Origin of the sequence: Streptomyces sp. NPDC002870, from assembly GCF_042888505.1 — a bacterium.
Lineage (GTDB): Bacteria > Actinomycetota > Actinomycetes > Streptomycetales > Streptomycetaceae > Streptomyces.
In genome coordinates, this window is sequence record NZ_JBIAPW010000001.1 from 282,295 (window position 1) to 339,837 (window position 57,543).

The following is a 57,543-nucleotide window of genomic DNA, read 5'->3' on the forward strand; positions in this document are numbered from 1 at the left end:
GATGTGCTTGGCGGCCTCCGCCATCGCCTGCGCGGCGATGCGACCCGCGATGCGCATCCGCTCCACGGTGTCGGAGTCCTGAACCTCAGGCCCGGTGTACGGGGTGGGCGCGGGCTTCCCGACGTACTCGGGGCGCGGGATGTTTCCGGGGACGGGGCGGATGGGAGAGAGCTCCCCTGGGACGAGCAGCGACTGGCCAGACATGCCAGCGAGTCTAACCAGGGGCCATGGGGCAGCATGGCTCCAGAGGAAGGAGCCGACGATGGCCCTGTTCAAGAAGCGCACGGTCGGAAAGCCGGGCGAGTGGTACTACTGCCTCGAGCACAAGAAGGTCGAAGAGGGCCCGGAGTGCCCTGCGAAGAACCGCTTCGGTCCGTACGCGTCGCGCGGGGAGGCGGATCGCGCGATGGAGACGGCGCGGGAGCGGAATCTGGAGTGGGAGAACGATCCCCGCTGGCACGATGCCGCCCGCCCGTCCGACGACGACCCCGTGTAACGGGTACCGGGTCCGTGCTGCTGGGGCTCCGCCCCAGACCCCGCGCCTCAATCTCCGGCGGGGCTTAATTTGCCCCGCCGGATATCCAGCCGTGGGGCCGGGAAGCGGAGTCCCGGGTCAGACCGCGGCCGCCTCTCGCTGCGCGCGCCTTCGCACCGCGTCCTCGTCCGTCTCCGCGTCGTACGTCAGCAGCTTCGGCAGCGCCGCCGCCAGCAGCCCCACCGCCGCCACGCACGCCACGCCCCCGCTCCAGATCGCCGGTCGCGTGCCCGTCCAGCCCGCCATCGCGCCCGCGCGGACCTGGCCCAGCTGCGGGCCGACGCTGTACGAGAGCACTTCGATGCCCGCCAGACGGCCGCGTAGTTCCTCCGGGATCGTCTGGTTCCAGATCGTCGAGCGGCCCAGGCCGCTCAGCATGTCGCCCGCGCCCGCGAACGCCAGGCACAGCAGCACCAGCCAGACGTTCGAGAACCAGCCCGCCGCCGCGATCGCCAGGCCCCAGCCTGCCGCGCCGAAGACCACGAACAGGCCGTGCCGCCGCACCCGGGACGTCCAGCCGCTGGTCAGGCTCAGCAGCACCGAGCCGACCGAGCCCGCCGCGTACATCAGGCCCAGCGCCCACTCCGCGTCCAGGTCGTCCGCGAGGAACGGGAAGATCGTGTTCGGGAAGGCGAAGAACATCGCCGCCAGGTCGATCGCGTACGTCCCCAGGAGCACCGGACGGGACCAGGCGTAACGCGCCCCCTCCGCGATGCCCCGCAGCGACGGCTTCTCCGCGTCGTGCGCCGGCGGGGCCGAGGCCAGCCGCAGGCACAGCAGCACGGATGCGACGAAGCCGACGACCGTGATCGCGTACGCCGGCGCATGACCCGCGTACGCCACCACCAGACCCGCCAGGGCCGGGCCCACGATCGCGCCCAGCTGCCAGCGCAGCGCGTTGAGCGCGGCCGCGGCCGTGAGCTGGTCGTGCGGGACGATGCGGGCCATCAGCGAGTCCAGCGCCGGGCGTTGCAGACCGGCCAGCGCGGAGACTCCGGCCGCGACCAAGTACAGCGGCCACAGCATCGGATCCGGGAGCAGCGCGTTCACCAGCAGGATCACGGCCAGCAGGCCGAGACCCGCCTCGGTGCCGAGGATCAGCTTGCGGCGGTCGACCGCGTCGGCCAGCGCCCCGCCGTAGAGCCCGAAGACCACCAGCGGCACCAGCTCCACCGCACCCATCACGCCGACCGCGAGCGGGGACCCGGTGAGGTCCTTGATCTGGAGCGGCAGCGCGACCATCGCCATGAAACTGCCGAAATAGGTGACGATGCCCTGGATCCACAGCAGCCGGAAGTCGCGGGACGAACGCCAGGGCGACAGGTCGGGCAGGATCGCGGAGAGCCTGGAGGTCTTGGTCACAAGGTGCCATGGTCCGTGCCTGTGGTGGCCCCGAGCAACTTGATTTACCGGCGTGGCGGGGTCTACCAGCGCGTCGGCGGCGGCGACGTCAGCTGGTCCGCGAGGCGCGACAGCCGGTCCCTGAATCTCCGCCGTCCCCGCGCCACCGGCAGGCTGTTCTCCCCGGCCGCCGCGCTGACCAGATGCTGCACCGTGTCGATGTCCACCTCGTCCGCCCGCTCCGCCACCGTCAGCGCCTCGTGCGCCAGACCGTGCACTTCGGGGTCCCCGCCGTCCAGCGCCAGCACCGTCGCCCCGGCCCGCCGCGCGTCGTGCACCCGCTCCAGCAGACCCGCGTCCGGCCGCGCAGGCGCCACCACCAGCAGGGTCTCGCCCCGCCGCGCCCCCTCCAGCCTGCCGAGGCCGACCGCCAGCTGCGCAGGGTCGCCGGGCCGCACCCGGTGCCGTACGAGCGTCGGCGTCAGCTCCGGCTGCCCGGACCAGGCCGCCTCGTCCACGAGATGCGCGGCCAGATGCCACGGCTCGTACTCCTCGGTCCCCACCAGCAGCAGCCCGCCGCCCTGCGGCACGACGGAGGACCGCAGCACCCCCGCGAACCTCCGGGTCGCCGCGGGCCACCCCGTGCCGGCCAGGACCTCGCGCAGCAGCGCGACGCGTACCGCATCCATGGCCCGCATCCTGCACCCCAGCCGCGCCGGACGGGGCTGTGGTGCGAGCGGCTCACCCGTTCGGGTGCCCATACCAGGAAGTAGGGTCGGGCCCATGACTTCTACTGACAGTGCAGGCACCGCGCCGAAGGCCCCGGCCAAGGATCCCTGGGACCTCCCCGACGTGTCCGGCCTGGTTGTCGGCGTCCTCGGCGGCACCGGCGACCAGGGCCGCGGGCTCGCGTACCGGCTGGCCAGGGCCGGGCAGAAGGTGATCATCGGATCCCGCGCCGTGGAGCGCGCCGAGACCGCTGCCGCCGAGCTGGGCCTCGGCATCGAGGGCGCCGACAACGCGGAGTGCGCGCGGCGCAGCGACGTGGTGATCGTGGCCGTGCCCTGGGAAGGGCACGCCAAGACCCTCGAGACGTTGCAGAAGGAGCTCGCGGGCAAGCTCGTCGTCGACTGCGTCAACCCGCTCGGCTTCGACAAGAAGGGCGCGTACGCACTCAAGCCTGAGGAGGGCAGCGCCGCCGAGCAGGCCGCGGTCCTGCTGCCCGACTCGCGGGTGACCGCCGCCTTCCACCATCTCTCCGCCGTGCTGCTGCAGGACGCATCGGTCGAGGAGATCGACACCGATGTGATGGTGCTGGGCGAGTCGCGCGCGGACACCGACATCGTGCAGGCGCTGGCGGGCCGCATCCCCGGCATGCGCGGAGTCTTCGCGGGCCGGCTGCGAGGCGCCCACCAGGTCGAGGCGCTGGTCGCCAACCTGATCTCGGTGAACCGCCGCTACAAGGCGCACGCGGGTCTGCGCGTCACCGACGTGTAGACGGTGCGCTCGCCGGCGTGTGGGCGGTGCCGTCGCCGACGGGGCATGGGGGACACTGGGCGGGACGTACAACACCCGACAGGAGCCGTACCCCCATGCCCCGCCTCGCTCTCTACTCCCTGATCGTCTGCACCCTCGCCGTCGTCGCGGCCGTGGTCTCCTTCGCGCAGGGCAGCTGGCTCGGCATCGTCTGGGTGCTGCTCGCGGGGCTTGCCTCCAACATGACCTGGTACTACCTGCGCCGGGCGAAGACCACTACCGGCTGACGACCACTACCGGCTGACGACCGCCTCACAGCCGGGGTTCCGGTCGCTCCAGAACTGGTAGAAGTCCTGGCCGCAGTAGCTGTAGTCCTCATGCACGCCGAGCCCGCTCAACACCGCGTCTATCACGCCGAAGAACGCGAGGTTCACTTCGGGGATGAACAGGATGCCGAAGACGGCGAGCAGCCCGAACGGTGCGTACGGCTCGACCTGGCGGCGGATCTTGTACGAGAGCCAGGGCTCGATCACGCCGTAGCCGTCAAGGCCCGGCACCGGCAGGGAGTTCAGAATCGCGGCCGTGATCTGGAGCAGCGCGAGGAACGCCAGCGCGAACCGGAACACCATCGGCACCCCGTCCAGCGCGCCCAGCCAGAACGGTGCGGTGCACACGACCGCGAACAGCAGATTCGTCAGCGGCCCCGCCGCCGAGATCAGGCTGTGCTTCCAGCGCCCGGTGATGCGGCCGCGCTCGATGAAGACCGCGCCGCCCGGCAGACCGATGCCACCCAGGATCACGAACAGCACGGGCAGCACGATGCTGAGCATCGCATGGGTGTAAACGAGGGGATTGAGCGTCAAGTACCCCTTCGTCCCAATTGAGATGTCGCCGCTGTGCAGCGCGGTGCGGGCGTGCGCGTACTCGTGCAGACAGAGCGAGACGATCCATGCCGCGGTGACGAACAGGAACACGGCGATCCCCGGGCTTGCCGCGAAGTCCGTCCACACCGCCCAGCCGGTCACCGCCATCACGGCGGCGATTCCGAGGAAGACCGGGCTGATCCTCCGGTCGCTGTGGCGGCTTGTGGCGGTGGTCATGGGCGCGGCTCCTGAAGACTGGGGGTCCCCCCACGCCCGCCAGGGCGTAGGGGGAGGGACGTGCGGATCGACCGTACCGGTGGCGTGGGGTGAACGTCCCGTGGATGCGGCCTGGTTCCTGCTGCCCTGGTTCCCGCCGGTTATTGCTGCGCGGGTCCGGTTGCCCACCAGTGACAATGGGCGGGTGCACTATCGGGTACTCGGCACCACTCAGGCTCTCCACGACGACGGCACGTCCGTCGCGCTCGGCGGTGCGCGGCTGCGCGCGCTGCTGGCGGTACTGGCGCTGCGGCCGGGGCGTACGGTCCCGGTCGGCGTCCTCGTCGACGAGGTGTGGGCCGGCGATCCGCCGGCCGACGCGGGGGGCGCGGTGCAGGCGCTCGTCGGGCGGCTGCGGCGGGCGCTGGGGCATGCGGCGGTGGCGTCGGCCGCCGGCGGAGGTTACCGGCTGTGTGCCGACAGTGACGATGTGGACCTGCACCGTTTCGACCGGCGTGCGGGGGAGGGGGCGCGGGCGCTGGAAGAGGGCGACGCGGTGAAGGCGGCGGCGCTGTTGGACGACGCGCTCGCGCTGTGGCAGGGGCCGGTGCTGGCCGATCTGCCCGACCGTACGGCCGAGGCCGCGCGCTGGGAGGCCCGTCGGCTGGACGCCCGCCGCGCACGCCTCGCGGCGGCGCTGGCGCTCGGCCGGGCGGAGGAGGCGCTGCCGGAGCTCGCCGCGCTGTGCGAGGAGCACCCGATGGACGAGCGGCTGCAGGTGCTGCGGCTGCGGGCGTTGCGGGACGCGGGGCGTGCGGCGGAGGCGCTGACCGCGTACGAGGGCGTGCGCCGCGAACTCGCGGATCGCTTGGGGGCGGACCCTGGCCGCGAATTGCGCGCGCTGCACGCGGAGTTGCTTTCCCCCACCCCGCCCCATCCCGTAACTGGGGGCAAGCCCCCAGACCCGCCCCCTACGCCCTGCGGGCGTGGGGGGACCCCCAGTACGCCCTCCGGGCGTGTCCTCAATCGCCGGACGGGCTCCATTGGAGCCTCTGGGGGTCCCCCCGGACGAAGTCTGGGGGAGATTGAGGCGCGGGGTCCGGGGCGGAGCCCCGGGCGGGGTAGACGCGGGAACCTTCGGGCCCGGCTTACCTCCTTCGTCGGGCGTGACGCCGACATCCACGCCATCCACGACGACCTCCGCCACGCCCGGCTCGTCACGCTGCTCGGGCCCGGCGGGGCCGGGAAGACCCGGCTGTCGCAAGAGGCCGCAGAGCGGGCCGTCGACGGGGCGGGGGAGCGGGAGAACCCCTGGCCCGACGGCGTCTGGCTGGCCGAACTCGCGCCCGTGGACGACCCCGAGACCGTGCCAGAGGCCGTCCTCACCGCGCTCGGCGCCCGCGAGACCGTGCTGCGCGGCGCCGGTGCCGAGGAGCTGCGGGCCGCCGAGCGGCACAGCGACGACCCCCTGGTGCGGCTGGCCGAGCACTGCTCACGCCGGCGCATGCTGCTGCTCCTCGACAACTGCGAGCATGTCGTCGGCGCCGCCGCCACGCTCGCCGAGCGGCTGCTGGAGAGCTGCCCGGGCGTCACGGTGCTGGCGACCAGCCGTGAACCGCTGGGCGTACCCGGCGAGTTGGTGCGCCCGGTCGACCCGCTGCCCGACCCGATGGCGCTGAAGCTGCTCGCCGACCGCGGCGCCGCCGCCCGGCCCGGCTTCCGTATCGACGCCGATGAGGCCACCGCCGCCGCGGCCGCCGAGATCTGCCACCGCCTCGACGGACTGCCGCTCGCCATCGAACTCGCCGCCGCTCGGCTCCGGATGCTCACCCCGCGTCAGATCGCCGACCGTCTCGACGACCGCTTCCGCCTGCTGACCAGCGGAAGCCGTACCGTACTGCCGCGCCAGCAGACGCTCCGTGCCGTCGTCGACTGGTCCTGGGACCTGCTCGACGACGCCGAACGCGCTGTCCTGCGGCGGCTGTCCGTCTTCGCGGGCGGCTGCGACCTCTCCGCCGCGGAGGCGGTCTGCGCGGACGCCGGCGAGGACCGCGGCAGCCTGGACGTCGCCGACGCGCTCGGCTCGCTCATCGACAAGTCCCTCGTCGTGGCCGCCCCGACGCCCGACGGGCAGATGCGCTACCGCCTCCTCGAAACCGTCGGCGAGTACGCGGCCGAGCGGCTCGACGAGGCCGCAGAGCGCACCGCGGTCGAGCGGCAGCACCTGCTCTACTACCGGGAGTTGGCCCGCACCACCGACCCCCTCCTGCACGGCCACGGCCAGCGCGCCGCCGTCGACCTGCTGCAGCTGGAGTACGAGAATCTGCGCACCGCGCTGCGCCGCGCCGTCGCCGCCCGCGACGAGCAGGAGACACTCCACCTCGTCCTCTCGCTGGCCTGGTACTGGCAGATGAAGGATCTGCGCACCGAGGCCAGGCACTGGACCACCGCCGCGGGCGAACTCGGTCCCGACCCGTTCGCGCCGCCGACCGCACCCGCGCCGCCGGTCTTCGAGCGCTTCACGGACGCGCCGCCGCCCATGTCGCCCGAGCTGCTGCAGGAGGCCAGGCGTTGCTCGGCGCTGATCGGGATGGTCTTCATGGACTACGACATCGACGAGTGGACCTCGCCTCAGAGGCTGGAGCGGCTGCGCAGGGTCACCGAGGTCTACCGGCCCGGGCTGCCGCAGACCTGCCGGCCCCCGGGATCGCTCTGGTTCTACGCCGTCGTGATCACCGGGGACACCGAGCAGCTCAAGGAGTTGCTGAACGAGACCGTCGAGGCCTGCCGCGCAAACGGATACGAATGGGAGCTCGCCGCATCCCTCCAGACGCGGGCCAATGTCCTCGCCAACCGCAGTGAGTGGGCCGGCGACGCGGCCACCGACGCCAACGAGTCGCTGGAGATCTTCACCCGGCTCGGCGACGCCTGGGGCGCGGCCGAGGCCCTGTCCGCACGCGGCGAGGCGCACGAGCGGCGCGGTGAATACCTGCTCGCCGCCGAGGACTTCAGGGCCGCCATCGCGTACGCGGAGCAGATCGGCGCCCAGGCCCAGACAGCCGTGCTGAGCACCCGCCTCGGCGGCAACCTGATGGAGACGGGCGAGGGCGAGCGCGGCGAGGCGCTCATCCGCGAGGTGCTGGCCACGGGCACGAGCGTGGGGAACGAGTCGACGGCCATGGCCCGGCTGCTGCTCGCGCTGTGGCTGGGCCGCACCGGCCGCGGCCAGGAGGCGCGCGCCGAGATCGAGGTGCTGCTCGCGCAGTTCAGGCCCAACACCTTCGCGATCTTCGAGGCCATGGTGATCGGCTTCCTCGGCTGGCTGGACTTCCTCGACGGCCACTACGAGCTGTCGCTGGACCGGGTGCGTACCGCACTGGTCAAGGCGCAGGATCCGCTGACCCGGATGGTCGCCCCACAGATGCCGTCGGTGTACCTGGTGACTGCCGCCGGGGCGCTGGCCCTGGGCCGCACGGAGCGCGCGCCGGACGCGGCCCGGCTGCTCGGCGCGTCCGACGCCCTGCTGCCGCCCGGCCACTTCGCGCCCCGGTACGAGCGGGACAACAGAGCCGCTTGCGAGTCCGCGGTGCGCGCCGTGCTCGGCGAGGCCGCCTACGAGGCGGCGTACGCCGAGGGCGGCGGCCTCACGCTCGATGAGGCCGCCGCCCTGGTGTAAGCGTGTGACCCTGCGTCAGGATCAGGTCTTCCTGCGGAACTTGGCGACCGCGAGCGGCGCCGTGACCGCCGTGATGACCGCAGCCCAGCCGAGCGTCATCCACACGGATTCGGCGACCGGGCCGCCGTTGACCAGATTCCGTGCGGCGTCCGCGAGGTTGGAGAGCGGGTTGTAGTCGGTGAAGGTCTGCAGCCAGCCGGGCATCGTGGTCGGCGGGGCGAAGATCGACGACCCGAACTGCAACGGCATCAGAACGAGCATGGCCACTCCCTGGACGGCCTGGGCCGTCTTCATGGTGAGACCGAGCAGAATGAAGATCCACATCAGCGAGGCGCCGAAGACCGTGGACAGGCCGACCGCCGCGGCCAGTCCGAGGACCGAGGTGTGGATCTGCAGGCCGAGCAGGAAGCCCATGGCGAGCAGGATGGCGGTGGCGACCAGCATCCGGCCGATCTCGACCACGATCTTCGCGACGAGGACGGAGGAGCGGGCGATCGGCATGGACCGGAAGCGGTCCATCACGCCCTTCTTGAAGTCGTCGTTGACGCCGGTTCCGACGGCCATGGCGATGTTCATGCCCATCATCGCCATCAGGCCGGGGATCACATAGTTCACGTACTCCTGCTGGTTGCCCTTGCCGGAGATCGCCCCGCCGAAGACGTACACGAACAGCAGCGTGAAGATGACCGGCATCAGCAGGACGTCGAACATCGACTCCGGGTCCTGCTTGATCTGCATGACGTTGCGGCGCACCAGCGCGCCGATGTGCCGCGCATTGGCCCGCAGGCCTATCCGGCCCTCGCCGGGAAGCGCCTTGGCCGGCGCAGCACTGATCGTCGCCGCGCTCATGCCGCGACCTCCTCGGGAATCGTGTCGGAGATCTCCGACGCCAGGGTCTTCTCGCCGGTGATCGCCAGGAACACCTCGTCCAGGCTGGGCAGATGGGTGCCGATGTGCGCGATGCCGAAGCCGCGGGCGCCCAGCAGGCCGACCACCGCGGTCAGTTGCTCGTCGCTGAGGATCGGCACGTACAGCAGCCCCTCGTCCGGGACGGCACGCGCCCCCGCGAGCCCGTCGAGGCCGGCGGCGGCGATCGCCTCCGCCATCGCGGACAGCTGCGCCGGATCGCTGGGCCGTATCTGCAGGGTGCGGCCGCCGACCTTCGCCTTGAGCTCGTCCACCCGGCCGTTGGCGATGACCCGGCCGCGATCGATGACGGTGAGCTCGCTCGCCAGCTGCTCGGCCTCCTCCATGTACTGGGTGGTGAGCAGTACGGTCGCCCCGTCCGCGACCATCCGCCGCACCTCGTCCCAGACCTCGTTACGGGTCCGCGGGTCCAGGCCCGTCGTCGGCTCGTCCAGGCACAGCACCGCCGGGCTGCCGATCATCGAGGCGGCCAGGTCGAGCCGCCGCCGCATGCCGCCGGAGTACTGCATCGCGGGCCGCTTGGCGGACTCGGTGAGCGAGAAGCGCTCCAGCATCTCGTCGGCGCGGCGGCGGGCGTCCTTGCGGGACAGGTCGAGCAGCCGCCCGATCATGTAGAGGTTCTCCCAGCCGGACAGCTTCTCGTCGACCGAGGCGTACTGCCCGGTGAGGCCGATGGTGCGGCGCAGCTGCCGCGGCTGCCTCACCACGTCGTATCCGGCGACGACGGCATGGCCGGCGTCCGGGACGACGAGGGTGGAGAGGCAGCGTACGAGTGTGGTCTTGCCGGCGCCGTTGGGGCCGAGGACGCCGAGGACCGTGCCCTCGCGCACGTCCAGGTCCACCCCGTCCAGCGCCTTCGTCTCGCCGTAATGCTTTACGAGGCCTCGTACCTCGACGGCGTTCTTGTCGATTCGCGTCATGCCCTACACGGTTCCAGCCGCCACCGACAGACTGCCGACAGATCACCGACAAGCCGGTGACAGCCGCACCGACAATGGGGGAGTAGCTGGTCAGGCCCCGTGAAACTGCACGAGGAGCAGAGCTACGCGGGCTTGGCGTAGTCCCCGAAACCGGCCCAGTCGAGGAAGACGCACGGCTCGTCCCCCACCACCCACGCGTCATGGCCGGGTGCGATGGAGAGGAAGTCGCCGGGTCCGGTGTCCACGGACTCGCCGTCGTCCATGACGATCGTCATCTTCCCGCTGATGACGTACCCGACGTGAGCGGCCTGACAACTCTCGGTGCCCGCAATGGGCTTGACGTGCTTGGACCACTGCCAGCCCGGCTCGAACACGGCCCTGCCCACCGGGCCCTGGTCGGTGGTGAGAAGGGCCACCTTCCCCTTGCCCTCTTCGAAGGGCCGGGTTTCGTCGGCCGAGTCGAAGTTCCTGGAAACGATTCCGGTCATGGTCATCCGCCTCCCGGCGGAGAGTGAGCGGCCCCGAGTGTCAATTCCAGGCTACGCCGGGGCCCCTCGGGGGTCTTCCGCACGCCGACAGCCCGCCGATGGGGGATGTCGGCGGGCTGTCGTCTGTGCCGGGGGTGGCCGGTGGGTGGTGCTCAGTGGAAGGTGTGCTCCTCCTGCGGGAACGCACCGCCGACGACGTCGTCGGCGAAGGCCTTCGCGGCGTCGCCGAGCGTCTGGCGCAGGTTGGCGTACTGCTTGGTGAAGCGCGGCACCTTGCCGCCCGTCAGACCGGCCATGTCGGTCCAGACGAGGACCTGGGCGTCCGTGTCGGGGCCCGCGCCGATACCGATGGTCGGGATCTGCAGGCTGCGGGTGATCTCGGCGGCGACCTCGGCCGGGACGAGCTCCAGGACGACAGCGAACGCGCCCGCGTCCTGCGCCGCCTTGGCGTCGCGGACCAGCCGATGGGCGGCCTCGTCGCTGCGGCCCTGGACGCGGTAGCCCATGGTGTTGACGGACTGCGGGGTCAGGCCGAGGTGCGACATGACCGGGATGCCTGCCTGGACGAGCAGTTCGGTCTGCCCGAGCGAGCGCTCGCCGCCCTCCAGCTTGACCGCGCCGACGCCCGCGTCCTTGACCAGCCGGGTGGCGCTGCGCAGGGCCTGGACGGGGCCTTCCTGGTACGAGCCGAAGGGGAGGTCGCCGACGACGAGAGCCCGCCTGGTGCCCCGTACGACGGCGGCGGACAGCAGCGTCATCTCGTCCATCGTGACCGGGACGGTGGTCTCGTAGCCGAGATGGACGTTGCCCATGGAGTCGCCGACGAGCATGACCGGGATGCCGGCCTCGTCGAAGACGGACGCGGTCATCGCGTCGTATGCGGTGAGCATCGGCCACTTCTCACCGCGCTCCTTGGCGGCGGCGAGGTCGTGGACGGTGATACGGCGAGTGCCCTTACCGCCGTACAGCGCCTTGCTGCTGTCGGTGGGCTTCTGGGCAGCCTGAAGCGTCATGGCTAACGGCTCCTTCGTCATCTCGAGGCGCCCTCACGGCGTCCCCGGATCACCCCCATGGTGGCACCTCGTGCCGCTCCGGCGGAAGGGGACCCGTACGTTGGGTAGAGTGACCTATACGAGACGGTCTCGTATCGAAATTAGGCTAGGCAGGGGATCATGTCGACTCCGTCCGGCCCACCTGCCCCACCCCGCATACCCGAGGCCGTCCACCGGCGGCGCTGGGCGATCCTCACCGTCCTGATGTTCAGCCTGCTCATCGTCGTGCTGGACAACTCGATCCTGAATGTGGCGGTCAGAACGCTCGCCAGCCCCGAGCCCGCCGGCATCGGCGCGACCCAGAGCGAGCTGGAGTGGGCGATCAACTCCTACACGCTCGTCTTCGCGGCGCTGCTGTTCACCGCGGGCCTGTTCGGCGACCGCATCGGCCGCAAGAAGGTGCTGTTCTTCGGCGTCGCGGTCTTCGGCGCGGGCTCGGCCCTCGCGGCGTTCGCCGGCTCGCCCGGCGAGCTCATCGCGTACCGCGCGGTGATGGGCCTCGGCGGGGCCTGCGTGATGCCGGCGACCCTCGCCGTGCTGATGGACGTGTTCGAGCCCCAGGAGCAGCCCAGGGCCATCGGCATCTGGGCGGGCAGCGTCGGCGTCGGCATGGCCATCGGCCCGATCACCGGCGGGCTGCTCATCGAGCACTTCTGGTGGGGCTCGATCTTCCTGGTCAACGTGCCGGTCGTGGTCGTCGCGCTGATCGCGACGGCGCTGCTCCTGCCGGACTCCAGGGACCCGAACCCCGGGCGTATGGACCCGATCGGCGTAATGCTGTCGGTCATCGGCCTGATCCTGCTGGTGTACGGCATCATCCGCGGCGGCGAGCTGGCGGACTTCTCGACGCCGTCCGTGCTGCTGCCGATGCTGGGCGGTCTGGTGGTACTCGTCTGGTTCGTACTCCACGAGAGGCGCAGCGACCATCCGGCCATCGACCTCACGTACTTCAAGCGGCCCGCCTTCGCGGCGGCGGTCACGGCGATCGCGCTGGTCTTCTTCGCGCTGACGGGCGTGACCTTCTTCTCCGCGTTCTATCTGCAGAGCGTGCGCGGCTACGGCGCGCTGGAAGCGGGCCTGCTCATTCTGCCGCTGGCCGTGGCGCAGATGGTTGTCTCGCTGCGCGCGCGGCTGATCGTCGACCGGTTCGGGGCGCGGACGGTGTGCACGGTCGGCATGCTGCTGGTCGCCATGGTGCTGGGGGCTTTCGTGATGTTCGACGCCTCGACCCCGCTGTGGGTGATCGAAGCGGTCCTCTTCGTGCAGGGCTCTGCGATGGCGCTCATCACGCCCCCGGTGACGGTCTCGGTGATGCAGTCGCTGCCCCGCGAGAAGGCGGGGTCCGGCTCTGCGGTCAGCAACACCTTCCGCCAGGTCGGCGGGGCACTGGGTGTCGCGGTGCTCGGTTCGCTGCTGTCCACGCAGTACCGGGGTGCGATCGAGGGGCACCTCTCAGCTGTCCCGATCGGCGCCCGGCAGGCCGCGGGTGAATCGATCGAGGCGACGCTCGCGGCCGCGGAGAGACTCGGCCCGGCGGGCAAGGCGCTGATCGTGCCGGCGAACGAGGCGTTCCTGCACGCGATGCATCTGACGGCGATGGCCTCGGCGGGGGTGGCGCTGATCGGCGCGCTGGTGGTGGCGTTCTTCATGCCGGACGGCCGGATGAAGGAGCCGGCGCCGGACGCCGGGCCGACGCCGGACCGCGGGCCGGAGCTGGAGAGCGCCGAACACGGGCCGGGGCGGACGCTGCCCGACGGCCCGCGGCCCGTCAGCGAGAATTGCCGGCGATGACGAGGGCGAGAGGCGGACCGGACGTGCCGGTGAGGGACCAGCAGGACAACGGCGGCCAGGGCGGCGAGCCCCCGGCTGTCGGGCCCGAGCCGCCCCGCGGCGCCCCAGTCGCCGGGCGGCGTGGGCGGCCCCGCAGTGAGGCCGTCGAGCAGGCCATAGTCGGGACCGTTGTGCGGCTTCTCGAAGACGGCGTGCCCTTCTCCGAGCTCTCCATCGAGCGCATCGCCCGCACCGCCGGTGTCGGCAAAGCCACCATCTACCGCCGCTGGGACGGGAAAGAGGCCCTCTTCGTCGACGTCGTCCGCTCCATGGAGCCCGTGGACCCGCCGCTGCCCGGCACCTCCATACGTGACGACCTCGTCGCGATGATCGAGATGCTGCGCCGACGCGGCCTCGCCAAACGTTCCTCCGCCCTCCTGCACAACGTCTTCGCGCAGATGCAGAGCTATCCCCAGTTGTGGGACATGTACCACCGCACCTCCATCGCCCCCCGCCGCGAGCGGATGGACGAAGTGCTGCGCCGTGGTGTCGCGAACGGGGAGATCCGCGCGGACATCGACTTCGATCTGCTCGGCGATCTCTTCGTCGGCCCGATGCTCGTACGGACCGTGCTGCGCCCCGGGGGCACGCCGGAGGAGGGCAGCGCGGAACGGATCGTCGACGCCGTGCTGGAGGGCCTGCGCCCCGCGGAAGGCCCGCGCCACTGACGCCCCTGCTGACGCCCCTGCTGACGCCCTTCTGACCTCCCTCTGTATGCCCGGCGAGGGGCAAGTCCGAAGTATGCGCGTTCTGTCACAGCGTCCCCACCTGGCCCGTTACGAGGAACCCCGTGCGCCGCCCTGTCGTCATCGGGGCAGAACGGCCGTCCGGCGACGGTGAGGAAAACACCTCCCATCGCCTAGTGTCGACGGCGAGGCGTGACAGCAAGGCAGTGAGGACAGCTCCATGGCGCAGGCGTACAAGACGGAGACCGCCAACGGCACCAACGGCAGCCCCCAGGCCGGGCGCGCCGGAACACGGGTCCGGAGCCTGCTCCAGCGCTGGCGCGGCGACCGCGGCATCTGGCGGCGCGGCGTCGTCCTCGCCTGCTTCGCCGTCCTCATCGCCCTGTTGATGATCCTGCACGCGCAGATCCCCAACCGGATCGGCAACTTGGGCAGCCTCACAGAGACGTTCCTTCCGTGGTTCGGCGCGTTCATCCCGGTGATCCTCGTCGTCGCCGTGCTGCGGCGCTCGGCCATCGCGCTGATCGCCCTGCTCCTCCCGGCCGTTGTCTGGCTCAACCTCTTCGGCGGGCTGATGTTCAGCGACAAGTCGGGCGCAGGCGGCGATCTGACCGTCGCCACGCACAACGTCAACGCCGGCAACCCAGACCCGGAAGGCACCGCAAAGCAGGTCGCCGCCTCGGGCGCGGACGTGGTCGCGCTGCAGGAACTGCCGGTCGGTCAGGTCTCCACCTACGAAAAGGCGCTGGCAGGGACGTACAAGTACCACTCGGTGGAAGGCACGGTCGGGCTCTGGAGCAAGTACCCGATGACCGACACCGCGGACGTGGACATCCAGATGGGCTGGACGCGCGCGATGCGCTCCACCGTGCAGACGCCGAAGGGCGCGGTCGCGTTCTACGTCGCGCACATGCCGTCCGTACGCGTCAAGCTCAACGCAGGCTTCACCGCCAACCAGCGCGACAACAGCGCCGACGCGCTTGGCGAGGCCATCGCCCACGAACGGGTCGGCAAGGTCGTGCTGCTCGGCGACCTCAACGGCACTATGAACGACCGCTCCCTGAACGCCGTCACCTCCCAGATGCGCTCCACGCAGGGCGCGGCGGGCGACGGCTTCGGCTTCAGCTGGCCCGCGTCGTTCCCGATGGCCCGCATCGACCAGATCATGGTGAGGGGCGTCGAGCCGGTCTCCTCCTGGACGCTGCCGCAGACGGACAGCGACCACTTGCCGATCGCGGCGCGCATCAAGATGTGACCTTTCCCCTACCCGCCCCCTTCCCGTAACTGGGGCTTCGCCCCAGACCCCCGTACGCCCTTCGGGCGTTGTCCTCAATCTCCCCCAGACTTCGTCCGGGGGGACCCCCAACGGGCTTACGAGTTCCGCCCGTCCGGCGGAAACTCAAGGTTCGGCCGGGCTTTCAAGCCCCTCCGGCGATTGAGGAGCGGGGTGCGGGGCGGAGCCCCGAAAAAAGCCCCGCCGGCGATTGAGGCGCGGGGGGGGGGCTGGGGGCGGAGACCCCAGTTATGTGACGGCAACCACGTGTTCATCCGTGGGAACAATCGGCGTGCGAGCATTTGTTTCGAAGGAGAACTAACTTCGGAAAGGCACTCCATGCCCCTCGCGCTGCTCGCGCTCGCCGTCTCCGCCTTCGGCATCGGCACCACCGAGTTCGTGATGATGGGCCTGCTGCCCAATGTCGCCGACGACCTGAACACCTCCGTCCCCACGGCCGGCCACCTCGTATCGGCGTACGCGATCGGCGTCGTCATCGGCGCCCCGCTGCTGACCGCCCTCGGCTCCCGCATCCCGCGCAAGCGGATGCTCCTGCTGCTGATGGCGCTGTTCACGGTCGGCAACCTGGCATCCGCCCTCGCTCCCGGCTTCGGCTGGCTGATCGCGGGCCGCGTACTCGCCGGGCTGCCGCACGGCGCCTTCTTCGGCGTCGGCGCGGTCGTCGCGGCGCGGCTGGTCGCGGACGGGCGGCAGGCGCGCGCGGTGGCCACGATGTTCCTCGGCCTCACGGTCGCCAACATCGTCGGCGTACCGGCCGCGACGCTCCTCGGCCAGCACCTCGGCTGGCGCGCCACCTTCCTCGTCGTCACGGTGATCGGCCTGGTCGCGATGGCCGCGCTCGCCCGGCTCATTCCGTACGTGCCCGTGGACGCGCACCAGAGCGTGGGCCGCGAGCTGCGGGCGCTCGGCAACCGTCAGGTGCTCCTCGGCCTGCTCACCGCGGTCTTCGGCTTCGCCGGCGTCTTCGCGGTCTACTCCTACCTCGCCTCCATGACGACCGAGGTGATGGGCTTCGGCGAATCCTCCGTGACCCTGGTCCTCGCCCTCTTCGGCATCGGCATGACGCTCGGCGCACTCGCGGCCGGCCCGCTCACCGACCGGGCGCTGCGCCCCACGCTGTACGGGTCGCTGGCCGCGCTCGCGCTGGTGCTGGTGGCCTTCCGTTTCACCGTGCACATCCAGTGGGCGGCCCTGGTGACGGTCGTGGTGCTCGGCGCGGTCGGCTTCATGACCACCACACCGCTCCAGATGCTGGTCATGAAGAAGGCGCAGGACGCCCCGACGCTGGCCTCCGCCTCCAACCACTCGGCCTTCAACCTCGCCAACGCGGGCGGCGCCTGGCTCGGCGGCGCGGCCATCGCGGCGGGCTGGGGCTGGAGCTCGCCGGCCACGGTCGGCGCCGTCCTCGCGGCGGCGGGCCTGGCGATCGCGGTGACGGCAGGCCTGCTCGACCGTACGCGAACGGGGGCCTCCCGCGTCGTCGCCGCAGGCAGCCCCCGTCCGGAGCGTCAGGTCAGCTCGTCGTCTCCCGCCAGCGGTTCGTGATCGGCAGCCGCCGGTCCTTGCCGAAGCCCTTCGCCGAGATCTTGGTGCCCGGCGGGTACTGGCGCCGCTTGTACTCCGCCGTGTCCACCATCCGCAGCGTCTTCGCCACCAGTTCCTCGTCGAAACCGGCCGCGACGATCGCGTCCTTGCCCTGGTCCCGGTCGACGTACAGCTCCAGGATCCGGTCCAGTACGTCGTAGTCCGGCAGCGAGTCGGTGTCGACCTGGCCGGGACGAAGCTCCGCGCTCGGCGGCTTGGTGATGGACGCCTCAGGGATCGGCGGGGTGTGGCCTCGCTCCTCGGCGGCGCGGTTGCGCCACTTCGCGAGCCGGAAGACCGTCGTCTTGTAGACGTCCTTGATCGGCCCGTACGCGCCGACGGAGTCGCCGTACAGCGTCGAATAGCCCACCGCCAGCTCGGACTTGTTGCCCGGCGCGAGCACGATGTGGCCCTCCTGGTTGGAGAGCGCCATCAGCGTGGTGCCGCGCAGCCGCGACTGGAGGTTCTCCTCGGCGAGACCGGTCAGGCCGAGCGAGCTCATGTACGCGTCGAACATCGGCTCGATCGGCACGGTACGGAAGTTGAGCCCGGTACGGCGGGCCAGCTCGGCCGCGTCGCCCTTGGAGTGGTCGGACGAGTACTTCGACGGCATGGAGATGCCGTACACGTTCTGCGCGCCCAGCGCGTCGCAGGCGATCGCGGCGACGAGCGCCGAGTCGATGCCACCCGACAGCCCGATCAGCACCGACCGGAAGCCGTTCTTGGCGGCGTACGCGCGCAGGCCCACGACCAGCGCGGAGTAGATCTCCTCGTCGTCGTCGAGCCGCTCGGCGTAGCCGCCGGACAGCTCGGCCTCGTACGCGGGCAGCGGCTCCTCGGAGATGACGACATGCTCGATCCGCAGCCCGTCGTCGACCACACCGGACGGGATGCCACCGGCCGCCGGGAGCTCCAGGTCCAGGACGACGCTGCCCTCCGCGAACTGCGGGGCGCGCGCGATGACTTCGCCGTCGGCGCCGACGACGATCGAGTCGCCGTCGAAGACCAGCTCGTCCTGTCCGCCGATCATCGCGAGGTACGCGGTGGTGCAGCCGGCCTCCTGGGCGCGCTTGCGCACCAGCTCCAGGCGGGTGTCGTCCTTCTCGCGCTCGTACGGCGAGGCGTTGATGGAGAGGAGCAGCCCGGCCCCGGCGGACCGGGTGGCCGGGACGCGGCCGCCGTCCTGCCAGAGGTCCTCGCAGATCGCCAGCGCCACGTCGACGCCGTGCACACGCATCACCGGCATGGTGTCGCCGGGCACGAAGTAGCGGAACTCGTCGAAGACGCCGTAGTTGGGCAGGTGGTGCTTGGCGAAGCTCAGCACCACCTCGCCGCGGTGCAGCACGGCGGCGGCGTTCTGCGGCGCGCCGGCGGGCTGCCCGTAGCGGGGCTGGGCCCGCTCGGAGCGGTCGAGGTAGCCGACGACGACCGGCAGCTCGCCGAACCCTTCGTCGTCCAGCCGCACGGCGAGCGCGCGCAGGGCGGCCCGGGACGCGTCCACGAAGGACGACCGCAGGGCCAGGTCCTCCACGGGGTAGCCGGTCAGCACCATCTCGGGGAAGGCGACGAGATGCGCCCCCTGCTCGGCGGAGTGCCGGGTCCAGTGCACGATCGCCTCGGCGTTGCCGGCGAGATCGCCGACGGTCGAGTCGATCTGATTCAGAGCGAGGCGTAGTTGAGGCACGCGCCCAGTGTAATCGTCTGTCTGACGCGATGTCCTGGCGGGGAGGTGTGGGACGCCCCACGCCCCGGAGCGGGAGTGCCGGGGGACCGGGCCCCGGTGAGCCCGGTCCCCCCAGGGACTATTCGCGGTAGGCGACGGTCGTCATCATCCCGGACTCCGAGTGGTAGATGTTGTGGCAGTGCAGCATCCACAGGCCCGGATTGTCCGCGTCGAAATCGATGGTCACCTTGCGGTGCGGCAGGACCGCCGCCGTGTCCTTGCGGGCGCCGGACCCGTTGATGCCCGCGAGGGCGAAGGTGTGGCCGTGCAGATGGATGGGATGCCACATATCCGTGGCGTTGATGAACACCATGCGGACCCGCTCGCCCTCGCGGACGTCATAGAGCCCGTTCGGGGAGTAGGGCTTGTCGTCGAAGGCCCAGTCGTACCGCTCCATGCCACCGGTCAGCTTGATCCTCATCATGCGGTCGGGCCTGCGCCGGGAGAAGGCCACGGACTCGTCGGGCTCGAGGAAGGCGGCCGACTTCAGCACTTTCCGGTCCAGCTCCGCCGGACGCACGTCAGGCTCGGGGAGTGACCCGCCGCCGGTGCGCAGGACGGCCATCGTCGAGGCCTTCTTGCCCTCGGCGAGAGCGGTGAGCGGAAAGACCCCGTCCTCCGCCGTGACCATCACGTCATACCGCTCGCCCATGGCCACGAGCACGGCATCGGTCTCGACGGGGCGGACGGGGAAGCCGTCGGTGTGGGTGACCGTCAGCTTGTGGCCGCCGAGCGCCACCCGGAAGGCCGTCTCGCCGCCGGCGTTGATGATGCGCAGCCGGATGCGGTCGCCGGGCTTGGCGACGAACTGCGAAGGGTCGTCCGGCGTACGCCCGTTGATCAGGTAGTACGGGTAGTCGACATCGCCCGCCTCACCGCCCAGCAGGTTGCTCTTGGTGCCCCTCAGCAACCGGGGCGGGCCGGACGGGCGGGACTCCGGCGACGGCGATGCTGTTGCCGTCGCTGTCGCCTTGGCCTGTGTCACACTCCCGTGGCCGCTGTGCCCGGGGGGCATGCCTTTGCGGAGCTCGGCGAGCACCGCGTCCGGTGTGGAGCCGTCGACCCCGTCCACCCAGTCGTCCAGGAGGAGCACCCACTCCTTGTCGTACGACAGCGGCTCCCTCGGGTCCTCCACGATCAGCGGGGCGTACAGACCGCGGTCCAGCTGCACACCCGTGTGCGGATGGAACCAGTACGTGCCGGGGTCGGCGACCACGAAGCGGTACGTGAACTCCGCGCCCGGGCGGATCGGCGCCTGCGTCACACCCGGCACGCCGTCCATGTCGTTGCGCATCGAGATGCCGTGACAGTGCAGCGAGGTCTCCTGCGGCAGGTTGTTGGCGAGGGTGAGCGCGAGGGTGTCACCCGCCGTGAGCCGTACCTCCTGGCCGGGCAGCCGGTCCCCGTACGCCCACGACTTGACCGTCAGGCCGCCGCCGAGCTCGAGTGGGGTCGCGGTGGCGGTGACCCGTACCTTCCGTTCGGGGCCGGAGCCACGCCCGGCCTCGACCGTCGCGACCTCCTTGCCGTAGGGGGAGACATAGCCTTCCGGGGCGGCGGGCCCGGTGTCGCCGTGATCGGCGCCGTGGCCGCCGCCGCGGCCGCCGTCGTCGGCTCCGGGGGACGTACAGGCGGCCAGAACTCCCATGCCGGCCGCGGCGATCGATGCTCCGAGCACGGAGCGGCGCGTGGTGTGTGTGCGCATGACTGTGTGCACCTCGTGGGGGTGTCGAAGAGTGAACGGAGAAGCGCGTGAACCGCTTGCGACAGGACGCAGGCGATTGACGCGCTCCTATATCCGCAGCACCGACACCCTCGCGAGAACGCCTTTCTGCGGTGGTCCGTTCGCCCACAGCGCGTGCGGTACGCGGGCGAGGGCGGGCACGAGCACCGGGCCCGCCGGGCGGCGCGACGCCAGCCGGGTCACGAGGAGGGCGACGCCGCATGCGGCGAGGACGGCGAGACAGACGGACGCGGGGTCCATGCCGTGATGGCCGGGGGCTTGCGATTCGACGGACTCGTGCGCGTCGGGCACGTGGCCGGAATCGTGCCCGGCGCCGGACTCGCGTCCGGAATCGTGCCCCGGGCCGGATTCCTGCCCGGTGCCGGTGCCGGTGCCGGTGCCGGTGCCGGTGTCGTGTCCAGTTGCGATGCCGCTGCCCGTGCCGTGGCCGTCGGCAGCCGTCGACGCCAGGCCAGGGCCGTGCCCGGGCCCGACCGCCGGCGTCCGGCTCGCACCGTGACCGCTCGCGACCGTCGATGCCCGGTCGAGGCCCTGCCCCGAACCGTGGCCCGAAGGGTGCCCCACCGTATGCATCGTGGCGATGCCGAACAGCAGCGCGACGAACAGCAGCAGCTGTCCGTACCGCGCGCCCCGGGTGATCACCATGAGACGCAGCTTACCCCCGCCCGGTATACGCGGACGTGTGGCCACCACGTGCCCGTTCACCGGGGGCCGGGCAGCGGCCCCGGAACCTGTTCGTGACAGGCTGACCGACGGTGCCCGCGCCGTCCCAGGCGCGGGAAGGAAGGGGCGGCAGACAGTGACGTTCGTACGGGTGGGCGGCGTACCGCACCATGTGGTCGTCGAAGGCAGCGGGCCGGTCTGCGTACTGAGCGCCGGGCTCGCGATGAGCTGGTTCGACTGGGACCCCGTGGTGCCGCTGCTCGCACCGCACCGCACCGTCGTCCGCTTCGACCGCCCGGGCCACGGGCTGAGCGGCCCGGCCGCCGTGGCGCCGTCCGCAGCCGGGGAGGGCCACCGCATCGCGGGCGTGCTCGAGGCGCTCGGCCTGGACGGGCCCGCCACCGTCGTGGGGCACTCGATCGCCGGGTTCCACGCGGAGGCCTTCGCCCGCCTGCACCCCGCCCGTACCGCGGCTGTCGTGCTCGTCGACTCCAGCATCGAGGAGCACGCGCGGATGCCCGCCGCGCCCGCGGTCCGTACGGCGGTGGCACGCGGTGTCGGCGCCGCCCTTTCCGCCGTGGGCGCGCCCGCCGCCCTCGGGCCGCTCACCCGCCGCGCGGTGGTCCGCCTCTCCCGCGCCGCAGGCGGCGACCCGGCCCCCGCCGCCCTCGTACGCCGCTGCTACGCCACGTCCAGGGTGCTGCAGGGCGCGCTCCTGGAGAACACCCACTACCTCGCGGTCGCCGCCGAACTCCTCGCCCTGCGCGAGCGCCACGCCCTGCCGGACGCCCCGGTCACGGTGCTCGCCGCGGCAGCCGGCGGGGAACGCTGGACCGAGCGGCAGCGCGCACTGGCCCGGCAGCTCGGCGCCCGCTTCGAGGCGGTCGAACCGGCGGGCCATCTGATGATGCTGGACCGCCCGGACGTGGTGGCCCGGGCGATTCTCGACCGGCCCGGGACCGGCGGTGACTGGCAGGTCCTACGCGAGGCCCGGCCAGGCTCCGGTACTCCTCAGGCGTGGGCGTAAACGCGCTCGACCCACTCGGCGATCTGCTCTTCGTTCAGATGCTGGGCCAGATCGGCCTCGCTGATCATGCCCACCAGCCGCTTGTTCTCGATCACCGGCAGCCGCCGGATCTGGTGGTCCTCCATCTCGTGCAGCACCGAGTCCACGTCCGCGCCGGCCTCGACCCAGCGCGGCGTGCCCTTGGCCATGTCGCCCGCAGTGATCTGCGCGGGGTCGTGTCCCAGGGCCACACAGCCGACCACGATGTCGCGGTCGGTGAGTATGCCGCAGAGTCGTTCGTCGGCGTCGGCTATGGGCAGCGCACCCACATTCAGCTCGCGCATCAGCTGCGCCGCACGGTCAAGGGTCTCGTGTGAGGGGATCCACTGAGCCCCGGCGTGCATGATGTCTTTGGCGGTGGTCATGGGCCCTACCTCCTGCGTCCGATGTGTTCTGTATGCCCCCCAGCGCACCCATTGTCGTTGGGCCGTTCGGAGTACGCGACCGCTGCGACGCGAAGACGACACGATGCCCGTACGGAAGACGACACGGGGCCGTACGAAGACGGCCCGAAGACGTGGAAGGAGCCCGGGACATGGCACTGCTGACCCTGAGGATCACCGGCCGCGAGCTGCCCGGCAGCGCGTGCGGCGAGTACCGCCACATCCACGTAGGTACGCAGCGCGGCAAGGAGCCCGACCAGCTGGTGCCGGCCGACGCGGCAGAGGCGGTCTTCGAGATCCCCGTCGAGACGGTCACCGCGTCCGACGGCACGGCCGACTTCCGCGGCCCCTATGTCCAGGGGCGGCGGGGTGCGCGCTTCGTCTATCTGACCTGGGGCGAACTTCCGCCCGGCGGCGAGTTCGCGATGTTCCGCCGGGCCAAGCTCTTCCTCGCCGACCTGCCCGACGATGCCCTGTCCGGCGGCGCGGTCGAGACCGGGCTCGGGCTGACGGACGGGCAGGGCATGCCGCTCTGCGCGTCGGTCCGTCCGCCCCGGATCAGCTGGCGGCCGTCCGGGGCGGACGCCTGACACGAGATCAGGCGAGGACCTCGGGCGAGGGTGAGGCCTCAGGTTGTACTTCAGGTGCGGGCGGCGGCGCCCCGCTTGCGCAGCAGGTCGACCATCAGGCCGACCTCCGAGCGCTGGGCGTCCACCATCCCCTGGGCGAGACTCCGCTCCGTATCGACGGTGCAGCGCTTCACACACCCCTCGGCCATGGTGATCCCGCCGTTGTGGTGGCTGATCATCAGCTGGAGGTACTCGATCTCGGCCTGCTTGCCGCCGGCCTTGCCGAGCCGCTCCAGGTCCACTCTGCTCGCCATGCCCGGCATCAGTGAGCCGTCCTCGGCCTGCTGCCCGGCGCTGTGCCCGGCGTGCGCGCCGTGCTCGTCCTTCTGCATCCAGGCCATCGGCTCGCTGTCCGCGGAGACCTTGGGCAGACCCCACAGGTCCAGCCAGCCCAGCATCATGCCGCGCTGGTTGGCCTGGGTGTTGGCGATGTCGTACGCGAGCCGTCGAACCTCGTCGTCCTGCGTACGGTCCCGCACGATGAAGGACATCTCCACGGCCTGCTGATGATGGACCGCCATGTCGCGCGCGAAGCCCGCGTCCGCCGAAGTCGCCGTCGGCGCAAGGGACTTGGCGTCCTCGCCGCCGCCCGCGGAGGCCACCGTGGCGGCCCCCGCGAAGAGCAGAGCGAGCACGACCGCCGTGATCGCCGCCCAGTGCGTACGGGTCAGACCGGTCGGACCGGTCACTGAGCGCCCATCCCGCCCGTGCACGCGGCACCCGGCTCCGGCGTCTGTGCGCCCTGCACGTACTTCGTGAAGAACTGGCTGACGCGCGGGTCGTCCGCGCCGTCGACGGTGAGCTGCTTGCCCCAGGCGCTCAGCATGATCGCGCCGGCCTGGTCCTTGACCGGGCTCATTAGCGAGTACGGCGTCTTCTTCACCTTCTCGCTCAGCTTGGTCACGTCCGCGGCCGGAGCCTTGTCGTTGTACGTCACCCAGACCGCGCCGTGCTCCAGCGAGTGCACGGCGTTCACGTCGGGGACCGGCTCCTTGTAGACGTCGCCGTTGCAGTTCATCCACACCTGGTTGTGGTCGCCGCCGACCGGCGGCTTCATCGGGTAGGTGACCGCCTTGTCGACGTGCTTGCGGCCGAGCTTCTTCGCGTCCCAGGCCTTTTCACCGGTGACGGGAGCCTTGGCTTCTGCGACCTTCTGCTCCTTCTCCTCCGACTCCTTGTTCAGTACGAAGACGCCGAAGCCGACGAGACCGGCCACGACGACACCGCTGACGGCGATCGTGATGATGCGGCTGCGGCGCTCGCGGGCCTGTTCGGCGCGGCGCATCTGCTCTATTCGGGCCCGGCGGTCGTTGTTGCGGGAAGCCATGGGGGTGTCGTCCTTCGTGAAGTCTGCGGTGATCATCTGCGGTGATCAAGGGGCTGAGGGGAGGCGGGGCCTGCTACGTCCGCAGCACTTGAAGAACGTGAAGACCCGGGGCGCGCGGCAGCGCTTGTGAGCGGGGCAGCCGGGAGGCGGGCGGCGGCGGGCCGAGGTGCGAGGGCTGAGCCCCGGCATCGAGCGGGGCGTCCAGCGGCGGCGCGGTGAGCACGGCGGGCTTGACCAGCGGCATCAGCCCGCAGGCGCCCCTGTCGTACGGGCAGGTGTACGCGGTCTCGGCGTCCGAGGCGGATATCGCGGCGGTCGCGGTGATCGCGGAGGCGGCGCGTGCGTGGTGCGGGTCGGCCGGGCTCGCGGCGGGGCTCGTACAGATGAAGAGCGCGCCGAGGAGCGTCGCCACGGCACTGAGCAGCGCCATGGGACGCGCGGTGCGCTCGATGTGGTTGAGCCGCGGACCCCCCATGGCCGCAGATCGTAGTGTGCGGGCGCGTTCTGCACCTCATACGGGGGCCGGTAACCGCGGGGAAAGGCCCGTAAGCGAGGGATCGGGGGACCTCAGGGTCGTCTCAGGGCACGCACTGACTCACAATGGGCTCAGCCGGTACAGCGGCCATTGGACGAGGCACGCAACGCGCCTGAAACTCATGGGTGGCATGCTCGTACGGAGCAGGCGGCTTGACCAGCAAGGATGGGTGGAAATGGATAAGCAGCAGGAGTTTGTGCTCCGTACGCTCGAGGAGCGCGACATCCGCTTCGTGCGCCTGTGGTTCACCGATGTGCTCGGCTTCCTGAAGTCGGTCGCGGTGGCCCCGGCCGAGCTGGAGCAGGCGTTCGACGAAGGCATCGGCTTCGACGGCTCCGCGATCGAGGGCTTCGCGCGGGTCTATGAGTCCGACATGATCGCCAAGCCGGATCCGAGCACCTTCCAGATTCTGCCGTGGCGGGCCGAGGCCCCGGGCACGGCGCGGATGTTCTGCGACATCCTGATGCCGGACGGCTCGCCGTCCTTCGCGGACCCGCGGTACGTACTGAAGCGGATCCTCGCCAAGACCTCCGACCTGGGCTTCACCTTCTACACCCATCCGGAGATCGAGTTCTTCCTGCTGAAGGACAAGCCGCTGGACGGCACTCGGCCGACCCCTGCGGACAATTCCGGATATTTCGACCACACCCCGCAGAACGTCGGCATGGACTTCCGCCGTCAGGCGATCACCATGCTCGAATCCATGGGCATCTCGGTGGAGTTCAGCCACCACGAGGGCGCGCCGGGCCAGCAGGAGATCGACCTGCGGTACGCGGACGCGCTCTCGACGGCCGACAACATCATGACGTTCCGCCTGGTGATGAAGCAGGTCGCGCTGGAGCAGGGCGTCCAGGCGACGTTCATGCCCAAGCCGTTCAGCGAGCACCCCGGCTCCGGGATGCACACCCACCTCTCCCTCTTCGAGGGCGACCGGAACGCCTTCTACGAGTCGGGCGCGGAGTACCAGCTCTCCAAGGTCGGCCGCTCCTTCATCGCCGGCCTGCTCAACCACGCCGCGGAGATCTCGGCCGTGACGAACCAGTGGGTCAACTCCTACAAGCGCATCTGGGGCGGCTCTGCCCGCAGCGCGGGCGCGGGCGGCGAGGCCCCTTCGTACATCTGCTGGGGCCACAACAACCGCTCGGCGCTGATCCGTGTCCCGATGTACAAGCCGGGCAAGACGGGCTCGGCCCGGGTCGAGGTCCGCTCCATCGACTCCGGAGCCAACCCGTATCTGACGTACGCGGTGCTGCTGGCGGCGGGCCTCAACGGCATCGAGGAGGGCTACGAACTCCCGGCCGGCGCGGACGACGACGTGTGGGCGCTCTCGGACGCCGAGCGCCGGGCGATGGGGATCGAGCCGCTGCCGCAGAACCTCGGCGAGGCGATCACGCTGATGGAGCGCAGCGAGCTGGTGGCCGAGACGCTGGGCGAGCACGTCTTCGACTTCTTCCTGCGCAACAAGAAGCAGGAGTGGGAGGAGTACCGCTCGGAGGTCACGGCGTTCGAGCTGCGGAAGAACCTGCCGGTGCTGTAGCCGCAGGTCGGAGCCACATTTCCGGCCACACGGCAAACGGGGCCTGCGGTCGGCGACCGCAGGCCCCGCGACTGTCTCACCCGCCCTGGGCCGTCTGTGGGCCGTCCGGCCCGGAAACCTGGTCCCAGGAGCCGGAATCCTGGCCCCGAGGGCCGGAAACCTGGCCCCCAGGCCCGGAAACCTGGCCCCGGGTCGCGCTGAGCGCGCCGAGCGCGGCAAGCGTGAAGCCGTCCCGCAGCTCTCCCGCGCGGATCGCCTTCGCGATGTCGTCCGGGCTCCACCAGCGCGCGTCGGCGACCTCGCCGTCGCCGACCGAGTCGGGTCGCAGCGGGGCGTCAGCTGGAACCATGACCTCGACGACGGCAACCTCGTTCTCCAGCATGCCGGAGTCGACGTCCAGGTATGCCACGACAGCCCCCGCGGACCCCGCCAGTCCCGCTTCCTCAGCCAGTTCGCGCAGCGCGTCAGAGACGGGGTCGGTCTCGCCGAAGCCGCGCGGCAGTTCCCAGGCCCACCGGCCGACGGCGGGTCGCCACTGGCGGACCATCAGTATGTCGTCGCCCCGTCGGGCCAGCACCACGACTCCCGTACGGCCACCGCCCACGCGGATGCGGTGCTGGACGGCCTCGGCGCCGGACGGCAGGCAGTAGGTGTCGAGGTACACCTCGCACCACCGCCCGCCATCGGCGTCGGTGTAGGCCTTGCGGGTGTGTGTGCGCTGCGCCTCGGTGTCCATCAGGCCCTCCCTGGTAGCCCCCCGGGGAGCTCTATCACGTCATACCGCCCCCGGTAGTCGGCCAGGCGGGGCAGCCCGGCGGCCACGGCCGCGACGACGACCGGCGCCAGCGCTCCGGCCGCGCCGGCCGCGAGTACCGCAGGCGCACCCTCCCCGAGCATGTCGGCGGCCAGGCTCAGTCCGCCGCCCGCCGCCATCTGGGCGGTGATCCCGCGCGCGGACCGTACGACCCGCTGGATCCGGGTCACCGGCACCTCGTTCACGCCACCGGCCGGTGGCTCCTTCGTACGACCCCCGAGCAGGTCGCCCACCTCCTGCAGCGCGGCGAGGTCGTGCCGCTGCCACCAGCCGGCGAGGGCGTCGGCCGCGTCGTCGGTGTAACGCTGCCACTGTTCCCCGCTCATCAGGCCGAGCCGCAGCTCGAACCACGTCGGGTAGGTCACGACCGGTGTCCGCTCCGCATGCACCGCTGCCTCCCGGCGGCGGACGCCGCGCCGGGGTGCGGCCACCCCGAGCAGGCAGCCCTCGCCCGCCGCGATGGCCCGGTAGTACGTCTCGTCGAAGGACTCGCGCAGCATCACTGCGTCCGCCCGCGCCGCATGGTCGGCGGAGCGCAGCAGGGGGGCAAGGCTCTCGTACAGGCGGCTGCGGTTGGGCAGGCCGCGTACGTCCAACTCCCCGCCGGTCCAGGCAGCGAGCACAGCCCGGCCCTCTTCGCTCGCCACGTCCTCAGGCCGCGGCGGGGGCCGCACCGCGTACGCGCTCTCGTAGTCGGCCGGCACCAGGGGGCTGACCTCCAGCAGGCCGCGCTCGGCGGCCTCCAGCCAGTCTCCCCAGCGGGCGACTGTGCGCCGCCGCAGCGCAGTGTCCAGGACACCGGTCGCCGCCAGCAGCCGGTCCGCCGTGCCGACCGGCCCCTCCGCGGCGAGGGCCGCGACCGCAGCCTCGCCGTCCGCGCGGGCGGCCAACTCCCGCTGGAGTCGCAGGCATTGTTCGTCGGGGATCGGGAGGGAAGAGAAGCGGAAACCGCTCGAGAGCATCGCGATCAGCTGCCCGGCCAGGTCTGCGTCCCGGGAGTTCACCCGGATCGGCAGCACCGCGCCGCCACCGATCGACCGGATCGACAACTCGTCGAGGAGTGCGGCGGGCCGGAGCGCGGCGAAGGCGGCGCCGTCGAGCAGTTGGGGATAGGCCAGGAACAGGGAGCCGCCCTGGATGACCTCCCAGCGCAGCCGCCCGAGCAGCTCTGCCCGCCCGAGCGCGGTCAGCCGCTCCACCGGGGCGGCGGCCCCGGGCGCGTGGGTGCTGAGTGTGGCCCGCTGCCGTACGCTGTCCCACCCCGTGCTGAGCACCGCAGTCATGTCCCCGCCCTTTCCTTGGCGCCCGTACGTGGGCCAGTCCAGCAGGTGCCGGTGGGCGGGACAATAGAAAACGTGGATCTTGATGCGTGAACGATCGGTCCCGACGGCGGCCACGAGCGCCTCGCCCGTCAACCCGCGTGCGAATCCCGGCGCGCCGGTTCCGTGCGGATGCGAAGCGCGCGGTGTGCGGTGACCCTGGAGGTGCGGGGGCTCATGCGCGAGGAGGATGACCGAATGTCCATGATGGACAAGCTCAAGAGCATGCTCAAGGGCCATGAGACACAGGCCGACAAGGGCGTCGACAAAGCCGGTGACTACGTCGACGACAAGACCCAGAGCAAGTACAGGGGTCAGGTGGACACCGGCCAGGACAAGCTGAAGGACCAGTACGGCGCGGACCGCCGGCAAGAACCGCCGCAGCCCTGACTACGCCGTCACTGGGACAACCGCTCAGATCACCTCATGCAACGGCTGGGCCGCGCGCACGCGGTACTCGTGCGGCGCCCAGCCGCTGAGCTGTACTTGCCCAAGTTCTGGAGAGGGTCCCGGCCCGCTGCCGCGCGGCCACGATCCCCGAGGGCCACGGGGTCGGATCAGCAACATCTCCTGGTTCAGGGACCTCGACGGCGCCGTAGCCCGGCCGGCGGCTCACCGGATGCCGCCCCGCTGGGGAACCGGCAGGGTGACTCCAGTAGGACTTCGCATTGCTGGTGAATACACCTACATTCGTGTCGAGGAGCCATGGTGCACTCAAACGCTGAACGCCCCGCCGATGTCGTCGCCCGGCTGCGTGCCACCTTCCGCACCGGGCGTACCAAGCCGCTCTCCTGGCGCAGGGAGCAGCTGACCGGCCTGCGGACCATGCTGACCGAGCGCAGTCAGGAATTCGCCGCCGCGCTCCGTGCGGACCTGGCCAAGAGCGAGCGCGAGGTGTTCCGTACCGAGATCGGCTCCACCGTGGGCGAGATCGACCACACCCTGGAACACCTGGAGGAGTGGCTGCGGCCCGAGCCCGCCGAGGTTCCCGAACGGCTCCGTCCGGCGACGGCATGGACGGTGCACGACCCGTTGGGTGTCGTACTGGTCATCGCGCCGTGGAACTATCCGGCGCACCTGCTGCTCGCGCCGGTGGTCGGCGCGCTCGCCGCGGGCAACTGCGTCGTCGCCAAGCCGAGCGAGCTGGCTCCGGCCACCTCCCGGGTCATCGCCGAGCTGCTGCCGCAGTTCGTCGACATCGACGCGCTGGCCGTGGTGGAAGGTGCCGTCCCGGAGACCACCGCCCTGCTGGAGCAGCACTTCGACCACATCTTCTACACCGGCAACGGAACCGTGGGCCGCGTCGTGATGCGCGCGGCCGCCGAGCACCTCACCCCGGTGACTCTGGAACTCGGCGGGAAGTCGCCCGCGTTCGTCGACCAGGGCACGGACCTGCAGACGGTGGCCTCCCGGCTCGTGGCCACGAAGTTCCTCAACGCGGGGCAGACCTGCGTAGCCCCGGACTATGTGCTCACCGACCCGGTGACCGCGAGCAAGCTCGAGGACGCCCTGGAGACGGCTGTGCAGCAGGCGTACGGCGACGATCCGGCTGCCTCGCCCGAATACGGCCGGATCGTCAACGAACGGCACTTCGACCGGCTGACCGGCCTCCTCGGCTCTGGCCGTCCGGTCGTCGGGGGCGAGCACGACCGCGCGAGCCGCTACCTCGCTCCGACCGTACTGGCCGGAGTGGCGCCGGACTCCCCGGTCATGTCCGAGGAGATCTTCGGCCCGATTCTGCCGATCGTGGAGGTCGCCGACCTCGACGAGGCCATCGCGTTCATCAACGACCGGGACAAGCCGCTGGCGCTGTACGCGTTCACCGACTCGGCCGCGACTCGCGACCGGCTGCTGGCGGAGACCTCCTCGGGCGGCGTCGGGTTCGGCCTCCCGATGGCTCATCTCACGGTGTCCGACCTGCCCTTCGGAGGCGTCGGCGAGAGCGGCACGGGCAACTACCACGGCCGCTACTCGCTGGAGACGTTCAGCCACAGAAAGGCTGTGCTGGACATGCCGCTCGGCTGAATAGCCCGGCGCCCGCTCAGCGGTCGGCCAGTGGTGCCGGAGCCTCCTGGACCACCCAGCCGTTGCCGTCGGGGTCCTTGAAGAACATGAACGAGTTCCAGGTGTCGCCGCTGCCGTCCTCCCAGCCGTTCGCGCCCAGGTGCTGGACGTTGCTGACCTCCACGCCGCGGTCGGCCAGTTCGGCGTGGGCCGTGTGGATGTCCGTCACGCACAGCTGGAGGCCCTGGAGCGAGCCGGGCTCCACTTCGCGCTGGCCCGGGGCGGGGGGCATGCCCGAGATGAGGGCGATCGAGCAGCGGGAGCCCGGTGGGGTCATCTGGATGATGCGGGTTTCTTCGCTGATGCGGGCGTCGGTGTCGACCTTGAAACCGCAGTTGTCCTCGTAGAAGCTCTTCGCCCGGTCCAGGTCAGAAACCGGAACGGTGACCACTTCGAGCGTCCATTCCATCGGTGCTCCTCCCTCTCGCTGTTCGAATCACCGTGCGAATTACTGTGCGAACTTGGTGAACTGCCAGCGGGTCTGGGCGTACGGTTCGCCCTTGCCGAAACCGAAGGCCGTCCGCGGCTCCACGCGGAAGACCAGGGCGGCCCCGCCGTCGCCCACGAAGGTGCCGTCGCGGACGTCGAACTGCCAGTCCGCACCGTACTTCTCGGTGTACGCGGCGGCCAGTGAGCGCAGTCGCGTCTCGTCGGTCACTCGCGCCGCCGTGCCCTCGATCACCAGGTCGTAGCCCTCCGCGAGGGAGCTGGAGCCGGTGGTGAGGACCACCTCCTGATTGTCGCGTAGGTTCTTGGCCTTGCGCTCGTCGGCGCCGGTGCAGAAATGCAGCCCGCCGTCCTGCCACACGGCGATCAGCGGGGTGACGTGCGGGCGGCCGTCGGGGCGGACCGTCGACAGCCAGAAGATCTCGGCGGATTCCAGGAGGGCGACCGCCAGGCTCCAGTCGGCGGCCGTGGCCTTGGGGTCGCTGTAGCGGGCGTCCAGCTCTGCCACCGGGGTCCGCTCGGGCAGGTGCGTGCTTTCAGGCATGGCGCGGTCCTATCGCATTCGGGGTCACCGAATGTGTTGACCGCGCCCGGCCCCCGTACTCATCGGTCGGCGGACATCCCGCCGGATGCCGGGACGCGCACAAGGGCGAGGATCACGGGGGTCCCCGGCGGGTCCCTGGGGCTAGGCTCGAACCCGTACCTTGATCGGATCGAGGATCGGGATCAAGGCGCGGGTTCGAGCCGGACGTACCTTGATCGGGCAGGCGGGAGACGGCGGAATGACGGTGCCGGGGCGCAGAAGCAGTACCTTCACGCGACTGCTGCGGCACGGCTTCACCGATCCCTCCGCCGCCGAGCGGCTCCTCGGCCTCCCCGACATGGCACCCGTACGGACCGACCCGGTGCTCCTCGACGCGCTCGGCGCGGTCGCCGATCCCGACCTCGCGCTCCGCGGCCTCGTACGGCTCGTGGAGGCGCAGAAACCCGAGGTCCGGCAGAGCCTCCTCGACACCCTGGTCTCCGCGAAACCCCTGCGCGACCGGCTGCTCGGAGTGCTCGGCGCGTCCGAGGCGCTCGGCGACCATCTTGCCCGCCACCCGGGCGACTGGAAGGCCCTCGTCAACTACGAAACGGCCGATCTGCACCCGGGCATCGAGGAGTTCGAGCGCGGCCTCGCCGACGCGAACGACCCGGTCACGCTGCGGATCGCCTACCGGCGGTGCCTGCTCTCCATCGCGGCCCGCGATGTGTGCGGCACGACGGATGTCGCCGAGACCGCCGCCGAACTGGCCGACCTCGCGACGGCCACCCTGCGGGCCGCCCTCGCCATCGCCCGGACCGCCGCGCCCGGCGACGCCGCGCTGTGCAGGCTCGCTGTCATCGCCATGGGCAAGTGCGGTGGCCACGAGCTCAATTACGTGTCCGACGTGGACGTCATCTTCGTCGGCGAGCAGGCTGAGGGCGCCGACGAGAGCAAGGCCATGCAGGCCGCGACCCGGCTGGCGTCCCACCTGATGCGGATCTGCTCGGAGGCGACGGTCGAGGGCACGATCTGGCCGGTCGACGCCAATTTGCGGCCCGAGGGGCGCAACGGCCCGCTGGTGCGCACCCTCTCCAGCCATCTTGCGTACTACCAGCGCTGGGCCAAGACGTGGGAGTTCCAGGCGCTGCTGAAGGCCCGGGCGGTCGCCGGGGACCCCGCGCTCGGCGAGGAGTACATCGAGGCCGTCTCGCCGCTGGTGTGGCAGGCCGCAGAGCGCGAGAACTTCGTCGCCGACGTGCAGAAGATGCGTCGCCGCGTCGTCGACAACATTCCGGTCGCGGAGGTCGAGCGCGAGCTCAAACTGGGCCCCGGCGGGCTGCGGGACGTCGAGTTCGCCGTACAGCTGCTGCAGTTGGTGCACGGGCGCAGCGACGCGACCCTGCACAGCGGCAGCACGCTGGACGCGCTGCGGGCGCTGGCGGCAGGCGGGTACGTGGGGCGGGCGGACGCGGCGCAGATGGACTCCGCGTACCGCTTTCTGCGCGCCATGGAGCACCGCATCCAGCTGTACCGGCTGCGGCGTACACATCTGGTGCCGGAGGACGAGGCCGATCTGCGCCGTCTCGGCCGCTCACTCGGACTGCGTACGGACCCGGTCGCCGAGCTCAACAAGGAGTGGAAGCGCCACGCGTCGGTGGTGCGGCGGCTGCACGAGAAGCTGTTCTACCGGCCGCTGCTCGACGCCGTCGCACAGCTCACACCCGGTCAGACGCGGCTCAGCCCGAAGGCGGCGCGGGAGCGGCTCGAAGCGCTGGGCTACGCCGATCCCGGCGCGGCCCTGCGCCATCTGGAGGCCCTGTCGTCGGGCGTGACCCGCAAGGCCGCTATCCAGCGGACCCTGCTGCCCGTGCTGCTCGGCTGGTTCGCCGACTCGGCCGACCCGGACGCCGGGCTGCTCGGCTTCCGCAAGGTGTCCGACGCGCTCGGCAAGACGCCCTGGTATCTGCGGCTGCTGCGGGACGAGGGCGCGGCCGCGGAGAACCTGGCGCGGGTGCTGTCGGCCGGGCGGCTCGCCCCCGACCTGCTGCTGCGGGCGCCCGAGGCGGTGGCGCTGCTCGGCGACCCGGAAGGGCTGGGGCCGCGCGGCCGGGATCACCTGGAGCAAGAGATCCTGGCGGCTGTCGGGCGCGCGGACACGGCGGAGGCGGGGGTCGCCGCTGCCCGTGGCGTGCGGCGCCGCGAGCTGTTCCGTACCGCGGCCGCCGATCTGATCGGCTCGTACGGCACCGAGGAGAGCCCGGCAGAGGCGGACCCGGGGGCGCTGGTGGACCGGGTCGGGAACGCGGTCACCGACCTGAACGCGGCGACGCTCGCGGGCGCGCTCCGGGCGGCGGTGCGGGAGCACTGGGGCGACACGCTGCCGACGCGGTTCGCGGTCATCGGCATGGGCCGCTTCGGGGGGCACGAGCAGAGTTACGGCTCCGACGCAGACGTGCTCTTCGTGCACGAGCCGCGCGAGGGCGTGGACGAGCAGGAGGCGAGCCGTGCCGCGAACACCGTCGTCACGGAGATGCGCAGGCTGCTGCAGGTGCCGACGGCGGACCCGCCGCTGCTGATCGACGCGGATCTGCGGCCGGAGGGCAAGAGCGGCCCGCTGGTGCGCACGCTCGCCTCCTACGAGACGTACTACCGCCGGTGGTCGCTGGTGTGGGAGAGCCAGGCGCTGCTGCGGGCGGAGCCGATGGCGGGCGACGCGGAGCTGGGCCGGCGCTTCGTGGACCTGGTCGATCCGTTGCGCTACCCCGCGGAGGGTCTGGGCGACGACGCCGTACGCGAGATCCGCCGGCTGAAGGCCCGGATGGAGTCCGAACGCCTGCCGCGCGGGGCGGACCCCACGCTCCACACCAAGCTGGGCCGCGGCGGGCTGAGCGATGTCGAGTGGACGGTCCAGCTGTTCCAGATGCGCCACGGCTGGGCGGAACCGGGCCTGCGCACGACGCGGACCCGCGATGCGCTGGCGGCCGCCCACGCGGCGGGCCTGATCGCGACGGAGGACGCGCAGATCCTGGACGAGGCATGGGTGCTGGCGACGCGGGTGCGCAACGGCGTGATGCTGGTCCGCGGCCGCGCGGGGGACACGTTCCCGTCGGACGGGCGCGAACTGGGAGCGGTGGGGCGGTACTTGGGGTACGGGCCGGGTCATGTGGGGGACATGCTGGACGACTACCGGCGGATTACGCGGAGGGCGCGGGCGGTCGTGGAGGAGCTGTTCTACGGGGCGTAGGGGTGCGGGACTTCCTGGACGCACGGGACTTCCTGGACATACAGGACTTCCGAAATGTGCGGGACTTCCTGGACATGCGGGACTTCTGAAACACGCGGGACTTCCCCAAGACCCCCTAGCGGCGGGAGAACCCCAGCGCGCGAATCGCCTGCGGGCGGCTCGCCTCCTCCTCGACCGCGGGGACCCGCTGCGCCAGCTGGTGCGGATACGCCCGGAACCACGCGTACGACACCACGAAGCCGAAGGCCAGGCAGATCATGCCGCCCACCGCGTCCAGCCAGAAGTGGTTCGCGGTGGCCACGATGACGACCAGCGTCAACGTCGGATAGAGCAGACCGAGGATCTTCGCCCACGGCGCCGACACCAGCGCGAAAATGATGAGGCCGCACCAGAGCGACCAGCCGATGTGCATCGACGGCATCGCGGCGTACTGGTTCGACATGTTCTTCAGGTTGCCCGAGGCCATCGAGCCCCAGGTGTGGTGTACCAGGACCGTGTCGATGAAGGCGTTGCCGTTCATCAGCCGAGGCGGCGCGAGCGGATAAAGGTAGTAACCGACCAGCGCCACACCTGTCGTGGCGAACAGGACAAGACGGGCAGCCGCATACCGGCCAGGATGGCTGCGGTAGAGCCAGACCAGCACGCCGATCGTCACAATGAAATGCAGCGTGGCGTAGTAGTAGTTCATCGAGACGATCAGCCATGTCATCGAATTCACGGCGTGGTTGACCGACTGCTCCACTGCCAGGCCGAGCGACCGCTCGGCGTCCCAGATCCAGTCCGCGTTGCGCAGAGCCTGTGCCTTCTGCTCCGGAACGGCATTGCGGACCAGCGAATACGTCCAGTAACTCACCGCGATCAGCAGGATTTCGAACCAGATCCGCGGGTGGCGGGGCGACCGCAGCCGTTGCAGCCGACTGCGCGAAGGCGCATCGGCGGCCTCATCCGCCATGGGTGGAGGAGTGGCCGTCCGGCCTTCCATAGTCTTCACGGTCGCTTCACCCATGGGACGAGAGTCTGCCAGATGCTGCCTCCACACTGATCATCCCCCGGTCTGGTCCTGTTTGCATTGTCTACGCCCTAGGTACGACTGTCTCCACCCGGTCCCTGTGAGGGGCGCTGCCGGGGCCCGGAGGCGGTCGATCCCCGTACCACCAGCTCCGGCATGAAGACGAATTCGCTGTGCGGAGCGGGAGTCCCGCCGATCTCCTCCAGGAGGGTGCGGACAGCGGCCTGTCCCATGGCCTGCACCGGCTGCCGGATGGTGGTCAGCGGCGGGTCCGTGAACGCTATGAGCGGCGAGTCGTCGAAGCCCACCACAGAAACATCGCGCGGCACCTTCAGACCCCGCCCGCGCGCGGCCCGGATTGCGCCGAGCGCCATCATGTCGCTCGCGCACACCACTGCGGTGCACCCGAGTCCGATCAGGGCGCCCGCCGCGGCCTGGCCGCCTTCGAGGGTGTAGAGAGAGTGCTGGATCAGTTCCTCTGACTCCTCGGGGGCGAGACCGAGTCGGGCCTCGAGGGCCTGCTGGAAGCCCTCGATCTTCCGCAGTACGGGAACGAACCGCTTCGGGCCGACCGCCAGGCCGATCCGGGTGTGGCCGAGTGAGGCGAGATGGGTCACGGCGAGGTGCATCGCGGCCCGGTCGTCGGGCGAGACGAAGGGGGCCTTCACCTTGGGCGAGAAGCCGCCCAGGAGGACATAGGGCACGCCCTGTCCGCGCAGCTGGTCGTAGCGCTGCATGTCGGCGGTGGTGTCCGCGTGCAGGCCCGAGACGAAGATGATTCCGGAGACCCCGCGGTCCACCAGCATTTCGGTGAGCTCGTCCTCGGTGGAGCCGCCCGGGGTCTGGGTGGCAAGGACGGGGGTGTAGCCCTGCCTGGTCAGGGCCTGGCCGATAACCTGGGCGAGCGCCGGGAAGATCGGGTTGTCGAGCTCCGGAGTTATCAGGCCGACCAGGCCGGCACTGCGCTGCTTCAGCCGCACGGGGCGCTCGTATCCGAGCACGTCGAGCGCTGCGAGTACGGATTCGCGGGTGGCGGCGGCCACACCGGGCTTGCCGTTGAGCACGCGGCTGACTGTGGCTTCGCTGACTCCCGCCTGGGCTGCGATGTCGGCAAGCCGTGCGGTCACAGGACTGGACCTTACCGGTCGCACGTCAGATTGCCCACCACGCACAGCAATCAGCCGGAATACGGGCTGTGTCGCCCACCGGCTCCATGGCCTCGGAGGAGATCAGCAGCCGTCCCGGCAGGGGCAGTTCGATCTCCGCTCCGGTGGTGTTGAGGGTGCAGACCAGGCCCGTGCGGGACAGCGCGAGCAGCCCTTCTGGCCCCGGCAGCCACCGCATCGGGCCGCCCGGCAGCGCACGGCGCAGCGCCAGCGCCGAGCGGTAGAGCTCGAGCGTCGACAGCGGGTCGCCGGTCTGGGCCGCCACGGACAGTTCCCGCCAGACCCGGGGCTGGGGCAGCCAGCTGGTTCCGGGGCCGAAGCCGTACGGCGGCTCCTGGCCGGACCACGGGATCGGCACCCGGCAGCCGTCGCGGAAGCCGTCCTGCCCCGCTGCCCGGAAGAAGGCGGGGTCCTGGCGCACCTCGTCCGGCAGGTCGGTGACCTCGGGCAGCCCGAGCTCCTCGCCCTGGTAGATGTAAGTCGAACCGGGCAGCGCGAGCATGAGCAGTGCGGCCGCGCGGGCCCGGCGCAGCCCCTGCTCACCGCCGCCGTAGCGGGTGGTGTGGCGGACCACGTCGTGGTTGGAGAGCACCCAGGTGGTCGGCGCTCCCACCGAGGCGGTGGCGGCCAGCGACTCGTCGATCACGCTGCGCATCGCCTCAGGGTCCCAAGGGCACCGCAGGAACTGGAAGTTGAAGGCCTGGTGCAGCTCGTCGGGGCGTACGTACAGCGCGAGCCGGTCCGGGCCGGGGGCCCAGGCCTCTGCGACGCCGATCCGGTCGCCCGGGTAGGAGTCGAGGAGCCTGCGCCAGGAGCGGTGGATCTCGTGCACCCCGTCCTGGTCGAAGAAGGGCAGTGTCTGTGCGCCGATGAGCCTGGCCTGTTCCTTGTGGCCGATGTCCGGCAGGCCGGCCGCCTTGACCATGCCGTGCGCGACATCGATGCGGAAGCCGTCGACGCCGAGATCCAGCCAGAAACGCAGCACCGAGTCGAACTCCTCGTGCACCTCCTCGTTCTCCCAGTCGAGGTCGGGCTGCTCGGGCGCGAAGAGGTGGAGGTACCACTCGCCGTCCGGTGTCCGGGTCCAGGCGGGGCCGCCGAAGACCGACTCCCAGTCGTTGGGCGGCAGCTCGCCGGCCGGGCCCTTGCCGGGCCGGAAGTGGTAGCGCGCGCGGGCCGCTCCTCCGTCATGGTCCGCGAGTGCGGCCCGGAACCACGGGTGCTGGTCCGACGTGTGGTTGGGGACGACGTCCACGATCACTCTCAGGCCCAACTCGTGGGCGGTGCGTACGAGTTCGTCCGCGTCGGCGAGATCCCCGAAGAGCGGGTCGACGGCCCGGTAGTCGGCGACGTCGTAGCCGCCGTCGGCCTGTGGGGAGGCGTAGAAGGGCGTGAGCCAGACGGCGTCGATGCCCAGCTGCGCGAGATACGGCAGACGCTGGGTAGCCCCGCGCAGATCGCCGATGCCGTCACCGTCACTGTCGGCGAAGGAGCGCACGTACACCTGGTAGATGACGGCATCGCGCCACCAGTCCGCGCGCTCGGTGGAAGAGCTTGCAGGGTGCGGCCCTTCGGCGGCCGCGGGGGCCGGAAAGCCGATGGCGGCGGCGAGCTCGTGGGTCATAAAGGGTCCCTCTCGTTACTGTCCGGGGCGGGGGGGACGTACAACTAACGAGGTCAACGTGGGTGCGGGTGCGTAGTGACGGTTGCTGAAGACCAAAATAACAGTCTCTGCAAGGGCTTGCGAAGGGCTTTGCAACCCTCTGCCCAGGTGCCCCGAGTAGCGCAAAAGGGCCGCCGTCAAGCGATGCAATGGCAACCCTCAGGACACGTGGATGTAACGATCCCCCGCTCTTGCAGAAAATTGCCGCAAGGTCTTTCGGCTCTCTTTCATCCTTGTTACGTTCCTGCCGAACCCGGCGCCGCGAGGGAGCGGTCGGCAGGGGGCCTGGTCGCCTCCGCCATCTCGGGCATCTCTGAAGGAGTTCACATGCGGCGTGGCATAGCGGCCACCGCGCTGGTAGCGGCACTGGCTCTGGCAGCGACGGCGTGCGGTGGGGGCGACAGCGGTGACAAGGCCGACGGCCCGGTCACCCTGACCTGGTGGGACACGTCCAACGCGACGAACGAGGCGCCGACGTACAAGGCGATGATCGCCGAGTTCGAGAAGGCGAACAAGGACATCAAGGTCAAGTACGTCAACGTCCCGTTCGACCAGGCGCAGAACAAGTTCCAGACCGCGGCCGGCAGCAAGGGTGCCCCCGACATCATCCGCGCCGAGGTCGGCTGGACCGCCTCGTGGGCGAAGTCGCAGTTCCTGGCCCCGCTGGACGGCACCCCGGCGCTGGACAAGCAGGACGACATCACCCCGTCGCTGCTCAAGCAGGCGCAGTACGAGGGCAAGACCTACGGCGCGCCGTTCGTCACCGACACGCTGGCCCTGATGTGGAACAAGGACCTGCTGAAGAAGGCCGGCCACGACAAGGCCCCGGCGACCTGGGACGAGCTCAAGACCGTAGCCAAGGACGTCAAGGACAAGGCCGGCGTCGACGGCTTCTGGCTCAACAACGCCACCTACTACGAGATGGCCTTCCTCTTCGGCGAGGGCACCGACATGGTGGACGCCGCGAACAAGAAGATCACGATCAACTCGCCGGAGGCGGTCAAGGCCGTCGACACCTCCAAGGGCGTCCTCGCTGCCGACGGCGTGGCCAAGCTGGATGTGACCGCCGACGCGTACGCCCACATGCAGGACGCCTTCGTGAACGGCAAGGTCGCGATGATCGTCCAGGGCCCGTGGGAGCTCACCAACATCTACAAGGGCGCCTCGTTCAAGGACAAGGCCAACCTGGGCATCTCCAACGTCCCGGCCGGCTCCACCGGCAAGGCCGGCGCCCCGACCGGCGGCCACAACCTCTCCGTCTACGCCGGATCCGACAAGTCGAAGCAGGAAGCCGCCCAGAAGTTCGTCGGCTTCATGACCTCCGGCGCCACCCAGGCCAAGATCGCGCTGAAGAACGGCACCCTGCCGACCCGCACCTCGGCCTACACCGACGAGGTCAAGGCCGCCCCGGGCGTCGCCGAGTTCCAGCAGGTCCTCGCCACCTCCGCGCAGCCGCGGCCGGACCTGCCGGAGTACAGCACCCTGCTGGGTGACGCCTTCGCGCAGAACCTGACCAAGATCTTCCAGGGCAAGACGGGCACGCAGGCGGGGCTGGACGCCATCGCCGGGGAGTTCAAGAAGCTCGTTCCCGACTTCTCGTAGTCCTCACGACCGGTGCGGCCGGAAACCTTCCGGCCGCACCGGTTCTGCCGTACATCCTGCTCGAGACCCCGCGCTGCCCCCCGAGGTGCCGAAGTGATCAGCCGCATCAAGCAGTCCTACAACCGCCATTGGTATGCCTACGCCATGGTGGCGCCGGTCGTGGCCGTGCTCGGCCTGCTGGTGGCCTATCCGCTCGGCCGCGGCATCTATCTGTCGCTCACCGACGCCAACAGCGACAACGTCGGCCGCACCATCGGCGTCAACAAGATCCCCGACTCCTTCTCCTGGGTTGGCCTCGACCACTACGTCGAGATCCTCACCGGCAGCGGGTCCGACACCTTCTGGGGACAGTTCGTCTGGACCCTCTTCTGGACGGTGTCCTGCGTCGCCCTGCATTTCGGGATCGGCATGGGGCTGGCCATGCTCCTCAACCGGGAGCTGCGCGGCCGCACCTTCTACCGGCTCGTACTGATCCTGCCCTGGGCCGTGCCCACCTTCGTGACCGTCTTCTCCTGGCGGCTGATCCTGGCCGACGACGGCGGCATCCTCAACACCGCCCTCGGCTGGGCCCACCTGCCCGAACCGGCCTGGCTCAGCGAGCCGTTCTGGCAGCGGACCGCGGCCATCATGGTCAACACCTGGTGCGGTGTGCCTTTCATGATGCTCTCGCTGCTCGGCGGACTGCAGTCGATCCCGAACGAGCTCTACGAGGCTGCCGAGACCGACGGCGCCACCCCCTGGCAGCGCTTCCGCCATGTGACGCTGCCCGGTCTGCGCTCGGTCAGCAGCACAGTGGTCATGCTGGGGTTCATCTGGACCTTCAACCAGTTCATCGTCATCTTCCTGCTGTTCGGCAACAGCGCCCCGGACGCGCAAATCCTGGTCACCTGGGCCTACCGGCTCGGCTTCGGCCAGACTCCGCGCGACTACGCCGGCTCGGCCGCGTACGGCGTGATCATCCTGTCGATGCTGATCGTGCTCGTCTCCATCTACCGCCGCTGGCTGGCCCGTAACGAGAAGGCGGCCGTCTGATGACTCACGAGAGGGCTCTTCCGTCCATGAGCGCCACCGCCGCCGATTCCACCATCGGCACTCCCGAGGACGCGGTCCCGGCCGCCGCGGGCAAGCCGCCCGTGGCGGAGAGGCGGCAGCTGCGCCGCGGCGAGCGCAGCCGCGGCGCCTCCGCCGCGCTGCACGCGACGCTGATCGTCGCGAGCGTCATCGCCTTCTTCCCGGTGGCCTGGATCGCCTGGGTCTCGCTCGGTCCCGACAAGACCGACTTCCTGCACGCGGACGAGATCGCCGGGAAGCTGAGCCTGTCGAACTACACCACGGTGCTGAACGACACCGAGTTCCTGCACTGGTTCGTCAACTCGCTCGTCGTGGGCCTGGGCACCTGCGTGCTGGGTGTCTTCGTTGCCGCCAGCGCGGGCTACGCCGTGTCGCGGATGCGCTTCCCCGGCCACCGGCAGCTCATGTGGACGTTCCTGGTCACGCAGATGTTCCCGATGGCGATCCTGATCGTGCCGCTCTACAACCTGGCGGCCGATCTGGAGCTGCTGGACACGTACTGGATCCTGATCCTGGCCAACTGCACCACGGCCTTCCCGTACTGCGCCTGGCTGATGAAGGGCTACTTCGACACCATCCCGACGGAGATCGACGAGGCCGGCCGGGTCGACGGCCTCTCGCCGTTCGGCACCTTCTACCGGCTGATCCTGCCGCTCGCTCGCCCCGGCCTGGCGGTGGCCGCGTTCTACACCTTCCTCACCGCCTGGGGCGAGTTCGCCTTCGCCTCCGTGTTCATGCTCAGCGAGGACAAGTACACGCTGCCGATCGGCCTCGCCACGTTCGTCAGCGAACACGACCAGCAGTGGAACCTGATGGCCGCCACCGGCGTGCTCATCGCGATCCCCGCGGCCGCCTTCTTCTACCTCGTCCAGCGCCACCTGGTCACCGGCCTCACGGCCGGTGCCTCGAAGTCCTGAAACACCCACCGCCGCGACGCACCCGGCCCGACAACCGGCCGGGTGCCCCCGGTTTTGCCCGAACGAGCCTCCAAGGGATCGAGAGAATGACCCAGTACCTGGCCGACGCCCAGCACCACGCCGACCGGACCGCTTCCGGCGACTGGTGGAGAGACGCCGTCATTTACCAGGTGTACCCCCGCAGCTTCGCCGACGGGAACGGCGACGGCATGGGCGACCTTCCGGGCATCCGCAGCCGACTGCCGTACCTGAAGGAACTCGGCGTCGACGCCGTCTGGCTCAGCCCCTTCTACGCATCCCCGCAGGCCGACGCCGGGTACGACGTGGCCGACTACCGCGCCATCGACCCGATGTTCGGCACGCTGCTGGACGCCGACGCGCTGATCCGCGACGCGCACGACCTCGGGCTGCGCATCATCGTCGACCTGGTGCCCAACCACTCCTCCGACGCGCACGAATGGTTCAAGCGCGCGCTGAAGGAGGGCCCGGGATCCCCGCTGCGCGACCGCTACCACTTCCGCCCCGGCAAGGGCGCCGATGGTGAACTGCCGCCCAATGACTGGGAGTCCATCTTCGGCGGCCCCGCCTGGACCCGTACGCGGAACCCGGACGGCACGCCCGGCGACTGGTACCTGCACCTCTTCGCGCCCGAGCAGCCCGACTTCAACTGGGAACACCCGGCCGTCGCCGACGAGTTCCGCTCGATCCTGCGCTTCTGGCTCGACATGGGCGTCGACGGCTTCCGCATCGACGTCGCCCACGGTCTGGTCAAGGCGGCGGGTCTGCCCGACCTGGGCTCCGGCGACCAGCTGAAGCTGCTGGGCAGCGGTGTCATGCCGTTCTTCGATCAGGACGGCGTCCACGAGATCTACCGCGCCTGGCGCACGATCCTGGACGAGTACCCGGGCGACCGTATCGCGGTGGCCGAGGCCTGGACCCCGACCGTCGAGCGCACCGCCAACTACGTCCGCCCCGACGAGCTGCACCAGGCCTTCAACTTCCAGTACCTGGGCACCCACTGGGACGCGGCCGAGCTTCGCCGGGCCATCGATGCGTCGCTCGACGCCATGCGGCCCGTCGGCGCCCCGGCCACCTGGGTGCTCTCCAACCACGATGTGACCCGGCACGCCACCCGCTTCGCGGGCCCGCCGGCCGGCACTCAGGTCCGCGAGGCCGGCGACCGTGAACTGGGTCTCAGGCGGGCCCGCGCCGCCACACTGCTGATGCTGGCGCTGCCCGGATCCGCCTACCTCTACCAGGGCGAGGAGCTCGGACTTCCCGACGTCACCGACCTGCCCGACGAGGTCCGCCAGGACCCGGCGTTCGGCCGCACCGAGGGCCAGGACGGGTTCCGCGACGGCTGCCGGGTGCCGATCCCGTGGACCGCCGACGGCCCTTCGTACGGCTTCGGCGCGGGCGGCAGCTGGCTGCCCCAGCCGGACAGCTGGGCCGGGCTCAGCGTCGAGGCGCAGACCGGTGACCCCAACTCGACGCTGGAGCTGTACCGCAGAGCCCTCGCGGCGCGCCGTGAGCACCCCGCGCTCGGCGCGGGCGACGCGGTCGAGTGGCTCGACGCCCCCGAGGGCGTGCTCGCGCTGCGGCGCCCGGGCGGCTTCGTCTGCACCGTCAACACGACGGGCGCGGCCGTACGGATACCGGCGCCCGGCCGTGTCCTGCTGGCCGGCAGCGCCGTGGAGCCGGCCGACGGCGAGGCCGAACTGCCCGCGGACAGCGCTGTGTGGTGGACGGTGTGACGATTTCCCCGTCGCGGGTCGGCGCCGTCCAGTCCGGCGCCGTCCCCCGGCTCGCGGACATCGCGGCCCAGGCGTCGGTCAGCGAGGCGACCGCCAGCCGGGTCATGAACGGCAAACCGGGGGTGGCGAGCGGCACCCGCCAGCGGGTGCTCGCGGCGCTCGACGTGCTCGGCTACGAGAGGCCCATACGGCTGCGGCAGCGCAGCGCGGGCCTCATCGGCCTGCTGACCCCCGAGCTCACCAACCCGATCTTCCCCGCCTTCGCCCAGGCCGTCGAGCAGGTCCTGGCCGGGCACGGCTACACCCCGGTGCTCTGCACCCAGCTGCCGGGCGGCGCGACCGAGGACGAGCTGGTCGAACAGCTCCAGGAGAGCGGTGTCAACGGCATCGTGTTCCTGTCCGGGCAGCACTCCGACACCTCGGCCGATCACGCACGGTATGCCGAACTCGTGGACCGGGGAGTCCCGTTCGTCCTCATCAACGGCTACAGCGAGCACATCAGCGCGCCGTGCGTCTCCTGCGACGACCGGGCGGCGATGCGGACGGCCGTGCACCATCTGGCCGAGCTGGGGCACGAGCGGATCGGCCTCGCGATCGGCCCCCTCCGCTATGTGCCGGCCCACCGCAAGGCCGAGGGCTTCACCGACAGTCTCCGCTCCATCCTCGGCTACACCGCCGCGGCGGCCGAACAGTTGGTCCAGCGCTCGCTGTTCAGCGTCGAGGGTGGCCACGCGGCGGCCGGTGCGCTGTTGGACAAGGGGTGCACCGCCCTCGTCTGCGGCAGCGACATGATGGCTCTCGGCGTGGTCCGGGCGGCCCGGGAGCGCGGCCTCGATGTGCCGTACGACCTCTCGGTGGTCGGGTTCGACGACTCGCAGCTGGTGGCGTTCACGGACCCGCCGCTGACCACGCTCCGCCAGCCGGTGAAGGCGATGGCGGCCGCGGCGGTCGGCGCGCTGCTGGAGGAGCTGCAGGGAAGTCCCGTACAGAGCACCGAGTATGTGTTCCAGCCCGAACTGGTGGTCAGGGGCACCACCGCGCAGGCGCGCCGTTAGGCGCGTGACCGGACCGGCCGGCCGGGCGCGTGGGGCCCGGACCTGCCGGGCCCCCGGCCGACCGGCCCGGAGTCATGGTTGAACGTAACACCACTGCAAAACTTGCGAAAGGTCTTGCAGTTGGGAAACAGCAAGATTTCTGCGGCGCGACGAGAGTGTGTCCAAAGGGTTGACCCTGGGCCGGGGGGCTCGTACGGTCGCGACCGCAATAACTTTCTGCGTTCTTGCAGCAAGAACCGTCAGAGACGTCATTGGAACCATCAAAGGCCTTACGGGCACGGCGCGTTGCCGGACAAGGCTGCACCGTCACCCGCACCTCCCCCCATGCAGGAGGAAACATGGCCGGCAGACCCCTTGCCGCGGCGCTCGCCCTCGTGGCGGGCGCGGCGGTGAGTGTGATTGCACCGGCGGGCCCCGCGCAGGCGGCCCCGCCGGGGGACAAGGACGTCACGGCCGTCCTTTTCGAGTGGAAGTTCTCGTCGGTCGCCAAGGCGTGCACCGACACCCTGGGCCCGGCCGGCTACGGCTATGTCCAGGTCTCCCCGCCCCAGGAGCACATCCAGGGCAGCCAGTGGTGGACCTCGTACCAGCCCGTCAGCTACAAGATCGCCGGACGGCTCGGCGACCGCGCCGCGTTCAGCAGCATGGTGAGCGCCTGTCACGCGGCGGGCGTCAAGGTCGTCGCCGACTCGGTGATCAACCACATGGCCTCGGCGGACGGGACCGGCACCGGCGGCTCGTCGTATACGAAGTACGGCTACCCGGGGATCTACTCAGGCGCCGACATGGACGACTGCCGGTCGCACATCACCAACTACGCCGACCGGGCCAATGTCCAGAACTGCGAGCTCGTCGGGCTCGCCGACCTGGACACGGGCGAGGACTACGTCCGGGGCCGGATCGCCGCGTACCTGGGCGACCTGCTCTCGCTCGGCGTCGACGGCTTCCGCATCGACGCCGCGAAGCACATGCCGGCCGCCGACCTCGCCAACATCAAGTCCAGGCTCAGCAACCCGGGCGTGTACTGGAAGCAGGAGGCGATCCACGGCGCGGGCGAGGCGGTGTCGCCCAGTGAGTATCTGGGGAACGGCGACGTCCAGGAGTTCCGCTACGCCCGTGACCTCAAGCGTGTCTTCAACAACGAGAACCTCGCGTATCTGAAGAACTACGGCGAGGGGTGGGGGTACATGGAGTCGGGGAAGTCGTCGGTCTTCGTCGACAACCACGACACCGAGCGAGGCGGCGACACCCTCAACTACAAGGACGGCGCGAACTACACGCTGGCGAATGTGTTCATGCTGGCGTGGCCGTACGGGTCGCCGGACGTCCACTCCGGCTACGAGTGGACCGACAAGGACGCCGGCCCCCCGAACGGTGGCACAGTGAACGCCTGTTACACCGACGGCTGGAAGTGCCAGCACGCCTGGCGTGAGATCGCGTCCATGGTGGCCTTCCGGAACACGGCGCGCGGTCAGGGCGTCGTGAACTGGTGGGACAACGGCGGCGACCAGATCGCCTTCGGGCGGGGCTCGAAGGCGTACGTCGCGATCAACCACGAGGCTTCGTCGCTGACCCGCACTTTCCAGACGTCGCTGCCGGCGGGTGACTACTGCGACGTGCAGTCGGGCAGGGGCGTGACGGTGAACGGCTCTGGCCAGTTCACGACGACGCTCGGCGCGAACACGGCGGTGGCGCTGCATGTGAACGCCCGCAACTGCGGGTCGAGTTAGCCGCCGGCTCGGGCCGTTGTCGGGGCTCCGCCCCGAACCCCGCGCCTCAATCGCCGGCGAGGCTTGATTTGCCCGGGCATATCGAGCCCGTCCGGCGATTGAGGACGAAAGGGGCGGGCTGAGGAACAGCCCCGCGCAGCGCCCCGCCCCGCCCCCAACAGCAATCCCTCAGCCGTTCGTAGCCCTGAAGGAGATCCATCGGTGACCCTCACCCCCCGCGTCAGCGCGGCCGGCACCGCCATAGGCACCGCCGCCGCCCTCCTCGCGGCGCTCATATCCGCCGGGCCGGCCGCCGGCGCGCCCAGACCGCCCGCACCGCCCTCCGACAAGGCCCTCGCCGCCGAACCCGCGCGACACGATCTGACGCGGGAGCAGTTCTACTTCGTCCTGCCGGACCGGTTCGCCAACGGCGACACCTCCAATGACCGCGGCGGACTTGACGGTTCGCGGCTCGAGACCGGTTACGACCCCGCCGACAAGGGTTTCTACCAGGGCGGCGACCTCAAGGGCCTCACCCAGAAGCTGGACTACATCAAGGGCCTCGGCACCACCGCCATCTGGCTCGCCCCGATCTTCAAGAACCGGCCCGTGCAGGGCACCGGCAAGGACGCCTCGGCCGGCTACCACGGCTACTGGATCACCGACTTCACCCAGGTCGACCCCCACTTCGGCACCAACGCCGACCTTACGAAGTTGATCGACAAGGCCCACGGCAAGGGCATGAAGGTCTTCTTCGACGTCATCACCAACCACACCGCCGACACCGTCGACTACGCCGAGAAGAAGTACGGCTACCGGCCCAAGGGCGCCTATCCCTATCTCGACAAGGACGGCCGTCCCTTCGACGACCGCGACGGCATCAAGAAGGTCGACGCGGACTCCTTCCCGTACACCCCGACGGCCGGCGGCCAGAAGGTCCCCGCCTGGCTCAACGACCCGACGATGTACCACAACCGCGGCGACTCGACCTTCGCCGGCGAGAGCTCCGAGTACGGCGACTTCTCCGGCCTCGACGACCTCTGGACCGAGCGCCCCGAAGTCGTCAAGGGCATGGAGGAGATCTACGAGAAGTGGGTCCGGGACTTCGACATCGACGGCTTCCGCATCGACACCGTCAAGCATGTCGACATGGACTTCTGGACCCAGTGGGCGACCGCGCTTGACGCGTACGCGGCCGAGCGCGGCCGGGACGACTTCTTCATGTTCGGCGAGGTCTTCGCCGCCGATACGGCGATCACCTCGCCGTATGTGACCCGCGGTCGGCTGGACGCCACGCTCGACTTCCCCTTCCAGGACGCCGCCCGCGCCTACGCCTCGCAGGGCGCGCCCGCCGGCAAGCTCGCCGCCGTCTTCGGCGACGACTATCGCTACACCACCGACAAGGCCAACGCCTATGAGCAGGTGACCTTCCTCGGCAACCACGACATGGGCCGCATCGGCACCTTCCTCAAGAAGGACAACCCGAAGGCCGACGACGCCGAACTGCTGAAGCGCGCACGGCTCGCCAACGAGCTGATGTTCCTGGGCCGCGGCAACCCGGTGATCTACTACGGCGACGAGCAGGGCTTCACCGGCGCGGGCGGCGACAAGGACGCCCGCCAGAGTCTCTTCGCCTCGAAGACCGCCGACTATCTGGACGACGACCAGCTGGGCACCGACCGCACTCACGCCGTTGACGCGTACGACCCGGCGCACCCCGTCTACCGGTCGGTCGCCGCCCTGTCGAAGCTCACCAAGGACCACCCGGCGCTGCGCAACGGCGTCCAGCAGGAGCGGTACGCCAAGGACTCGGTGTACGCCTTCTCCCGTACGGACGCGAGGGCGCGCACCGGGCCCGTCGAGTATCTCGTCGCCGCCAACAACGGGACGGAGCCCAAGACGGTGACCCTGCCGGTGGATGCCGTGGACTTCCGTGTCCTGTACGGCGGTTCGGGCACCGTCCGCGCCACCGAAGGCAGGATCACCCTCACCGTGCCCGCGCTGTCGTCGGTGGTGCTCCGGGCCGCGGGGCCCCTGGCCGAGCCCGCCGCCAGGCCGGCCGTGACCCTCAAGGCCCCGGCCGCCGGAGCCACCGGCACCGTCGAGATCACGGCGGATGTCACCGGCGGACAGCTGAACCGGGTCGTCTTCGCCGCCCAGAGCGGCAACGGCAAGTGGCGCACCCTCGGCTCGGCCGACCACGCCCCGTACAAGGTCACGCAGTACATCGACCGGAAGGTGAAGGCAGGAACGCCCCTGCGCTACAAGGCCGTTGTGGTGGACAGCGCGGGCCGCACCGCAAGTGCTCTCGCCTCGACTACCGCGGGCCAGGCCCCGCCGCCCGAGAAGCCGGTGGCCGTCGAGCGCGACTACGCCGTCGTCCACTACAAGCGCACCGGCGGCGACTACGACGGCTGGCAGCTGGGGTCCGGTGACACCACGGCTTCCTTCACCGGGCGGGACGCCTACGGCGCCTTCGCCTGGGTCAAGCTCCCCGAGGGCGCCGCGACCGTCCCGTACACCGTCGAGAAGAACGGCACGGCGGACGGCCCGCAGCGCACCGTCGACCTCGCCCGCACCGGCGAGGTGTGGATCGAGCAGGGCAAGGACGGCCAGGCCGACCGCGCGCCCGACGGGGCCTACCCGCCGCAGGACAAGACCAAGGCCGTCCTCCACTACCACCGTGCCGACGGCGACTACGACGGCTGGGGCCTGCACACCTGGACGGGCGCCGCATCGCCCACCGACTGGTCCAAGCCGCTCCAGCCGGTGCGGAAGGACGCGTACGGAGTGACCTTCGAGGTGCCGCTCGCCGCCGGCGCGACCTCGCTCAGCTACATCGTCCACAAGGGCGACCAGAAGGACCTGCCGACCGACCAGTCCCTGGACCTCGCGACGTACGGACACCAGGTCTGGCTGCTGGCCGGGCAGCCGAAGTATCTGCTGCCGCAGGCCGGCGGCGCACCCTCCCTCGACCTGGCCAAGGCGGAGGCCCAGTGGATCGACCGGGACACCGTCGTCTGGAAGGTGAAGGCCACCGACGCCACCAGCCAGCAGCTGGTGTACGCGAAGGACGGCGGCATCTCCGTGGTCGACGGGGCGCTGTCGGACGAGGGCCGCTGGCTGCGGCTCGCACCGTCCGCGCTCAACGACGCGCAGAAGGCCAAGTACCCCCATCTCAAGGACTACCCGGCCTTCACCGTCGACCCCCGCGACCGGGACAGAATCCGTGAGTCCCTGCGCGGCCAGCTGATCGCCACGCAGCGCGCGGCCACCGGTGCGCTGCTCGCCGCCACCGGCGTACAGATCCCGGGGGTACTCGACGACCTGTACGACGCCACCGGAGCGAAGCTCGGGCCCGTCTTCGACAACCGCGGCCGCCCCACGCTCTCCCTCTGGGCCCCGACGGCTCAGTCCGTCTCCCTCGAACTCGACGGGAGGACGGTCGCGATGCGGCGGGACGACACCAGCGGCGTCTGGTCGGTGAAGGGCCCGAAGAGCTGGGCGGGCAAGCCGTACCGCTACGCCGTCAAGGTCTGGGCCCCCGGCGTCCAGAAGGTCGTCACCAACAAGGTCACCGACCCCTACTCCACCGCCCTGACCACCGACTCCGCCCGCAGCCTGGTCGTCGACCTCGCCGACCCGAAGCTCGCACCCGCGGGCTGGGCCGCGACGAAGAAACCCACGGTCGTGCCGCTGCCCGACGCGCAGATCCAGGAGCTGCACATCCGTGATTTCTCCGTCGCGGACCGCACATCGAAACACCCCGGCCAGTACCTCGCCTTCACCGACCGCGACTCGCTGGGCATGAAGCATCTGCGTGCGCTCGCCGCCTCCGGCACCTCCTACGTCCATCTCCTGCCGGCCTTCGACATCGGCACCATCCCGGAGAGGAAGTCCGACCAGGCCTCACCCGCCTGCGACCTGAAGGTGTACGCACCCGACTCCGAAGAGCAGCAGGCCTGTATCGCCAAGGTGGCCGCGAAGGACGCGTACAACTGGGGCTACGACCCGCTGCACTACACCGTGCCCGAGGGTTCGTACGCCTCAGACCCGGAAGGGACCAGGCGTACGGTCGAATTCCGGCAGATGGTCCAGGCCCTGAACTCCAGCGGTCTGCGCACCGTCATGGACGTCGTCTACAACCACACCGTGGCGAGCGGCCAGGCCGACAAGTCCGTACTCGACAAGATCGTGCCCGGCTACTACCAGCGGCTGCTCGCCGACGGCACCGTCGCCACCTCCACCTGCTGCGCCAACACCGCGCCAGAGAACGCCATGATGGGCAAGCTCGTCGTCGACTCGGTCGTCACCTGGGCCAAGGAGTACAAGGTCGACGGCTTCCGCTTCGACCTGATGGGTCACCACCCGAAGGCCAACATCCTCGCGGTGCGCGCCGCCCTGGACGAGCTGACCCCCGCCCGTGACGGCGTCGACGGCAAGAAGATCATTCTCTACGGGGAGGGCTGGAACTTCGGGGAGATCGCGGACGACGCCCGCTTCGTCCAGGCCACCCAGAAGAACATGGCAGAAACGGGAGTGGCGACCTTCTCCGACCGGGCCCGCGACGCGGTGCGCGGCGGCGGCCCCTTCGACGAGGACCCGGGCGTCCAGGGCTTCGCCTCGGGGCTCTACACCGACCCCAACTCCTCGCCGTCGAACGGCACCGAGGCCCAGCAGAAGGCCCGTCTTCTGCACTACCAGGACCTGATCAAGGTCGGTCTCACGGGCAACCTCGCCGCGTACACCTTCACCGACAGCTCCGGCCGGACCGTCAAGGGCTCCCAGGTCGACTACAACGGCGCCCCGGCCGGGTATGCCGCGGCTCCCGGCGACGCCCTCGCGTACGCGGACGCCCACGACAACGAATCCCTCTACGACGCTCTCGCCTTCAAGCTGCCGTCGGGTACGTCCCCGGGCGACCGGGCGCGTATGCAGGTGCTGGCGATGGCGACCGCGGCGCTCTCCCAGGGCCCCGCGCTCTCCCAGGCCGGGACGGACCTGCTCCGCTCCAAGTCGCTGGACCGCAATTCGTACGACAGCGGCGACTGGTTCAACGCGGTCCACTGGGACTGCCGGGACGGCAACGGCTTCGGGCGCGGGCTGCCGCCGGAGGCCGACAACAAGGCCAAGTGGCCTTACGCCAAGCCCCTGTTGACGGCCCCATCGCTCACGGTGGGCTGTCCGCAGATCAACGGCGCATCGGCCGCCTACCGCGATCTGCTCACCATCCGCACCACTGAGCGGGCGTTCAGCCTGGGCACGGCGGGCGAGGTGCAGTCCGCGGTCTCCTTCCCGCTCTCCGGGAAGGACGAGACACCGGGCGTGATCACCATGCGGGCCGGGGACCTGGTCGTCGTCTTCAACGCGACGCCCGAGCAGCAGACCCAGCGGGTCCCTGAACTGGCCGGGAAGCCGTACGCCCTGCACCCCGTCCAAGCCGCGGGCGCCGACCGTATCACCGGGGCATCGTCGTACGAAGGGAGTTCGGGCAGCTTCACCGTTCCGGCGCGCACTGTCGCCGTCTTCACCCGGGGCTGACCATCGCGCGATAGCGTGGTGGAAAGACTACGGAGCGGGGTGTCCCCGACCCGAGGGGAAGCGGGACATGAGCGGAGCCGGCGGCGCCACGGTGCTGGTCGTCGACGACCTCGAGGCCAATCGCTACGCCATGGGCGCGGTGCTGCGCCGGGCCGGACACCGGGTGGTGTCCACCGCGTGCGCCGGCGACGCACTGATCGAGCTCGACACGAGACTCAGGTCGGGTGCGTTGCCGGACGCCGCGCTGGTGGACATCGGTCTGCCCGACATGAACGGCTTCGAACTGTGCCGCCGGATCAAGGCCCATCCGGAGATCGCCGCGATGCCGGTGGTGCACTTCAGCGCCGCGGCGATCTCCCCGCACGACCGCAGCCGCGGACTCGACGCGGGCGCGGACGCGTATCTGACGATCCCCGTCGAGCCGGAGGAGATCGAGGCGGTCATCAGGGCCGCCCTGCGCGGGGCCCGCTCCCGCCACGACGCAGAGGCGCAGGCCGACCGGCTGGCCCGGCTCGCCGTCGCGACCACGGAACTGCACGGTGCGAGCGGCCCGCAGGAACTGGCCGACCTGGCCGCGGCCGCCACCGCCTCGCTCACCGGCAGCCCGGCCGCGGCCTTCGTCTTCGGCGCGGAGGACACGCTGTACGCGGGCAGCCCCCGGCGCTACGACCACCCGCCGGACGCCGAAGCGCGGGCAGCCGTGGCCGGGCTGCTGCGGCGGTGCATGGCCGGCCGTACGGGCGTACATTCGCGGATCGCGCCCCCGCCGCTGTGGCCGGCCGGGTTCTTCCGGCCCGACGTCCCCGGCGGCGCAGCCCTGCTGCTCGCCGGCAGCCGCCCCGATCAGCCGCCGGTCTGCCTGGCCCACCCCGCGTACACCTCCTGCGAACCGGACACCGCGTCGCTGCTCGGCCGGCTCGCCCACGCCACCGCCCTCACCGCCCAGACCCTGCGCACCTCCGCAGAGGAACGCCATGTCGCGCTCACCCTGCAACGCAGCTTTCTGCCCCAGCAGCCACCCGCCCTGCCCGGCGCGGACCTCGCCCTGCGCTATGTGCCCGCCTCCCGCAACGCCGAGATCGGCGGCGACTTCTATGTCGCCCTGAACACGGCGGCCGGACTGCTGGTCGGCGTCGGCGACGTCGTCGGCCACTCGCTGGACGCGGCGACGGTGATGGTCGAACTGCGCCACGCCCTGCGCGCGTACGCCACCGACGAGAGCGACCCGGCCGCGCTGCTGGGCCGCCTGGACCGGATGCTTCAGAGCTACCACCCGGAAGCGACGGCCACGGTCTGCCTGGCCCTGATCGACCCGCGGACCGGCCGCACCCGGATCGCGAACGCCGGCCATATCCGCCCGCTGATCGTGACCGGCGACGGCAGCGCGGCCTACGCCCGGACCTCGGGCCCGCTACTCGGTCTGGGACTGGACCGCCCCTGCCCCTCGGAGATCAAACTGGCCGAATCGGACCGGCTGTTGATGGTCACCGACGGTCTGATCGAGACCCGTGGCACAGACCTCACGGTCTCCCTCGAACGTCTCCGCCACGCCGCGGCGCACGCACCGCCGGGCGTCTTCGCCCTCTGCGACACACTGCTGGACTGCTTCGGCACCCGCGAGGACGATGTGGCGCTGCTGGCCCTTCAGCTGACGAGTCCGCCGACGGACTTCTCCTGCGGGACGACGCCGTAACGACTCCCGCCGACGGCATCGAACCCGTCGTCCGTGCCGAGGTCCGCGACCTGGAGCCGTCCTACCGCAGGCGCTGAGCCGGCACCTTTGTCAACGTGGGCGCCAGCGACATGAGTCGGCCGACCAGATCGCCGAACGGCCCTTCGGCCGGCTCGTCCTTGAGGATGCGCAGCAAAATGCCCGCCATCTCCTCGTCGTACGCCGCACTCACCGCGCACAGCGCCGCGAAGTCGTGCACCAGCTGCAACTCCAGCTCACCGCGCGGAACCCGCCGCCCGTCCAGCCAGATCAGCGCGGTCGACTCGGCGAGCGACACCCAGGACCGTACGACCAACTCCAGCCGCGCCGGTGGCCTCTCGATCCCCAGATGGGCCAGAATCTGCTCGTACGCGGCCTGCCTGACCTCGTCGATCATCGCGTTCGTCGTCGACGATCCAACGGCGGGACCGCCCCGCATCAGCGCAGAGAACCCCGGCCCGTGGTCGTCCACGAAGTCGAAGAACCGGCCCATGACCCGCAGCAGCCGCGCCCCGAGCGGACCCTCCGGCGGCTCCAGGAACCGCCCGGCCAGCTCATCGGCGGCCCGCCGCAGCGCCGCCTCGTACAGGCTCTGCTTGCCGGGAAAGTAGTGGTAGACGAGCGGCCGCGAGATGCCCGCGGCCGCCGCTATCTCGTCGATCGACACCTCGTCGGGGGAGCGGTGGCCGAACAGCTCCAGCGCCACACCGATCAGCTGCTGCCTGCGCTCCTCGACGCCCATCCTGCGGCGTACCCCGGTCGTCATGCGAACACCCTAACGGGCGTCGTCCACACGTCCAGGACCGGCCGGCCGCCCCGCCGGCGAATGGCCGGGAGCGACTCAGAGGGGGCCACAGGAGCGGTTCAGTGCAGCGCGCCCACGCGACTGCCGTCCGCCAGACGGCCGTTCAGCTCCGCCCGCGCGCCCTCCCGCGCGGGCACCGCCAGCAGTTTGCCCTTCGCGCTGCCGTCGACTCCGCCCGATGTCGCGAGCGACGTGAACTGCCCGCTGCCCGCCGCGAGTACGTACCACCGCCCGGCCCGGGATTTCCAGAGCACGCCCGCCAGCACCTTCGGATCCCGCACCCCGCAGGCCGGTGAGTCCTCGGCCCGCGCCGCGATCGCGGCCGGGGCGCCGGCCTGTGCGACCGGGGCCTGGAACTGGGCCATGACCCGGCTCCCGGTGCCCCGCCAGGTCTCCGCGCGGGTGCACAGCCAGTGAGCCGTGCCGTTCGAATCGGGCAGTGGCTGTTTCGCGTACTGCCACGAGTTGACGCTGCGCACACCGTGCGCCCGCACCCCGGGCAGCAGACAGGCCGTGCGGGCCCAGAAAGCGCGCTGCGACGTGCCCGTGACGTCCCGCGGGGCGGACGGCGGGCCCGAGGTGAGCCGGGCCGGGGTCAGTTCACCCAGGTCGGTCAGCAGCCTGTCGGCCGTGTCGTCGCGCAGCTCCAGCACGTCCCAGGCCTTGCAGTCGCGCGCCTGCGCCGGGCTCGCCAGCGGGGCCGTGAGCCCGTCCTCGTCGCGGGACAGCGGCTGCGGCTCCGACGCCGGGTCGAGCAGGTTGCGCACGGAGACCTTCCGCACCCAGGGCGCGGTCAGATAGCGGACATTGCCGTGGGTGCGGCCTGCCACCAGCGCGCCCGACGTGGCGGCGTCGGCCCCGTCCGTACGCGCGAAGTCGAGCGCCACGCCGCCGGTGCCGTCCGTGGGCTCGGCGTACCGGACCACGCGCAGCCCGTCGTGCAGGAGCACCACGCGCGCCTGGTCGACCTCGCCCGCGTACAGCAGCTGCGGCGGACCCATCGGCGGGCCGGGCGGCGTGCCGGGGGTCGCGGAGACCTGGACCGCGCTGCCGGGCCTGGCCCAGACGGCGAGCGCGCGGTGCAGCAGGGCACGGTCGTCGGTGAGATCGCCGCGGGCCGGCCAGACGGAGAAGTCCGTACGGGACGAGCGCTGCCACGCCGTGGCGGAGACCCGCGTCAACAGGGCCGGATCCAGGGCGGATTCGGCGGCGGGATTACGTGCGTACGGCGGGGCTGCCGCACCGTCCGGACCCCAGCCGTCGCCCGGCAGCCCGAGCAGCGCGCCGCACACCGCGAGGGCCGCGGCGGCCACCAGCGCAGCCTTGACGTGCTGGCGGCGGCGCATCAGATCGGTGGGGCGCGCCTGCAGCGAACACGGGTCGAACTCGGGGGAGTCGAGCAGCGCGGCGTCCCCCGCCGTGTCCATCCCGTCCGCCTCGGCGAGCGCCGCATGCGCGTCCACCACCCCGGCGGCGGTGAGGGCGTGACGTACATCGGTGTCGGGCAGCTCCTCCAGACCGCGCAGTACGTACGCCGCCCTGGCGGGCCCGGAGAGCGCGGAGAGCCGCTGGTCCAGAGCGAGTTCATCCGCGCCGCCGGAGCGCGGGAAGACCCGCAGACCCCAGACGTGCGGCAGCAGCGGCGGCAGCTGGGCGCGCTTCGGCCAGGCCGGCCGCATCAGCGGAAGCCCGGCGTCCAGGGCCTGGCGCAGCACCCGCCCCCGTACATACGCGTATCCCGGGTCGGCGTCGCCCTGCGCGCGGCGGGAGGGCGGGATCGCGGCGTCCGCGGCTCCCGCGGGGCTGGTACGGCCGCGCGGGAGCGAGCGCTGCACGAGGGCGTGCGCGGTCAGCACACGGCGGTTGCGCCCGAGGGACGGAGGCAGTACGAGATACGCGATCCGCACGAGCCGGGGGTAGTGCTCGACAAGGACCGCTTCGGCCTGCTCGACCGAGACGGGTCCGGGGGCGGGAGCGGGGGCCGACGGGGCGGGTGTGGTGACGACATCCTGTGGGCGCACGTTCAGCAGAACGAGCGAATGGTCCTATGGTCACCGGCACACCCCGATCGGGGCGGGCGGTCGCCGCCGCTGACCGTGCCGCCGCCGACCGCGCCGCCGTCAGCCGGCGAGCAGCTCGTGGATGCGCTCGATCGCCGCCGCCGGGACGCCGAGCCCCTCACGCACGTAGTTCTCCATCGTGCCGTGGCGGGCGTCGACCTCGTCCAGCGCCGCGGCCAGATACTCCGGCACCACGCCGATGATCGCGAGAGCGGTCTCGGGGTCGCCGCCCTGCGCGATGTATCCCTCGATCAGCGGGGCGAACGCCTGCCGTACCGCCGGGTTGACGGCCAGATACTCCGCCTCGACGGTCTCCGGCTCCGCGCCGAGCAGGGTGAGGACGATCGTCGCGGCCCAGCCGGTGCGGTCCTTGCCGGCCGTGCAGTGGAAGAGCAGCGGGCCGGACCCGGGGTCGGCGACCTCATTGAGAAAGGCGCCGTAGGCGGCGCGCGCCGATTCGGTGCTGACGAAGCCGCGGTAGGTGTCGGCGAACAGCGCCTGCGCCCGGCCGCCGCCCAACTCCCCCTCGGTGAACACCGGATCGGCCAACACCCGCCCCAGCTGCGCGGGG

46 protein-coding genes and 1 pseudogene (2 of these 47 cut by a window edge) are annotated in these 57,543 nt (G+C 70.8%); 22 read left to right on the forward strand and 25 right to left on the reverse strand.

The annotated features are described in order from the left end of the window. Positions 1–204, reverse strand: partial view of a type I methionyl aminopeptidase gene (map, locus tag ACFYWY_RS01300; RefSeq protein WP_389177775.1) — the beginning only. It extends 654 nt beyond the left edge of the window; only the first 204 of its 858 coding nucleotides appear in the window; it begins with the start codon at positions 202–204; the stop codon falls past the left edge of the window. A 58-nt stretch (positions 205–262) separates the two neighbouring features. On the opposite strand from map, the gene ACFYWY_RS01305 reads away from it, so the two are divergent. Next, positions 263–496, forward strand: a complete 234-nt coding sequence (locus tag ACFYWY_RS01305) for a hypothetical protein (RefSeq protein WP_389177778.1) — start codon at positions 263–265, stop codon at positions 494–496. 117 nt (positions 497–613) lie between these two features. Here the strand turns inward: ACFYWY_RS01305 and ACFYWY_RS01310 are convergent, their stop codons facing one another. Together ACFYWY_RS01310 and ACFYWY_RS01315 are read right to left on the reverse strand one after the other, a co-directional pair. Further along, positions 614–1,897: an MFS transporter gene (locus ACFYWY_RS01310; RefSeq protein ID WP_389177781.1), complete on the reverse strand. Its 1,284-nt coding sequence runs from the start codon at positions 1,895–1,897 to the stop codon at positions 614–616. A gap of 62 nt (positions 1,898–1,959) precedes the next feature. Beyond that, positions 1,960–2,565, reverse strand: coding sequence for a hypothetical protein (locus ACFYWY_RS01315; protein WP_389177784.1), 606 nt, complete (start codon positions 2,563–2,565; stop codon positions 1,960–1,962). Positions 2,566–2,659: 94 nt separating this feature from the next. Here ACFYWY_RS01315 and npdG point away from each other — a divergent pair, with 94 nt between their 5' ends. Beyond that, complete coding sequence (gene npdG / locus ACFYWY_RS01320) at positions 2,660–3,373, forward strand: NADPH-dependent F420 reductase (RefSeq protein ID WP_389177787.1); 714 nt, start codon at positions 2,660–2,662, stop codon at positions 3,371–3,373. 95 nt (positions 3,374–3,468) lie between these two features. Next, positions 3,469–3,639, forward strand: coding sequence for a hypothetical protein (locus tag ACFYWY_RS01325; RefSeq protein WP_389177790.1), 171 nt, complete (start codon positions 3,469–3,471; stop codon positions 3,637–3,639). A gap of 6 nt (positions 3,640–3,645) precedes the next feature. Here ACFYWY_RS01325 and ACFYWY_RS01330 read toward each other — a convergent pair whose 3' ends face one another. Further along, the gene (locus tag ACFYWY_RS01330; protein WP_389177793.1) at positions 3,646–4,452 is read right to left on the reverse strand and encodes a site-2 protease family protein; all 807 of its coding nucleotides are present in this window, start codon (positions 4,450–4,452) and stop codon (positions 3,646–3,648) included. A gap of 184 nt (positions 4,453–4,636) precedes the next feature. Between ACFYWY_RS01330 and ACFYWY_RS01335 the strand changes: the two genes are divergently transcribed. Continuing rightward, positions 4,637–8,107 carry a BTAD domain-containing putative transcriptional regulator gene (locus ACFYWY_RS01335; protein ID WP_389177796.1) on the forward strand — a complete coding sequence of 1,157 codons (3,471 nt, stop codon included), beginning with the start codon at positions 4,637–4,639 and terminating at the stop codon, positions 8,105–8,107. A 21-nt stretch (positions 8,108–8,128) separates the two neighbouring features. Here the strand turns inward: ACFYWY_RS01335 and ACFYWY_RS01340 are convergent, their stop codons facing one another. The 4 genes from ACFYWY_RS01340 to panB all read right to left on the reverse strand — a co-directional run bounded on the left by ACFYWY_RS01340 (position 8,129) and on the right by panB (position 11,455). Next, positions 8,129–8,956: an ABC transporter permease gene (locus ACFYWY_RS01340; RefSeq protein WP_389177799.1), complete on the reverse strand. Its 828-nt coding sequence runs from the start codon at positions 8,954–8,956 to the stop codon at positions 8,129–8,131. Then, entirely contained in the window at positions 8,953–9,954 is a 1,002-nt protein-coding gene (locus ACFYWY_RS01345; RefSeq protein WP_389177802.1) for an ATP-binding cassette domain-containing protein, read from the reverse strand. The genes ACFYWY_RS01340 and ACFYWY_RS01345 overlap by 4 nt, the downstream gene beginning before the upstream one ends. Positions 9,955–10,076: 122 nt before the next feature. After that, entirely contained in the window at positions 10,077–10,442 is a 366-nt protein-coding gene (locus ACFYWY_RS01350; RefSeq protein ID WP_389177805.1) for a cupin domain-containing protein, read from the reverse strand. A 152-nt stretch (positions 10,443–10,594) separates the two neighbouring features. Further along, a complete protein-coding gene (gene panB, locus ACFYWY_RS01355) occupies positions 10,595–11,455 on the reverse strand; it encodes a 3-methyl-2-oxobutanoate hydroxymethyltransferase (protein ID WP_389177808.1) in 861 nt (286 codons plus the stop codon). Between the two features lie 159 nt (positions 11,456–11,614). Between panB and ACFYWY_RS01360 the strand changes: the two genes are divergently transcribed. From ACFYWY_RS01360 to ACFYWY_RS01375, 4 genes are all read left to right on the forward strand, one after another. Then, positions 11,615–13,285, forward strand: coding sequence for an MFS transporter (locus tag ACFYWY_RS01360; RefSeq protein ID WP_389177811.1), 1,671 nt, complete (start codon positions 11,615–11,617; stop codon positions 13,283–13,285). Beyond that, positions 13,282–13,992, forward strand: a complete 711-nt coding sequence (locus ACFYWY_RS01365) for a TetR/AcrR family transcriptional regulator (protein WP_389177814.1) — start codon at positions 13,282–13,284, stop codon at positions 13,990–13,992. Before ACFYWY_RS01360 ends, ACFYWY_RS01365 begins: the two co-directional genes overlap by 4 nt. Before the next feature lie 238 nt (positions 13,993–14,230). Continuing rightward, the gene (locus tag ACFYWY_RS01370; RefSeq protein WP_389177816.1) at positions 14,231–15,265 is read left to right on the forward strand and encodes an endonuclease/exonuclease/phosphatase family protein; all 1,035 of its coding nucleotides are present in this window, start codon (positions 14,231–14,233) and stop codon (positions 15,263–15,265) included. A 357-nt stretch (positions 15,266–15,622) separates the two neighbouring features. Continuing rightward, a complete protein-coding gene (locus tag ACFYWY_RS01375) occupies positions 15,623–16,849 on the forward strand; it encodes an MFS transporter (protein WP_389177819.1) in 1,227 nt (408 codons plus the stop codon). On the opposite strand, the gene ACFYWY_RS01380 is transcribed toward ACFYWY_RS01375, so the two are convergent. The 3 genes from ACFYWY_RS01380 to ACFYWY_RS01390 all read right to left on the reverse strand — a co-directional run bounded on the left by ACFYWY_RS01380 (position 16,818) and on the right by ACFYWY_RS01390 (position 21,000). Further along, a complete protein-coding gene (locus tag ACFYWY_RS01380) occupies positions 16,818–18,572 on the reverse strand; it encodes an NAD+ synthase (protein ID WP_389177822.1) in 1,755 nt (584 codons plus the stop codon). The two genes, ACFYWY_RS01375 and ACFYWY_RS01380, sit on opposite strands and share 32 nt — an antisense overlap. Before the next feature lie 118 nt (positions 18,573–18,690). Beyond that, positions 18,691–20,316 (reverse strand): multicopper oxidase family protein, encoded by a 1,626-nt coding sequence (locus tag ACFYWY_RS01385; RefSeq protein WP_389177825.1) that lies wholly within the window; start codon positions 20,314–20,316, stop codon positions 18,691–18,693. Between the two features lie 87 nt (positions 20,317–20,403). Next, positions 20,404–21,000, reverse strand: a complete 597-nt coding sequence (locus ACFYWY_RS01390) for a hypothetical protein (RefSeq protein WP_389177828.1) — start codon at positions 20,998–21,000, stop codon at positions 20,404–20,406. Positions 21,001–21,154: 154 nt separating this feature from the next. Here ACFYWY_RS01390 and ACFYWY_RS01395 point away from each other — a divergent pair, with 154 nt between their 5' ends. Further along, positions 21,155–22,045, forward strand: a complete 891-nt coding sequence (locus ACFYWY_RS01395; RefSeq protein ID WP_389177831.1) for an alpha/beta fold hydrolase — start codon at positions 21,155–21,157, stop codon at positions 22,043–22,045. Here ACFYWY_RS01395 and ACFYWY_RS01400 read toward each other — a convergent pair. Then, on the reverse strand, positions 22,030–22,449 hold the full coding sequence (locus ACFYWY_RS01400) for a CBS domain-containing protein (protein WP_389177834.1): 420 nt from the start codon (positions 22,447–22,449) through the stop codon (positions 22,030–22,032). The genes ACFYWY_RS01395 and ACFYWY_RS01400 overlap by 16 nt on opposite strands. A 170-nt stretch (positions 22,450–22,619) precedes the next feature. On the opposite strand from ACFYWY_RS01400, the gene ACFYWY_RS01405 reads away from it, so the two are divergent. Next, a complete protein-coding gene (locus ACFYWY_RS01405; RefSeq protein ID WP_389177837.1) occupies positions 22,620–23,057 on the forward strand; it encodes a DUF5990 family protein in 438 nt (145 codons plus the stop codon). A 50-nt stretch (positions 23,058–23,107) separates the two neighbouring features. Here the strand turns inward: ACFYWY_RS01405 and ACFYWY_RS01410 are convergent, their stop codons facing one another. The 3 genes from ACFYWY_RS01410 to ACFYWY_RS01420 are packed head-to-tail and all read right to left on the reverse strand — an operon-like array spanning position 23,108 to position 24,898. Continuing rightward, positions 23,108–23,785 carry a DUF305 domain-containing protein gene (locus tag ACFYWY_RS01410; RefSeq protein WP_389177840.1) on the reverse strand — a complete coding sequence of 226 codons (678 nt, stop codon included), beginning with the start codon at positions 23,783–23,785 and terminating at the stop codon, positions 23,108–23,110. Then, on the reverse strand, positions 23,782–24,459 hold the full coding sequence (locus ACFYWY_RS01415) for a DUF3105 domain-containing protein (protein ID WP_389177842.1): 678 nt from the start codon (positions 24,457–24,459) through the stop codon (positions 23,782–23,784). The genes ACFYWY_RS01410 and ACFYWY_RS01415 overlap by 4 nt, the downstream gene beginning before the upstream one ends. Before the next feature lie 37 nt (positions 24,460–24,496). Beyond that, the gene (locus tag ACFYWY_RS01420; RefSeq protein ID WP_389177845.1) at positions 24,497–24,898 is read right to left on the reverse strand and encodes a hypothetical protein; all 402 of its coding nucleotides are present in this window, start codon (positions 24,896–24,898) and stop codon (positions 24,497–24,499) included. A gap of 235 nt (positions 24,899–25,133) precedes the next feature. Between ACFYWY_RS01420 and ACFYWY_RS01425 the strand changes: the two genes are divergently transcribed. Further along, positions 25,134–26,495: a glutamine synthetase family protein gene (locus ACFYWY_RS01425; protein WP_389177848.1), complete on the forward strand. Its 1,362-nt coding sequence runs from the start codon at positions 25,134–25,136 to the stop codon at positions 26,493–26,495. 76 nt (positions 26,496–26,571) lie between these two features. Here ACFYWY_RS01425 and ACFYWY_RS01430 read toward each other — a convergent pair whose 3' ends face one another. Next, the gene (locus tag ACFYWY_RS01430) at positions 26,572–27,231 is read right to left on the reverse strand and encodes an NUDIX hydrolase (RefSeq protein WP_389177851.1); all 660 of its coding nucleotides are present in this window, start codon (positions 27,229–27,231) and stop codon (positions 26,572–26,574) included. After that, positions 27,231–28,592: a hypothetical protein gene (locus tag ACFYWY_RS01435; protein ID WP_389177854.1), complete on the reverse strand. Its 1,362-nt coding sequence runs from the start codon at positions 28,590–28,592 to the stop codon at positions 27,231–27,233. Before ACFYWY_RS01435 ends, ACFYWY_RS01430 begins: the two co-directional genes overlap by 1 nt. Positions 28,593–28,826: 234 nt before the next feature. Here ACFYWY_RS01435 and ACFYWY_RS01440 point away from each other — a divergent pair, with 234 nt between their 5' ends. Together ACFYWY_RS01440 and ACFYWY_RS01445 are read left to right on the forward strand one after the other, a co-directional pair. Then, positions 28,827–29,018, forward strand: a complete 192-nt coding sequence (locus tag ACFYWY_RS01440; RefSeq protein WP_389178398.1) for an antitoxin — start codon at positions 28,827–28,829, stop codon at positions 29,016–29,018. Positions 29,019–29,333: 315 nt separating this feature from the next. After that, complete coding sequence (locus tag ACFYWY_RS01445; protein ID WP_389177857.1) at positions 29,334–30,653, forward strand: aldehyde dehydrogenase family protein; 1,320 nt, start codon at positions 29,334–29,336, stop codon at positions 30,651–30,653. Positions 30,654–30,669: 16 nt separating this feature from the next. Here the strand turns inward: ACFYWY_RS01445 and ACFYWY_RS01450 are convergent, their stop codons facing one another. Both ACFYWY_RS01450 and ACFYWY_RS01455 read right to left on the reverse strand, forming a co-directional pair. Beyond that, entirely contained in the window at positions 30,670–31,101 is a 432-nt protein-coding gene (locus ACFYWY_RS01450) for a VOC family protein (protein WP_389177860.1), read from the reverse strand. 39 nt (positions 31,102–31,140) lie between these two features. Next, positions 31,141–31,683 (reverse strand): pyridoxamine 5'-phosphate oxidase family protein, encoded by a 543-nt coding sequence (locus ACFYWY_RS01455; protein ID WP_389177863.1) that lies wholly within the window; start codon positions 31,681–31,683, stop codon positions 31,141–31,143. A gap of 238 nt (positions 31,684–31,921) precedes the next feature. On the opposite strand from ACFYWY_RS01455, the gene ACFYWY_RS01460 reads away from it, so the two are divergent. Beyond that, a complete protein-coding gene (locus ACFYWY_RS01460) occupies positions 31,922–34,909 on the forward strand; it encodes a bifunctional [glutamine synthetase] adenylyltransferase/[glutamine synthetase]-adenylyl-L-tyrosine phosphorylase (protein WP_389177866.1) in 2,988 nt (995 codons plus the stop codon). A gap of 115 nt (positions 34,910–35,024) precedes the next feature. Here the strand turns inward: ACFYWY_RS01460 and ACFYWY_RS01465 are convergent, their stop codons facing one another. The 3 genes from ACFYWY_RS01465 to ACFYWY_RS01475 form a co-directional block, all read right to left on the reverse strand. Further along, positions 35,025–35,915 carry a phosphatase PAP2 family protein gene (locus ACFYWY_RS01465; RefSeq protein ID WP_389177869.1) on the reverse strand — a complete coding sequence of 297 codons (891 nt, stop codon included), beginning with the start codon at positions 35,913–35,915 and terminating at the stop codon, positions 35,025–35,027. Positions 35,916–35,989: 74 nt separating this feature from the next. Then, on the reverse strand, positions 35,990–37,045 hold the full coding sequence (locus ACFYWY_RS01470; RefSeq protein WP_389177871.1) for a LacI family DNA-binding transcriptional regulator: 1,056 nt from the start codon (positions 37,043–37,045) through the stop codon (positions 35,990–35,992). 25 nt (positions 37,046–37,070) lie between these two features. After that, complete coding sequence (locus tag ACFYWY_RS01475; RefSeq protein WP_389177874.1) at positions 37,071–38,708, reverse strand: alpha-amylase family glycosyl hydrolase; 1,638 nt, start codon at positions 38,706–38,708, stop codon at positions 37,071–37,073. Between the two features lie 366 nt (positions 38,709–39,074). Between ACFYWY_RS01475 and ACFYWY_RS01480 the strand changes: the two genes are divergently transcribed. From ACFYWY_RS01480 to ACFYWY_RS01515, 8 genes and pseudogenes are all read left to right on the forward strand, one after another. Then, on the forward strand, positions 39,075–40,349 hold the full coding sequence (locus tag ACFYWY_RS01480; protein ID WP_389177877.1) for an extracellular solute-binding protein: 1,275 nt from the start codon (positions 39,075–39,077) through the stop codon (positions 40,347–40,349). A 144-nt stretch (positions 40,350–40,493) separates the two neighbouring features. Beyond that, positions 40,494–41,381, forward strand: coding sequence for a carbohydrate ABC transporter permease (locus tag ACFYWY_RS01485; protein WP_389178401.1), 888 nt, complete (start codon positions 40,494–40,496; stop codon positions 41,379–41,381). Between the two features lie 26 nt (positions 41,382–41,407). After that, on the forward strand, positions 41,408–42,337 hold the full coding sequence (locus tag ACFYWY_RS01490) for a sugar ABC transporter permease (RefSeq protein ID WP_389178404.1): 930 nt from the start codon (positions 41,408–41,410) through the stop codon (positions 42,335–42,337). Positions 42,338–42,423: 86 nt separating this feature from the next. Beyond that, positions 42,424–44,091, forward strand: a complete 1,668-nt coding sequence (locus ACFYWY_RS01495) for a glycoside hydrolase family 13 protein (protein ID WP_389177880.1) — start codon at positions 42,424–42,426, stop codon at positions 44,089–44,091. Continuing rightward, positions 44,076–45,146 (forward strand): LacI family DNA-binding transcriptional regulator, encoded by a 1,071-nt coding sequence (locus tag ACFYWY_RS01500; RefSeq protein WP_389177883.1) that lies wholly within the window; start codon positions 44,076–44,078, stop codon positions 45,144–45,146. The genes ACFYWY_RS01495 and ACFYWY_RS01500 overlap by 16 nt, the downstream gene beginning before the upstream one ends. Positions 45,147–45,484: 338 nt before the next feature. Further along, a pseudogene (locus ACFYWY_RS01505) lies at positions 45,485–46,864 on the forward strand (alpha-amylase family protein); the annotation flags it as partial. Between the two features lie 213 nt (positions 46,865–47,077). Beyond that, positions 47,078–52,396 carry a pullulanase-type alpha-1,6-glucosidase gene (pulA, locus tag ACFYWY_RS01510; RefSeq protein WP_389177886.1) on the forward strand — a complete coding sequence of 1,773 codons (5,319 nt, stop codon included), beginning with the start codon at positions 47,078–47,080 and terminating at the stop codon, positions 52,394–52,396. Between the two features lie 67 nt (positions 52,397–52,463). Continuing rightward, a complete protein-coding gene (locus ACFYWY_RS01515) occupies positions 52,464–54,089 on the forward strand; it encodes a SpoIIE family protein phosphatase (RefSeq protein WP_389177889.1) in 1,626 nt (541 codons plus the stop codon). A gap of 61 nt (positions 54,090–54,150) precedes the next feature. Here the strand turns inward: ACFYWY_RS01515 and ACFYWY_RS01520 are convergent, their stop codons facing one another. The 3 genes from ACFYWY_RS01520 to ACFYWY_RS01530 form a co-directional block, all read right to left on the reverse strand. Further along, a complete protein-coding gene (locus tag ACFYWY_RS01520; protein ID WP_389177892.1) occupies positions 54,151–54,873 on the reverse strand; it encodes a TetR/AcrR family transcriptional regulator in 723 nt (240 codons plus the stop codon). Positions 54,874–54,971: 98 nt separating this feature from the next. Further along, positions 54,972–56,933 carry a hypothetical protein gene (locus ACFYWY_RS01525; RefSeq protein ID WP_389177895.1) on the reverse strand — a complete coding sequence of 654 codons (1,962 nt, stop codon included), beginning with the start codon at positions 56,931–56,933 and terminating at the stop codon, positions 54,972–54,974. Between the two features lie 99 nt (positions 56,934–57,032). After that, positions 57,033–57,543: the 3' portion of a tyrosine-protein phosphatase gene (locus ACFYWY_RS01530; protein WP_389177898.1), read on the reverse strand. Its footprint extends 284 nt past the window's final position; 511 of the gene's 795 nt are visible here — the last part of the coding sequence; its start codon lies beyond the right edge, outside the window — the gene reads right to left on this strand; its stop codon occupies positions 57,033–57,035.

Coding starts and splice junctions, on each gene's coding strand:
- ACFYWY_RS01305 (WP_389177778.1), top strand. CDS start 263: ATGGCCCTGTTCAAGAAGCGCACGGTCGGAAAGCCGGGCGAGTGGTAC.
- ACFYWY_RS01315 (WP_389177784.1), bottom strand. CDS start 2,565: ATGGATGCGGTACGCGTCGCGCTGCTGCGCGAGGTCCTGGCCGGCACG.
- npdG (WP_389177787.1), top strand. CDS start 2,660: ATGACTTCTACTGACAGTGCAGGCACCGCGCCGAAGGCCCCGGCCAAG.
- ACFYWY_RS01325 (WP_389177790.1), top strand. CDS start 3,469: ATGCCCCGCCTCGCTCTCTACTCCCTGATCGTCTGCACCCTCGCCGTC.
- ACFYWY_RS01330 (WP_389177793.1), bottom strand. CDS start 4,452: ATGACCACCGCCACAAGCCGCCACAGCGACCGGAGGATCAGCCCGGTC.
- ACFYWY_RS01340 (WP_389177799.1), bottom strand. CDS start 8,956: ATGAGCGCGGCGACGATCAGTGCTGCGCCGGCCAAGGCGCTTCCCGGC.
- ACFYWY_RS01345 (WP_389177802.1), bottom strand. CDS start 9,954: ATGACGCGAATCGACAAGAACGCCGTCGAGGTACGAGGCCTCGTAAAG.
- ACFYWY_RS01350 (WP_389177805.1), bottom strand. CDS start 10,442: ATGACCGGAATCGTTTCCAGGAACTTCGACTCGGCCGACGAAACCCGG.
- panB (WP_389177808.1), bottom strand. CDS start 11,455: ATGACGCTTCAGGCTGCCCAGAAGCCCACCGACAGCAGCAAGGCGCTG.
- ACFYWY_RS01360 (WP_389177811.1), top strand. CDS start 11,615: ATGTCGACTCCGTCCGGCCCACCTGCCCCACCCCGCATACCCGAGGCC.
- ACFYWY_RS01365 (WP_389177814.1), top strand. CDS start 13,282: ATGACGAGGGCGAGAGGCGGACCGGACGTGCCGGTGAGGGACCAGCAG.
- ACFYWY_RS01370 (WP_389177816.1), top strand. CDS start 14,231: ATGGCGCAGGCGTACAAGACGGAGACCGCCAACGGCACCAACGGCAGC.
- ACFYWY_RS01375 (WP_389177819.1), top strand. CDS start 15,623: ATGCCCCTCGCGCTGCTCGCGCTCGCCGTCTCCGCCTTCGGCATCGGC.
- ACFYWY_RS01385 (WP_389177825.1), bottom strand. CDS start 20,316: ATGCGCACACACACCACGCGCCGCTCCGTGCTCGGAGCATCGATCGCC.
- ACFYWY_RS01390 (WP_389177828.1), bottom strand. CDS start 21,000: ATGGTGATCACCCGGGGCGCGCGGTACGGACAGCTGCTGCTGTTCGTC.
- ACFYWY_RS01400 (WP_389177834.1), bottom strand. CDS start 22,449: ATGACCACCGCCAAAGACATCATGCACGCCGGGGCTCAGTGGATCCCC.
- ACFYWY_RS01405 (WP_389177837.1), top strand. CDS start 22,620: ATGGCACTGCTGACCCTGAGGATCACCGGCCGCGAGCTGCCCGGCAGC.
- ACFYWY_RS01415 (WP_389177842.1), bottom strand. CDS start 24,459: ATGATCACCGCAGACTTCACGAAGGACGACACCCCCATGGCTTCCCGC.
- ACFYWY_RS01420 (WP_389177845.1), bottom strand. CDS start 24,898: ATGGGGGGTCCGCGGCTCAACCACATCGAGCGCACCGCGCGTCCCATG.
- ACFYWY_RS01425 (WP_389177848.1), top strand. CDS start 25,134: ATGGATAAGCAGCAGGAGTTTGTGCTCCGTACGCTCGAGGAGCGCGAC.
- ACFYWY_RS01430 (WP_389177851.1), bottom strand. CDS start 27,231: ATGGACACCGAGGCGCAGCGCACACACACCCGCAAGGCCTACACCGAC.
- ACFYWY_RS01435 (WP_389177854.1), bottom strand. CDS start 28,592: ATGACTGCGGTGCTCAGCACGGGGTGGGACAGCGTACGGCAGCGGGCC.
- ACFYWY_RS01440 (WP_389178398.1), top strand. CDS start 28,827: ATGTCCATGATGGACAAGCTCAAGAGCATGCTCAAGGGCCATGAGACA.
- ACFYWY_RS01445 (WP_389177857.1), top strand. CDS start 29,334: ATGGTGCACTCAAACGCTGAACGCCCCGCCGATGTCGTCGCCCGGCTG.
- ACFYWY_RS01450 (WP_389177860.1), bottom strand. CDS start 31,101: ATGGAATGGACGCTCGAAGTGGTCACCGTTCCGGTTTCTGACCTGGAC.
- ACFYWY_RS01455 (WP_389177863.1), bottom strand. CDS start 31,683: ATGCCTGAAAGCACGCACCTGCCCGAGCGGACCCCGGTGGCAGAGCTG.
- ACFYWY_RS01460 (WP_389177866.1), top strand. CDS start 31,922: ATGACGGTGCCGGGGCGCAGAAGCAGTACCTTCACGCGACTGCTGCGG.
- ACFYWY_RS01465 (WP_389177869.1), bottom strand. CDS start 35,915: ATGGGTGAAGCGACCGTGAAGACTATGGAAGGCCGGACGGCCACTCCT.
- ACFYWY_RS01475 (WP_389177874.1), bottom strand. CDS start 38,708: ATGACCCACGAGCTCGCCGCCGCCATCGGCTTTCCGGCCCCCGCGGCC.
- ACFYWY_RS01480 (WP_389177877.1), top strand. CDS start 39,075: ATGCGGCGTGGCATAGCGGCCACCGCGCTGGTAGCGGCACTGGCTCTG.
- ACFYWY_RS01485 (WP_389178401.1), top strand. CDS start 40,494: ATGGTGGCGCCGGTCGTGGCCGTGCTCGGCCTGCTGGTGGCCTATCCG.
- ACFYWY_RS01490 (WP_389178404.1), top strand. CDS start 41,408: ATGAGCGCCACCGCCGCCGATTCCACCATCGGCACTCCCGAGGACGCG.
- ACFYWY_RS01495 (WP_389177880.1), top strand. CDS start 42,424: ATGACCCAGTACCTGGCCGACGCCCAGCACCACGCCGACCGGACCGCT.
- ACFYWY_RS01515 (WP_389177889.1), top strand. CDS start 52,464: ATGAGCGGAGCCGGCGGCGCCACGGTGCTGGTCGTCGACGACCTCGAG.
- ACFYWY_RS01520 (WP_389177892.1), bottom strand. CDS start 54,873: ATGACGACCGGGGTACGCCGCAGGATGGGCGTCGAGGAGCGCAGGCAG.